General features: G+C 36.0%; 46 protein-coding genes and 1 tRNA gene (1 of these 47 running past the window's edge). 28 read left to right on the top strand and 19 right to left on the bottom strand.

Translation table 11 applies throughout. The annotated features are described in order from the left end of the window. From pyrG to DK861_RS03270, 3 genes are all read left to right on the top strand, one after another. Positions 1 to 44 carry the 3' end of a CTP synthase (glutamine hydrolyzing) gene (gene pyrG / locus DK861_RS03280; protein WP_072063587.1) on the top strand. 1,594 nt of this gene lie to the left of the window's left edge, so 44 of the gene's 1,638 nt are visible here — the last part of the coding sequence; the start codon falls outside the window, past its left edge; its stop codon occupies positions 42 to 44. A gap of 62 nt (positions 45 to 106) precedes the next feature. Beyond that, positions 107 to 1,408 carry a phosphopyruvate hydratase gene (gene eno, locus DK861_RS03275; protein WP_036911952.1) on the top strand — a complete coding sequence of 434 codons (1,302 nt, stop codon included), beginning with the start codon at positions 107 to 109 and terminating at the stop codon, positions 1,406 to 1,408. A 321-nt stretch (positions 1,409 to 1,729) separates the two neighbouring features. Further along, positions 1,730 to 3,112 (top strand): DASS family sodium-coupled anion symporter, encoded by a 1,383-nt coding sequence (locus tag DK861_RS03270; protein WP_004247295.1) that lies wholly within the window; start codon positions 1,730 to 1,732, stop codon positions 3,110 to 3,112. A 234-nt stretch (positions 3,113 to 3,346) separates the two neighbouring features. Here the strand turns inward: DK861_RS03270 and mltD are convergent, their stop codons facing one another. Both mltD and gloB read right to left on the bottom strand, forming a co-directional pair. Further along, positions 3,347 to 4,681 carry a murein transglycosylase D gene (gene mltD / locus DK861_RS03265; protein ID WP_109399234.1) on the bottom strand — a complete coding sequence of 445 codons (1,335 nt, stop codon included), beginning with the start codon at positions 4,679 to 4,681 and terminating at the stop codon, positions 3,347 to 3,349. 75 nt (positions 4,682 to 4,756) lie between these two features. After that, a complete protein-coding gene (gloB, locus tag DK861_RS03260) occupies positions 4,757 to 5,512 on the bottom strand; it encodes a hydroxyacylglutathione hydrolase (RefSeq protein WP_109399233.1) in 756 nt (251 codons plus the stop codon). A 38-nt stretch (positions 5,513 to 5,550) separates the two neighbouring features. Here gloB and DK861_RS03255 point away from each other — a divergent pair, with 38 nt between their 5' ends. Continuing rightward, positions 5,551 to 6,267, top strand: coding sequence for a methyltransferase domain-containing protein (locus DK861_RS03255; RefSeq protein WP_109399232.1), 717 nt, complete (start codon positions 5,551 to 5,553; stop codon positions 6,265 to 6,267). A gap of 6 nt (positions 6,268 to 6,273) precedes the next feature. Here DK861_RS03255 and rnhA read toward each other — a convergent pair whose 3' ends face one another. Further along, positions 6,274 to 6,759, bottom strand: coding sequence for a ribonuclease HI (rnhA, locus tag DK861_RS03250; protein ID WP_072063582.1), 486 nt, complete (start codon positions 6,757 to 6,759; stop codon positions 6,274 to 6,276). A 65-nt stretch (positions 6,760 to 6,824) separates the two neighbouring features. Here rnhA and dnaQ point away from each other — a divergent pair, with 65 nt between their 5' ends. From dnaQ to fbaA, 7 genes are all read left to right on the top strand, one after another. Continuing rightward, the gene (gene dnaQ, locus DK861_RS03245) at positions 6,825 to 7,577 is read left to right on the top strand and encodes a DNA polymerase III subunit epsilon (protein ID WP_006534924.1); all 753 of its coding nucleotides are present in this window, start codon (positions 6,825 to 6,827) and stop codon (positions 7,575 to 7,577) included. A gap of 123 nt (positions 7,578 to 7,700) precedes the next feature. Then, a tRNA-Asp gene (locus tag DK861_RS03240) sits at positions 7,701 to 7,777 on the top strand. A 1,042-nt stretch (positions 7,778 to 8,819) separates the two neighbouring features. Further along, positions 8,820 to 10,043 (top strand): hypothetical protein, encoded by a 1,224-nt coding sequence (locus DK861_RS03235; RefSeq protein WP_109399231.1) that lies wholly within the window; start codon positions 8,820 to 8,822, stop codon positions 10,041 to 10,043. A 786-nt stretch (positions 10,044 to 10,829) separates the two neighbouring features. Continuing rightward, positions 10,830 to 12,824: a transketolase gene (gene tkt, locus DK861_RS03230; RefSeq protein WP_072063579.1), complete on the top strand. Its 1,995-nt coding sequence runs from the start codon at positions 10,830 to 10,832 to the stop codon at positions 12,822 to 12,824. A gap of 257 nt (positions 12,825 to 13,081) precedes the next feature. Continuing rightward, a complete protein-coding gene (gene epd / locus DK861_RS03225; protein ID WP_109399230.1) occupies positions 13,082 to 14,101 on the top strand; it encodes an erythrose-4-phosphate dehydrogenase in 1,020 nt (339 codons plus the stop codon). Between the two features lie 86 nt (positions 14,102 to 14,187). After that, positions 14,188 to 15,351 carry a phosphoglycerate kinase gene (gene pgk, locus DK861_RS03220; protein ID WP_072063577.1) on the top strand — a complete coding sequence of 388 codons (1,164 nt, stop codon included), beginning with the start codon at positions 14,188 to 14,190 and terminating at the stop codon, positions 15,349 to 15,351. Positions 15,352 to 15,414: 63 nt separating this feature from the next. Then, a complete protein-coding gene (gene fbaA / locus DK861_RS03215) occupies positions 15,415 to 16,494 on the top strand; it encodes a class II fructose-bisphosphate aldolase (protein WP_006534914.1) in 1,080 nt (359 codons plus the stop codon). Positions 16,495 to 16,661: 167 nt separating this feature from the next. On the opposite strand, the gene dtpB is transcribed toward fbaA, so the two are convergent. Further along, positions 16,662 to 18,146 (bottom strand): dipeptide/tripeptide permease DtpB, encoded by a 1,485-nt coding sequence (dtpB, locus tag DK861_RS03210; RefSeq protein WP_006534913.1) that lies wholly within the window; start codon positions 18,144 to 18,146, stop codon positions 16,662 to 16,664. Between the two features lie 596 nt (positions 18,147 to 18,742). Next, the gene (gene hpaC / locus DK861_RS03205) at positions 18,743 to 19,261 is read right to left on the bottom strand and encodes a 4-hydroxyphenylacetate 3-monooxygenase, reductase component (protein ID WP_109399229.1); all 519 of its coding nucleotides are present in this window, start codon (positions 19,259 to 19,261) and stop codon (positions 18,743 to 18,745) included. 591 nt (positions 19,262 to 19,852) lie between these two features. Here hpaC and hpaR point away from each other — a divergent pair. Beyond that, positions 19,853 to 20,290, top strand: a complete 438-nt coding sequence (hpaR, locus tag DK861_RS03200) for a homoprotocatechuate degradation operon regulator HpaR (protein ID WP_006534911.1) — start codon at positions 19,853 to 19,855, stop codon at positions 20,288 to 20,290. A 65-nt stretch (positions 20,291 to 20,355) separates the two neighbouring features. Here the strand turns inward: hpaR and betT are convergent, their stop codons facing one another. After that, positions 20,356 to 22,362: a choline BCCT transporter BetT gene (gene betT, locus DK861_RS03195; RefSeq protein ID WP_072063574.1), complete on the bottom strand. Its 2,007-nt coding sequence runs from the start codon at positions 22,360 to 22,362 to the stop codon at positions 20,356 to 20,358. A gap of 365 nt (positions 22,363 to 22,727) precedes the next feature. Beyond that, a complete protein-coding gene (locus DK861_RS03190; protein ID WP_109399228.1) occupies positions 22,728 to 23,363 on the bottom strand; it encodes a hypothetical protein in 636 nt (211 codons plus the stop codon). A gap of 270 nt (positions 23,364 to 23,633) precedes the next feature. On the opposite strand from DK861_RS03190, the gene DK861_RS03185 reads away from it, so the two are divergent. After that, positions 23,634 to 24,308 carry a YetF domain-containing protein gene (locus tag DK861_RS03185; RefSeq protein ID WP_072063573.1) on the top strand — a complete coding sequence of 225 codons (675 nt, stop codon included), beginning with the start codon at positions 23,634 to 23,636 and terminating at the stop codon, positions 24,306 to 24,308. Positions 24,309 to 24,393: 85 nt separating this feature from the next. Here DK861_RS03185 and rnz read toward each other — a convergent pair whose 3' ends face one another. Then, positions 24,394 to 25,311 carry a ribonuclease Z gene (rnz, locus tag DK861_RS03180; RefSeq protein WP_109399227.1) on the bottom strand — a complete coding sequence of 306 codons (918 nt, stop codon included), beginning with the start codon at positions 25,309 to 25,311 and terminating at the stop codon, positions 24,394 to 24,396. Between the two features lie 9 nt (positions 25,312 to 25,320). Then, positions 25,321 to 26,910 carry an RNA repair transcriptional activator RtcR gene (gene rtcR / locus DK861_RS03175; protein WP_109399226.1) on the bottom strand — a complete coding sequence of 530 codons (1,590 nt, stop codon included), beginning with the start codon at positions 26,908 to 26,910 and terminating at the stop codon, positions 25,321 to 25,323. Between the two features lie 548 nt (positions 26,911 to 27,458). On the opposite strand from rtcR, the gene DK861_RS03170 reads away from it, so the two are divergent. Beyond that, a complete protein-coding gene (locus DK861_RS03170) occupies positions 27,459 to 28,592 on the top strand; it encodes a slipin family protein (protein WP_109399415.1) in 1,134 nt (377 codons plus the stop codon). A 2-nt stretch (positions 28,593 to 28,594) separates the two neighbouring features. After that, on the top strand, positions 28,595 to 29,818 hold the full coding sequence (locus tag DK861_RS03165) for an RtcB family protein (protein WP_109399225.1): 1,224 nt from the start codon (positions 28,595 to 28,597) through the stop codon (positions 29,816 to 29,818). 434 nt (positions 29,819 to 30,252) lie between these two features. On the opposite strand, the gene mrpI is transcribed toward DK861_RS03165, so the two are convergent. Continuing rightward, a complete protein-coding gene (mrpI, locus tag DK861_RS03160) occupies positions 30,253 to 30,813 on the bottom strand; it encodes a phase variation DNA invertase MrpI (RefSeq protein ID WP_109399224.1) in 561 nt (186 codons plus the stop codon). Positions 30,814 to 31,397: 584 nt separating this feature from the next. Between mrpI and DK861_RS03155 the strand changes: the two genes are divergently transcribed. The 10 genes from DK861_RS03155 to DK861_RS03110 all read left to right on the top strand — a co-directional run bounded on the left by DK861_RS03155 (position 31,398) and on the right by DK861_RS03110 (position 41,248). Next, entirely contained in the window at positions 31,398 to 31,925 is a 528-nt protein-coding gene (locus tag DK861_RS03155) for a fimbrial protein (protein WP_006534899.1), read from the top strand. A gap of 83 nt (positions 31,926 to 32,008) precedes the next feature. Then, entirely contained in the window at positions 32,009 to 32,569 is a 561-nt protein-coding gene (locus DK861_RS03150) for a fimbrial protein (protein ID WP_109399223.1), read from the top strand. 21 nt (positions 32,570 to 32,590) lie between these two features. Continuing rightward, on the top strand, positions 32,591 to 35,206 hold the full coding sequence (locus DK861_RS03145) for an outer membrane usher protein (protein ID WP_109399222.1): 2,616 nt from the start codon (positions 32,591 to 32,593) through the stop codon (positions 35,204 to 35,206). Between the two features lie 55 nt (positions 35,207 to 35,261). Then, positions 35,262 to 36,020, top strand: coding sequence for a fimbria/pilus periplasmic chaperone (locus DK861_RS03140; RefSeq protein ID WP_036911923.1), 759 nt, complete (start codon positions 35,262 to 35,264; stop codon positions 36,018 to 36,020). A 12-nt stretch (positions 36,021 to 36,032) separates the two neighbouring features. Further along, on the top strand, positions 36,033 to 36,578 hold the full coding sequence (locus DK861_RS03135; protein WP_006534894.1) for a fimbrial protein: 546 nt from the start codon (positions 36,033 to 36,035) through the stop codon (positions 36,576 to 36,578). 11 nt (positions 36,579 to 36,589) lie between these two features. Further along, a complete protein-coding gene (locus DK861_RS03130; RefSeq protein WP_072063565.1) occupies positions 36,590 to 37,075 on the top strand; it encodes a fimbrial protein in 486 nt (161 codons plus the stop codon). Positions 37,076 to 37,085: 10 nt separating this feature from the next. Next, positions 37,086 to 37,634, top strand: coding sequence for a fimbrial protein (locus DK861_RS03125; RefSeq protein WP_006534892.1), 549 nt, complete (start codon positions 37,086 to 37,088; stop codon positions 37,632 to 37,634). A 21-nt stretch (positions 37,635 to 37,655) separates the two neighbouring features. Then, positions 37,656 to 38,483 (top strand): adhesin, encoded by an 828-nt coding sequence (locus DK861_RS03120; protein WP_072063564.1) that lies wholly within the window; start codon positions 37,656 to 37,658, stop codon positions 38,481 to 38,483. 20 nt (positions 38,484 to 38,503) lie between these two features. After that, positions 38,504 to 38,824 (top strand): helix-turn-helix transcriptional regulator, encoded by a 321-nt coding sequence (locus DK861_RS03115; protein ID WP_109399221.1) that lies wholly within the window; start codon positions 38,504 to 38,506, stop codon positions 38,822 to 38,824. Positions 38,825 to 39,673: 849 nt separating this feature from the next. After that, complete coding sequence (locus DK861_RS03110; RefSeq protein ID WP_072063562.1) at positions 39,674 to 41,248, top strand: AbgT family transporter; 1,575 nt, start codon at positions 39,674 to 39,676, stop codon at positions 41,246 to 41,248. A gap of 61 nt (positions 41,249 to 41,309) precedes the next feature. Here the strand turns inward: DK861_RS03110 and DK861_RS03105 are convergent, their stop codons facing one another. Next, positions 41,310 to 41,699: a DUF1992 domain-containing protein gene (locus DK861_RS03105; RefSeq protein WP_072063561.1), complete on the bottom strand. Its 390-nt coding sequence runs from the start codon at positions 41,697 to 41,699 to the stop codon at positions 41,310 to 41,312. A gap of 133 nt (positions 41,700 to 41,832) precedes the next feature. Here DK861_RS03105 and DK861_RS03100 point away from each other — a divergent pair, with 133 nt between their 5' ends. Beyond that, positions 41,833 to 42,171, top strand: a complete 339-nt coding sequence (locus DK861_RS03100) for a carboxymuconolactone decarboxylase family protein (RefSeq protein WP_006534886.1) — start codon at positions 41,833 to 41,835, stop codon at positions 42,169 to 42,171. A 381-nt stretch (positions 42,172 to 42,552) separates the two neighbouring features. Beyond that, a complete protein-coding gene (arnT, locus tag DK861_RS03095) occupies positions 42,553 to 44,199 on the top strand; it encodes a lipid IV(A) 4-amino-4-deoxy-L-arabinosyltransferase (protein ID WP_109399220.1) in 1,647 nt (548 codons plus the stop codon). 490 nt (positions 44,200 to 44,689) lie between these two features. On the opposite strand, the gene DK861_RS03090 is transcribed toward arnT, so the two are convergent. The 5 genes from DK861_RS03090 to DK861_RS03070 form a co-directional block, all read right to left on the bottom strand. Further along, positions 44,690 to 46,039 carry a TolC family outer membrane protein gene (locus tag DK861_RS03090; RefSeq protein WP_239452127.1) on the bottom strand — a complete coding sequence of 450 codons (1,350 nt, stop codon included), beginning with the start codon at positions 46,037 to 46,039 and terminating at the stop codon, positions 44,690 to 44,692. Between the two features lie 2 nt (positions 46,040 to 46,041). Beyond that, positions 46,042 to 47,367, bottom strand: a complete 1,326-nt coding sequence (locus tag DK861_RS03085) for an HlyD family type I secretion periplasmic adaptor subunit (RefSeq protein ID WP_109399218.1) — start codon at positions 47,365 to 47,367, stop codon at positions 46,042 to 46,044. A gap of 16 nt (positions 47,368 to 47,383) precedes the next feature. Then, complete coding sequence (locus DK861_RS03080; protein WP_109399217.1) at positions 47,384 to 49,117, bottom strand: type I secretion system permease/ATPase; 1,734 nt, start codon at positions 49,115 to 49,117, stop codon at positions 47,384 to 47,386. Positions 49,118 to 49,284: 167 nt separating this feature from the next. Further along, positions 49,285 to 50,709, bottom strand: coding sequence for a serralysin family metalloprotease (locus tag DK861_RS03075; protein ID WP_109399216.1), 1,425 nt, complete (start codon positions 50,707 to 50,709; stop codon positions 49,285 to 49,287). A 369-nt stretch (positions 50,710 to 51,078) separates the two neighbouring features. Continuing rightward, positions 51,079 to 52,875 (bottom strand): M10 family metallopeptidase C-terminal domain-containing protein, encoded by a 1,797-nt coding sequence (locus DK861_RS03070; RefSeq protein WP_109399215.1) that lies wholly within the window; start codon positions 52,873 to 52,875, stop codon positions 51,079 to 51,081. Positions 52,876 to 53,399: 524 nt separating this feature from the next. Here DK861_RS03070 and DK861_RS03065 point away from each other — a divergent pair. Next, positions 53,400 to 54,284, top strand: a complete 885-nt coding sequence (locus tag DK861_RS03065) for a helix-turn-helix transcriptional regulator (RefSeq protein ID WP_109399214.1) — start codon at positions 53,400 to 53,402, stop codon at positions 54,282 to 54,284. Here the strand turns inward: DK861_RS03065 and DK861_RS03060 are convergent. The 3 genes from DK861_RS03060 to DK861_RS03055 form a co-directional block, all read right to left on the bottom strand. Next, positions 54,278 to 55,534, bottom strand: coding sequence for a Zn-dependent hydrolase (locus DK861_RS03060; RefSeq protein WP_109399213.1), 1,257 nt, complete (start codon positions 55,532 to 55,534; stop codon positions 54,278 to 54,280). The genes DK861_RS03065 and DK861_RS03060 overlap by 7 nt on opposite strands. Before the next feature lie 1,558 nt (positions 55,535 to 57,092). Continuing rightward, complete coding sequence (locus DK861_RS18150; protein ID WP_162556758.1) at positions 57,093 to 57,257, bottom strand: hypothetical protein; 165 nt, start codon at positions 57,255 to 57,257, stop codon at positions 57,093 to 57,095. Between the two features lie 86 nt (positions 57,258 to 57,343). Beyond that, positions 57,344 to 57,671, bottom strand: a 328-nt coding sequence (locus DK861_RS03055) for a hypothetical protein (RefSeq protein WP_109399212.1), incomplete at its 5' end; no start/stop codon positions are given.

The following is a 57,671-nucleotide window of genomic DNA, read 5'->3' as shown; positions in this document are numbered from 1 at the left end:
TTGTGAAAGCAGCCTTTGATAACCAAAAAGGCCTGCTGAAATAGGATATATGAGAAGAGATAGAATATCTCTTCTCGGAAATTTAACTTGTACAGAGGAAAACCGAATGTCCAAAATCGTTAAAGTACTTGGTCGTGAAATTATTGATTCTCGTGGCAACCCAACAGTTGAAGCAGAAGTTCACTTAGAAGGTGGTTTTGTTGGTATGGCTGCGGCTCCATCAGGCGCATCAACAGGTTCTCGCGAAGCTTTAGAATTACGTGATGGCGATAAATCACGTTTCTTAGGTAAAGGTGTTCTGAAAGCGGTTGCTGCTGTTAATGGTCCAATCGCTAAAGCGATCCTTGGCCAAGATGCAAAAGACCAAGCTAACATCGATAAAATCATGATCGATTTAGATGGTACTGAAAACAAATCAAACTTTGGTGCAAACGCAATCCTAGCGGTTTCTTTAGCAAACGCAAAAGCGGCTGCAGCTGCAAAAGGTATGCCTTTGTATGAGCACATTTCTGATCTGAACGGTACTCACGGTCAATATTCTATGCCTCTGCCAATGATGAACATCATCAACGGTGGTGAGCACGCAGATAACAACGTTGATATCCAAGAATTCATGATCCAACCAGTTGGCGCACCAACTCTGAAAGAAGCAGTGCGTATGGGTTCAGAAATCTTCCATCACTTAGCAAAAGTGTTAAAAGCAAAAGGCATGAACACTGCAGTAGGTGACGAAGGTGGTTATGCACCAAACTTAGAATCTAATGCTGCTGCATTGGCTGCTATCAAAGAAGCAGTTGAGAAAGCAGGTTACGTTTTAGGTAAAGATGTTACTCTGGCTATGGACTGTGCAGCTTCTGAGTTCTACAACAATGAAACAGGTAACTACGAACTGAAAGGCGAAGGCAAAACCTTCACTTCACAAGAGTTTACTCATTACTTAGAAGAACTGACTAAACAATACCCAATCGTTTCTATCGAAGATGGTTTAAACGAATCTGATTGGGATGGTTTTGCATACCAAACTAAAGTTCTTGGTGACAAAATCCAACTGGTTGGTGACGACCTGTTTGTAACTAACACTAAGATCCTGAAAGAAGGTATCGACAAAGGTATTGCTAACTCAATTCTGATCAAATTCAACCAAATCGGTTCACTGACAGAAACTTTAGCTGCAATCAAAATGGCGAAAGATGCAGGCTACACCGCTGTTATCTCTCACCGTTCTGGTGAAACTGAAGATGCAACTATCGCTGACTTAGCAGTTGGTACAGCAGCAGGCCAAATCAAAACAGGTTCTATGAGCCGTTCTGACCGTGTTGCTAAATATAACCAACTGATCCGTATCGAAGAAGCATTAGGTAACAAAGCACCTTTCAACGGTCTTAAAGAAGTTAAAGGTCAAGCATAATCTTGCACCTTTGATTAAAAAAATTTATTAATCTGAAAGGGGAGAACATTGAGTTCTCCTCTTTTTTTTATTTTTTTACCGAAAAAATAGCATATTTATTTTTAACAGTTTTGAAAAAAGTGTGATGTGTAAGAGGAAATAGTGTTCAATTATTACTCTTTTATTAATAAATTGGTTAATTCTCGTGGATGAGATCCCAATTATTAATTTTGCGCATTTTCAAGGACGAGAAATGTTTTTATATTTCACATATAACCTATTTCGTTAACAATTTAAGCTTAGTGAATCCAATGTTCATATCAGCTAATGTGGAGTATTATCATGGACGCATCCAATTTAGCCCCATCGGCGAAGTCTAGTCCGATAAACAAACGGGGGTTAATTATTCTGGCTATTGATGTGGTGTTATTACTACTTTTGCTAGAATTTTTACCTTATGATCCGAAGGCCAATGCAGGTTTAGCATTAATGGTGTTTGTGGGGGTGTTATGGCTGACAGAAGCTATTCACGTGACGATAACAGCATTATTTATACCTATTTTAGCCGTTGTGCTTGGGCTAATGAATACCAATGAGTCATTAAAATCATTTGCAAATCCTATCATTTTCTTATTCTTCGGTGGCTTTGCATTAGCGACAGCACTTCATATTCAAGGGCTAGATCGCTTAATTGCTAACCGCTTGCTGATGATTGCAAAAGGTAAACTGTCAATCGCTGTATTGCTGTTATTTGGAGTTACTGCATTACTCTCAATGTGGATCAGTAACACAGCAACAGCTGCGATGATGCTGCCTTTAGTATTAGGTATTTTATCTAACTTAGATATTCGTTCAGAACGTAATACTTTCGTCTTCGTATTACTAGGTGTTGCTTATAGTGCCAGTATTGGTGGTTTAGGTACGTTAGTTGGTAGCCCTCCCAATGCGATTGCCGCGGCTCAATTGAACTTAGATTTCATTACGTGGATGAAGTATGGTGTTCCAATCATGTTGGTATTATTGCCTATCATGTTTATTGTAATGTACCTAATGCTGCGTCCTAACTTGAAACATAAGTTTGATCTGAAATTAGAAGTGTTAGAGTGGAATAACAAACGTGTTATCACCATGATTATCTTCTTAGTTACCGTATTTTGCTGGATCTTCAGCTCTTTCATCAGCAGTGCTTTTGGTGGTGTAAAAGATTTAGATACAGTTATTGCGGTTAGTGCAGCAATTGTAATCGGTGTAACAGGTGTAGCAAGTTGGAGCCAAATTCAAGAGAACACAGAGTGGGGGGTATTAATGCTGTTTGGTGGTGGTTTAACACTGAGCGCAATTTTACAATCATCTGGTGCAAGCTTGGTTATGGCTGACTTTATGAAAGATACCTTTGGTAATAGCCATTGGTTTGTGATCATCCTTGCAGTAACGACCTTTATCATCGTATTAACAGAGTTCACCAGCAATACAGCAAGTGCTGCGTTATTAGTACCTATCTTTGCAACCGTTGCACAAGCGTTAGGTATGCCAGTAATGGCGTTGACAATGATTATTGGTATTGGTGCATCTTGTGCGTTCATGTTACCTGTTGCAACCCCACCAAATGCGATTGTCTTTGGTTCTGGTTATATTAAACAAACTGAGATGGTACGTGTCGGTGGTGTGCTGAACTTAGTGTGTATCTTAGTTATCTCTCTGTTTGCTTGGTTCTTCTGGTTATAAGTGAATACGTTAAATTAATCTTGATGAGATAAAAATAGAGCGCTTGATAGTGATATCGGGCGCTTTTTTATTGCCTTGTTCTTATCTGTTATTTGGATTGGCATCCTAGTTATTATAAGGATCGCTCTAGAAAAAGAAGAGGTGAGATGACTTTTATGGGTTATAAAAAACCATCAATATTAAGACTAAAAATGTCATAACATTGATGGCTATTTAAAATAGAAAATAACTTAATTATTTTGTGTAAAGTGTAAGTTGTGTACCCGGTTTTAACATTTTAATGTCTGAGTTCCAACTCATTAATAATTTAAGGTTAATACCGTGACGACGAGCGATGCTGTAATAAGAATCTCCCTGTCGAACTTTGTAATAACTCGGAGACGGTTTTGTCGGTTTTGTTACCGTAGTATTACTGGCACTGCCCGCATTATGAATTTTTAATGTTTGTCCTACTAATAGGGTGCTTTTTGCATTTAATCCATTAATACGTTGTAAGTCTTTTATGCTCATATTGTAGCGACGAGCAATAGCGTAAAATGAATCCCCAGAGCGAACTTTATAAACACCTTCTTGCTTAATAGACTGATTTGTTTTGGCGACAGCTAAACGAATAGTCTCTAATACCGCTTCATCTTCAAAAGCGTTACGGAATTGATCAAGCTTATTGCGAGGCAACATAATCACATGAGGGCCATTAGGTGCGGTTATGCCACGTTTATAGCCTGGGTTATAATCTTTCACAGTATTAATAGGTAGCTGACTTAATTCAGCAACTTTATTTAATGTGATTTGTTCACCGACATCAATGGAAGCTAATGCTTTATCACGATAGTTACTTTTAGGAAAAGTAATGTTTTCTTCGTTTTCACGGATAACTTTACTTAAAGCGAGAATTTTAGGTACATAATTCATTGTTTCTTTAGGTAAAGAGAGTGACCAATAGTCTGTGGGTAGGTTTTTACTTTCATTTGCCTTTATTGCTTGCATAACACGGCCTTCACCAGCGTTATAAGCAGCAAGGGCAAGTGCCCAATCACTATCAAACATTACATACAAGCGTTCAAGTAAATCAAGTGCGGCTTTGGTTGATGCCATGACATCACGACGACCGTCATACCATTGGTTTTGTGCTAAACCATAGTAATTACCGGTTATTGGAACAAATTGCCATAAACCAGCAGCATTTGCAGAAGAGGTAACATGGGGATTAAACGCACTTTCAACCACAGGAACTAAAGCTAGCTCCATCGGTAATTCACGTTTTTCAATTTCATCAATAATCGAATACATATAAGGTTCAGCACGAGAAGCAACGCTTTGTATATGTTTGGGATTATTTAAAAAATATAATTCTTGCTGCGAGATCCTTTCATTTTCAGGGAGATCCATTTTTAATTCACTTATCACATAACCCCATAAATTGGTTTTGACATCATATTGAGGTTGTTGAGAAGTTGAAGTCCCTTTCGTTGATGTTGGTGTGATCGCAGACAAATTAGGTTTAATATTCTCAGATTGCTGGCAGCCCGCCAATAGCAATATGGAGAACAAAATCGCTTTTGTCTTCATAATATAAAAATTCATCCTGTGTGTTTTTTGAACCAAATGATACTTAGTGTGCCAAAATAAAACAATCAATAGAAATCAAAAGTTGTCTTTTAATTCTCTTAATTTTGTAAATGTCTTAATTGGAGCATATGTATTAGTGGTTATACCTAAAATCCTTTGCAAATCAATATCGTCAGATTTCAAAAAAAGATTAATATTCTTTTCGTTTTTCAGTGTTATTGGCACAGTAGGTTGCAAATTTTTACGCATTTCACTAACTTGGGCTAAATAATCGGTAATAAGTGCATTTTCTGGCATGATATGATGTGCAAAGGTCATATTTGATAGGGTGTATTCATGAGCACAACAAATTAATGTGTCATCAGGTAAAGCGCTCAATCTTTGTAATGAACTAAACATTTGTTGTGCGGTACCTTCGAATAAACGACCACAACCACCAGAAAAAAGTGTATCGCCACAAAATAAATAGGGTTCACAATAATACGCAACATGACCTAATGTATGGCCTGGTGTGCCAATCACATTAAAAGTGAAAGTGCCAACAATGATGCGCTCTTGATTATGAATAATATTTTCAGCCCCTTTACTTTGTGTTTCTTGTGGGCCAAAAACGTCAATGTTAGGATATTTTTTTACAAGTTCAGTAACGCCACCAACATGATCATCATGATGGTGGGTTAATAAAATCGCGATAGGTGTTAGCGAGCGTTGTGAAAGCATTTCAATAACAGGCTTGGCTTGTGACGGATCCACAATCACACATTCACTATTTTCATTACTTAATAGCCAAATGTAGTTATCGGATAAAGCAGGAATTCTGATAAGCTCCATATAAGTTACCTTACTTATAAAATATAAAGGGTTAAACGATGAAAGCAGCGCGGTCAGCAAAACCAATTATGATGCCAGATTCTTGGCGCGATATTCCATGGGGGGAATATTATCGCATGGCTATCGAACTGCGTTTACAAAATTGGTGGCCAAAAATGTATGGCTTTCATTTATTAAAACTCGGTCAACTCAGTGCCGAACTGGATACCAAATTAAGTATCGTTTCACATCAAGTCAATGTGACATCTAATAAAATAAATGCTGATGTTATTGCCTCTTTAGATTATTTACCCTTTGAAAATAAATCGATTGATGTTTGTCTTATGGCGCATGTGCTTGATTATAGTGCAGATCCCCATTGGCTATTACGAGAAGCAGATCGCGTTTTAATTGATGATGGCTGGATAGTATTAACGAGCTTTAACCCTATAAGTTTATTAGGATTGGGTAAATGCACACCTTTTTTACGACAAAGGCAGCCTTATTCAAGTCGTATGTTTTCACTTCGACGCCAAATTGATTGGCTAAGTGTGCTAAATTACGAAGTGATGACACAACAGAATTTCCAGATTATGCCATTTTCAAGACCAATAAAACGTGATGGCAGCCGCTATCACATCGGTGGCTGTTTAAATCTAATCATTGCACGTAAAAGAACGCTTCCTTTAACACCCACAGCCTTGAAATTTGTATTGCCACGCATGAGTGTAAAAGGTCGAGTTTTAGGCGCTACACGTAATCATCCAGAGCCATAATGCTTACTAATCTGTGGTTTTATCTTTTTGGCTTTCGATATAACCTGTGTCTTCTTGTGTAGGTGATTGAGCCGCAGTTCTTGCTAATTCATCACAACGTTCATTTTCATCATGACCTGCATGGCCTTTTACCCAATGCCATTCAATTTCATGACGAGTAATAGCACTATCTAAGCGTTTCCATAGATCGACATTAAGCACAGGGCTTTTGTCTGCTTTACGCCACTGGCGCTTTTTCCAGCTATGGATCCACTGTGTAATACCTTGTCTAACATATTGGCTATCTGTAGTCAGTGTGATTTTACAAGGGAATTTTAATGTTTCTAATGCTACGATAGCGGCAAGAAGTTCCATTCGGTTATTGGTGGTCATAAAAAAACCTTCACTTAGGGTTTTTTCATGTTGTTGATAGCGTAAAATAGCGCCATAACCACCGGGGCCAGGGTTGCCTAAGCATGAACCATCGGTGAATATTTCTACCTGCTTGTGCATAAAGGCGACTTATCCTTTTTGATTAATACGAAAAACTAACCCTAAGTCTGACATAAAAACGGATTATGAGCACTCCAATCACACGACAAATTGTACTTGATACCGAAACTACTGGTATGAATAAGCTGGGCGTTCATTATGAAGGTCATAATATCATTGAAATTGGTGCTGTAGAGGTTATCAATCGTCGATTAACAGGGCGAAATTTCCATGTTTATATTAAGCCCGAAAGATTAGTTGATCCTGAAGCGTTTGAAGTTCATGGTATTAGTGATGAGTTTTTAGAAGATTGTCCTTCTTTTGCTGATATCGCTGACGAGTTTTTAGAATATATTCGTGGCGCCGAGCTGATCATTCATAACGCATCGTTCGATATTGGTTTTATGGACTATGAGTTTAGAAAACTTAACCGTGATATTCCGCCTACTGAAACGTTCTGCCAAATTACCGATAGCCTTGCAATGGCAAGGGCATTATTTCCCGGTAAGCGAAATAACCTTGATGCCTTATGTGATAGATACTTAATAGATAACTCTAAACGTACTCTTCACGGCGCGTTATTGGATGCTGAAATACTTTCTGATGTCTATTTGGCAATGACCGGTGGACAAACAGCATTAGCATTTTCAATGGAAGGTGAATCAAATAACGAGCAAGAGCAAAATGATATCCAGCGTATCGAGCGCCCTGTTTCAGGATTAAGAGTAATAAGAGCAACCGCAGAAGAACTTGCTGAGCATGAGTCTCGATTAGATTTAGTTGAGAAAAAAGGCGGGCATTGTTTGTGGCGTCCTGCATCAAATGATGAGGCTGTTTGAATATAAAAAATGCAGAAATGGTTAACTGAGATTAAAAACTATCCAAATGCATCTTTTTGTTAGAAAAACAGTTGACGACAAGGCAAGAGATTCGTAATATTCACCTCGTCCGAAAGGATACGCGGAGCGGTAGTTCAGTTGGTTAGAATACCTGCCTGTCACGCAGGGGGTCGCGGGTTCGAGTCCCGTCCGTTCCGCCAAATTATGACGCCATGCTATTTATTAGCATGGCGTTTTTGCTATTGAGGTTTTATCATTATGCCATACCTGCAGTATGCCACTTTTCCGACCTTCTACCCGTAAATAAGCCAAATGTTCACGTAAATCACGCTGTAATGTGTGTTCATATACATTGAATTCTTTGGGCTAAACATAAGAACACAAGGCTTTCTCCTACCATTAAGCGGGCAACTCCAGTACTGATCCCCGTTGATATCCAAACTAGCCCCAGCTAGCCAGTAACACCCTGTTTATTAGACCCGAATAGCCGTTTAATTGAATATATAAATAATTACTGGAAACCAATAAAACAGATTTTAACATTGCCTCAATTAGAAATATAAATATATTTTATGTATATGCTTCTCGGACTTGTGATTAATAACGGGGTATCTTTAATTGTTACCCTTCGAAAAATTACCGTTAAAATAATTAAAGCAATTAGAATAATAAAATAAATCATAATAACCAAGTGAACTAAAAGACTATAATAATGCAAATTATCACTTTTAATTAGATTTAATTACTCTTTTGTGGATTAATTTAAAGGATTTCCAACCTATGTAATAAAATTATTTTTCTTTTAACTTGATTGATTTTGTTTATGTAATTCCAGTAAATATGTCTTTTTACAGTTAGGGTTGTTGGTTCAACGTTAAATTATTGTTGGTTTTAATGACGGTTATATTGTATAAATACATTCATATTGCTAATGAATTTTTTTCAGGTTATACATCAATCCACATAGCGATGGTTGAATCTTCAACAAAATGAAGAGTTAGCTGAAGCAGCGAGTGAATTGAGTGCTGGGCATGTAGCGAAGGCAACAGTATTAGTGAAGCGCGGGATGGAATATATAAAACTATTCGCCCAGCAACTTGAAATCCTGACATTTATGCAGCAAAGAGGAATTTGCGTAATAAGGTGTTAAGGATCGCCATCCATTATTTTATACAGCAAGCCGACGTAGATTTTTTTGTGGACAGTTACTGATTTATCGAAACAAAGAGCCGGGAGCTAACTATGGTTGATAGAATATCAGAGCAAGAGCATCTTGATGGGGCTGATTCAAAACGTAAAAAGAGTTATAGAGTGACCACCGAAGACAGTCTATTGAATAATAGTCATCGATGTGATGCCAGAGAAATTCTTTCTGAATTTCATAAAGTTGGAAAACATTTTGTTACCCACCAAAAATTACAACAACTGGCAGTATATCGAGATGAATTAGCCCGCAATTCCGCTGGTGATTGGATGTTAAGTTTTCTCAACGTCGTCTTGGATAAATTTGATGACACTTATAGTTACCGATCTTATCTAGCACTGGATTTATTACATTGGCAGAATTACACAGAAAATAGTGCTGATTATATCGATTGGCAACTGACTATTATTACTATGGATTTAATCCGTTTTGAGCTAGAGGCATTGCGTAATAATGGCAGTTGGCTCTATGAAATGGCACCAGATCAGCGACTTGTTAATATGCGTTGCCGACGACTGATAAAGTGTATGGGAAAAGTATATCAACGAATGAATATACAGTGGGAAAATAATGAGCGGGATATGATAGCGATCTGCGACACAATTTGTTCCGCTGTGTTTTTACGCTTATCTGATAATGAAAAATTACGCTTAGAATACTCAATGATACCCGTTTATATTAATCATGATGAGTACATTTTTTTACGTATATTACAGGCTTTTGAAACATTGTTTGATTGGCTGGCCTCTTGTTTAACGGAAGTTATTGCCTTTGCTAAATCGGATCTGAAACAAGCAACTGAACTCTTGTTTCTCAGTGCTAATCGATTGAATGAAATGGCAGCACTTTTTCCATTGCTATCGACGTTGCGGGTTGATGGCTTTCATAGGTTCAGAGACTATACCGAAGGTTCTAGTGCAATCCAGTCACGCAGTTATAAAAAAGTTGAATCATTGTGTAGTAGACCTGATGCTGAAAGATTCAATTCAATAGCCTATCAAGCGGTACCGGAGGTAAGCGAGGAGATTTTATGCAACCCTGAGACGATTGATGATGTTTTTAATCTTATTCCTCAGGATAATTTGTATAAAGATGATTTTCATCAAGCGATGGAGTCGTTTGGATTAGGCATGAAAATATGGAGGCAGTCGCATTACGGTATTGCTGTAAAAATGCTGGGCGCCTCGCCAGGTACTGGCAATACTGAAGGTACTGCCTACCTTAAAGAAGTGAGAAAAATACCTATCTTTAAAAATATCTGAACAAGGTTAGTTATAACCACATTAAATGATAATCCAATTCGGAGGGATGCCTTTCATTACTAAACCCCAGCATTTATGCTGGGTTTTTTGCTTTGTAAACTTTCGCGTATTATTAAATAAGCTGTTTTCTGAAACTATTTTCTGCAAAAATAATAATGGAAAAAAATACTCAATTAACACAGAAAAAAGAAACTTTAGGCTTATTGAAAGTCAAAATACGAAAAATATATTCTTTATTGTAATAAAATTTATAAAAACCATTCTTGGAATAACCTAATTACTTATTTTCTCACTCATTTTGCTAAGGTGATAAGTAACATTTACGTTACGCTGACTTTCCCTTTTAGTTATATATGATGTAAATAAGATTTTTATTACTGAATCAGTGGGTTATCTGCTTTTTATCTTTTTTAATCTCTTATAATTCTACGTCCTTGTAACAAGTTTAGTCAGTTATTAGGTTATAATTAAAACAATACAGTATTTATTTGATTTGATGGATAATTCAGCAATGAAATTTTATCTTGATTAGTCATATCAAGCTAAGGTTTAATAGCACGCTTCTCAATTGCGCAAATCATTGTCTTTTTTGCTTTTCGTTGCGCAACAATGCGGTGGTGTAATGTTATTTTCCGCTTTGATCGTAAAAAATGCCGTGCAAATCAAAGAATTATTGCTTTAAGCTAATTACGATAGCCACCTTGGTGGATTTTTTATATTGCGGTTTTTTGCCTGCATTGAGAGAATCAGCTATCTAGATGCTTTTTATCCGACTTGGAGTAGAAAATGACCACTCGTAAAACCCTTGCTAATGCGATCCGTTTTTTAAGTATGGATGCTGTGCAAAAAGCGAAATCAGGACACCCTGGCGCCCCTATGGGTATGGCTGATATTGCAGAAGTATTATGGCGTGATTTTTTAAATCATAACCCGACTAACCCTAACTGGGCTGATCGTGACCGTTTCGTATTATCTAACGGCCACGCTTCAATGCTGATTTATAGCTTACTGCACCTGTCTGGTTATCAAGTTTCTTTAGATGATCTAAAAAACTTCCGTCAATTGCATTCTAAAACACCGGGTCACCCAGAATATGGTTATACCCCTGGTGTTGAAACAACAACGGGTCCTTTAGGTCAAGGTATTGCAAACGCAGTGGGCTTTGCTATTGCAGAACGTACATTAGCGGCTCAATTTAACCGTCCTGGTCATGACATTGTTGACCACTACACCTACGCCTTTATGGGTGATGGTTGTATGATGGAAGGTATCTCTCATGAAGCATGTTCTTTAGCTGGAACATTACAGTTAGGTAAACTGATTGCATTCTATGATGACAATGGCATCTCTATTGATGGTCAAGTGCACGGTTGGTTTACTGATAACACAGCAGAACGTTTTGACGCTTATGGCTGGCATGTCATCAGTGGCATTGATGGACACGATGCAGCAAGCATCAAAGCCGCGGTTGAAGAAGCAAAACAAATTACTGACAAGCCTTCACTGTTGATTTGTAAAACCACTATCGGTTTTGGTTCCCCTCATAAAGCAGGTACTGCTGATTCTCACGGTTCCCCATTAGGTGATGCAGAAATTGCTGAAACACGTAAAGCGTTAGGTTGGGAATATGGCGCATTCGAAATTCCACAAGAAATCTATAAAGAGTGGGATGCGAAAGAAGCGGGTAAAGCAAAAGAAGCTGCATGGGATGCTAAATTTGCTGCATACGCAGCACAGTTCCCTGAATTAGCGGCTGAATTCAAACGTCGTGTTTCTGGTGAATTACCCGCAAACTGGGAAAAAGATGCCAAAGCATTTATTGAAAATCTGCAACAAAATCCTTCAAGCATCGCAAGCCGCAAAGCGTCTCAAAATGCATTAGAAGCATTCGGTAAAGTATTACCAGAATTCATGGGCGGTTCTGCGGACTTAGCACCAAGTAACTTGACCATGTGGTCTGGTTCTAAAGCACTGAACGAAGACAAAGCCGGTAACTACATCCATTACGGTGTACGTGAATTTGGTATGTCTGCAATCATGAACGGTATTGCATTACATGGTGGTTTTGTTCCTTACGGCGCAACCTTCCTGATGTTTATGGAATATGCGCGTAATGCAGTGCGTATGGCTGCACTGATGAAGATCCGCAGTATCTTTGTTTATACTCATGACTCTATCGGTCTGGGTGAAGATGGCCCAACTCACCAACCAGTTGAGCAAATGGCAAGCCTGCGTGTCACTCCAAACGTGAGCACATGGCGTCCATGTGACCAAGTTGAATCAGCTGTTGCATGGAAATATGCTATTGATCGTAAAGATGGCCCTACAGCGCTGATCTTCTCTCGTCAAAATCTTGCACAACAACCACGTACTCCAGAGCAACTGGCAAATATCGAGAAGGGTGGTTACATCCTGAAAGATTGCGCTGGTACGCCTGAATTAATCTTTATTGCCACAGGTTCTGAAGTTGAATTAGCGGTTAGCGCTTATGATCAACTGACTGCTGAAGGCCGTAAAGTACGTGTTGTTTCTATGCCAGCAACAGATGCATTTGATAAGCAAGATGCAGATTACCGTGAAGCAGTGTTACCAACATCAGTGAAAGCACGTGTTGCTATCGAAGCTGGTATTGCTGACTATTGGTTCAAATATGTTGGTTTAGAAGGCGCGATTGTTGGTATGCATAGCTTCGGCGAATCTGCACCTGCAAACGAATTATTTGAAGAGTTTGGTTTTACTGTTGAAAATGTGGTCACACAGGCAAAATCTTTACTTAAATAATCAATAAATGTTAACAAGAGCACATTTTTGGGAAGAATTTCTCAGATGTGCTCTTTTTTTATCCTTCCATCTTTGTTTACTATTGCGATCTTCTCTCATTTCTCGTAATCTGATTATCAATAAGCTGAACCGTTTCAGTTAATACTAAAATGTCGGTGACTGCACAATTTCTAGATTTACTTGATTTATCGTTGTTGATTAGTATCTTGCTCTATTATTCTAAACGGTTGCAAATCACAAGTTATCAAGGAAGTCACATGACAATCAGAGTCGCGATTAACGGTTTTGGTCGTATAGGGCGTAATGTGTTAAGAGCGCTTTATGAATCAGGTAAACGAGCTGAAATAACGGTTGTTGCAATAAATGAATTGGCTGATGCACAAGGCATTGGGCATCTTCTCAAGTATGACTCTAGTCATGGACGTTTTGCTTGGGATGTACGAATTAATAACGATTTATTGCAAGTAGGTGATGATAGCATTCGTCTTTTTCATCATGCTGATATTACTGATTTACCTTGGGGTGAGCTTGGTATTGATGTTGTGCTTGATTGTAGTGGTGCTTATGGCTCTCGTGCTGATGGTGAAGCTCATATTGCACAAGGTGCAAAAAAAGTGCTCTTTTCTCATCCGGGGACAACAGATTTAGATGCAACAGTGGTTTTTGGTGTTAATCAACATGAACTTAAAAAAGAACACCGCATTGTTTCAAATGCATCTTGTACAACAAACTGTATTATTCCCATCATTAAAATGATGGATGATGCGTTTAATATAGAGTCAGGAACAGTAACAACAATCCATGCAGCCATGAACGATCAACCCGTGATTGATGCATATCATAAGGATTTACGCCGTACTCGTGCCGCAGGACAATCTATCATTCCTGTTGATACGAAATTGGCCGCAGGAATTACTCGGATTTTCCCAAAATTTAAGGATCATTTTGAGGCAATTTCTGTACGAGTTCCTACAATTAATGTGACGGCAATTGATTTAAGTATCACTGTAAAAACTGCTGTAAATGTGTTAGATGTCAATCGGTTAATTCAAAAATCAGCAACTGGCGCATTTCGTGGTATAGTGGATTACACAGAATTGCCATTAGTCTCAACTGATTTTAACCACGACCCTCATAGTGCTATCGTTGACGGCACTCAAACAAGAGTCAGTGGGCAACACCTGATCAAGACGTTAGTCTGGTGTGATAATGAATGGGGCTTTGCTAATCGTATGCTTGATACAACGTTAGCAATGGCTGCAACTGGTTTTAAATAATCATGTTTTAATGACGGTGTCGCGTAAAATACAACACACTGAACAGAAGATTACTAAATTTTAGAGAATCAATGAGAGGATTCATCATGTCTGTAATTAAGATGACCGATTTAGACCTAGCGGGTAAACGAGTTCTTATCCGTGCTGACCTGAACGTTCCAGTAAAAGATGGTAAAGTGACTTCAGATGCACGTATCCGTGCTTCTTTACCAACAATTGAAGCCGCGTTAAAACAAGGCGCTAAAGTGATGGTAACTTCTCACTTAGGCCGTCCTACCGAAGGTGAGTACAACGAAGAGTTCTCTTTAAAACCAGTTGTTGACTATCTGAAAGACAAATTAACTGCACCTGTCAGTCTTGCTAAAGACTATTTAAACGGTGTTGAAGTTAATGCCGGTGAATTAGTTGTTCTTGAAAACGTTCGTTTTAACAAAGGCGAAAAGAAAGACGACGAAACACTGTCTAAACAATACGCTGCATTATGTGATGTATTTGTAATGGATGCATTCGGTACAGCTCACCGTGCTCAAGCATCAACTCATGGTGTTGCTAAATTTGCACAAGTTGCTTGTGCTGGCCCACTGTTATCAGCAGAACTTGAAGCATTAGGTAAAGCATTAGATAAACCAGCGCGCCCAATGGTTGCAATTGTTGGTGGTTCTAAAGTTTCAACTAAACTGACTGTATTAGATTCTTTATCAAAAATCGCTGACCAATTAATCGTTGGTGGTGGTATCGCAAATACCTTTATCGCAGCAGAAGGTCACCCAGTAGGCCGTTCTTTATACGAAGCTGATCTTGTCGATGATGCTAAGAAATTAATGGAAAAATGTGATATTCCAGTACCAAGCGATGTTCGTGTTGCAACTGAATTTTCTGAAACAGCAGAAGCTGTATTGAAATCAGCAAATGATATTAAAGATGATGAACAAGTATTGGATATCGGTGATGTGACTGCTGAACGTTTAGCTGAAATTCTGAAAAATGCAAAAACTATTCTGTGGAACGGTCCGGTAGGTGTGTTTGAATTCCCTAACTTCCGTAAAGGTACAGAAATCGTTGCTAAAGCAATCGCAGATAGTGAAGCATTCTCTATCGCTGGCGGTGGTGATACGCTAGCTGCTATTGATTTATTTGATATCGCAGACAAAATCTCTTACATTTCAACCGGTGGTGGTGCTTTCTTAGAATTCGTTGAAGGCAAAAAACTTCCTGCTGTTGCAATGTTAGAAGAACGCGCTAAACAGTAATTAAGTCAGCTCATACAGGTAGAAAATTATTTTCTACCTGTTCCAAATATAGGATCTTATTACATGTCTAAAGTTTTTGATTTCGTGAAACCGGGTGTCATCACTGGTGATGATGTACAAAAAGTATTTGCAGTAGCAAAAGAAAACAAATTTGCTCTGCCTGCGGTTAACTGTGTAGGTACTGACTCAATCAATGCTGTGTTAGAAGCTGCTGCGAAAGTTCGTTCTCCTGTTATTGTACAGTTCTCTAACGGTGGTGCTGCATTTATCGCAGGTAAAGGTCTTAAATCTGATGTACCACAACAAGCCGCTATTTTAGGTGCAATTTCTGGTGCTCATCATGTGCATCAAATGGCTGAATATTATGGTGTTCCTGTTATTCTGCATACAGACCACTGTGCGAAAAAATTATTACCATGGATTGATGGTCTGTTAGATGCAGGTGAAAAACACTATGCTAAAACAGGCAAACCACTGTTCTCTTCTCATATGATTGACTTATCTGAAGAATCATTAGAAGAAAACATCGAAATCTGTGCTAAATATTTAGCGCGTATGGCTAAAATCGATATGACTTTAGAAATCGAATTAGGCTGTACTGGTGGTGAAGAAGATGGTGTTGATAATACAGGTATGGACAGTTCCGCTCTGTATACTCAACCAGAAGATGTTGCTTACGCATATGAAAAACTGAGCGCGGTAAGTCCTCGTTTCACTATCGCAGCCTCTTTCGGTAACGTTCACGGTGTTTATAAACCAGGTAACGTTCAATTAACGCCAAAAATTCTGCGTAACTCACAAGACTACGTATCACAGAAATTCAATCTGCCACACAATAGCTTAGATTTCGTTTTCCACGGCGGTTCAGGTTCTTCGGCTGAAGAAATCAAAGAAGCTGTTGATTATGGCGTTATCAAAATGAATATCGATACAGATACTCAGTGGGCAACTTGGGATGGTATCTTACAGTTCTACAAAAAGAATGAAGCCTATCTGCAAGGCCAGTTAGGTAACCCAGAAGGTGCTGATAAACCTAACAAGAAATACTACGACCCACGTAACTGGTTACGTCACGCACAATCATCTATGGTTGTTCGTTTGGAGCAAGCATTTAAAGAACTGAATTCAGTTGATGTTCTGTAATTGTTCACTCTTAATGATTAAATTAAACCCGCTTATTTGGCGGGTTTTTTTATATATCAAGAAAAGTGGAAAATCATGGTAACGCTTAAACGAAAGAATGTTTTTTATTGCAAAATAAAAGCGCCTATTAAAAGCGCTTTTATTAATATTTAATTTAGATTGAAAGATTAAGCAACTTTAACGTTTTTGCTTTCTTCTTTCATCATTCGGTTTAGTAGAGGGACTGTTGCCCACATAACCAAGCCCACAATTAAGGTTACTATGCCAATTTTACCAAATACATCGGTATAAATAGGCAAGGTTTGTAGTGGATCTGTAATACCTTCTGGTGCGGCTGTGAACGTCGCTACATAACCCCCTAACAGATAGGCTGTGGCTTGTGTTAAGAACCACATACCTAAAATAAAGCCCATCATGTATTGTGGTACGAATGCTGCAACCATTGCTAAACCTAACGCACTGATCATCAGTTCACCTAAACTCTGGAATAAGTAAACCAGAACGATAAACCAAGGAGATGTTAAGCCTTGAGCATCGGCAAACCACATACCTGATGCTGCCGCTGTAAGAAAACCTAATGAGCATAGAAGCATACCTGCGGTAAACTTCGCTGGCATTGAAAGGTCTTTACCTTTTGCGCCAAAATGACTGTAAGCGATAGCAAGGATTGGGCTAGCAACAATGATCCAGAATGGGTTTAGTGCTTGGAAGCTTACAGGGTTAATATCAAAACCTAAAAGTGTGTGATGAACGTTATGAATAGCAAAAAAGTTCAGTGAAGTTGGCATCTGAGCATACAGAATGTAGAAAACAACTGCTTCTAACATCAGAACAAATGCAACATACATTTTATTACGAGCAACTCTGTCTTTTTGTTTAAAAGCTTCACGGAAATAAATGAAAACAACAATAATGGACAGGCTGACTAAAACGATATTTGCAATCATCACGTTGTGCAGTAACCATGCACAAACAAATACCATCGCAATTGAACCAACAATAACTAATAACAGTTTGTTAAAGCTCATTGGTAAATGGTCTGGTTCAGAACCAATATTGGCAACCATTTTACGACAGAAGAAATAAACTAATAACGCCATGATCAAGCCAATACCACAGATATTATAAGTCAGTGCATATCCGTAACGTTCTGCAAGTACAGGGGCGATAGATAAAGAAATTAATGAGCCGATATTAATCGACATATAAAATAGTGTAAATGCACCATCAAGACGTGGATCTTTAGGTGGATAACATTTTGCTAATAGGCTGGCTGGGTTAGCTTTAAATAAACCATTACCTACCGCGATAGTGCCTAATGCGTAGAAAATTAAATTAGGATACATAATTGACATACCAGTCATAAAATAACCGATAGCCAAGACAATAGCACCTAAAACAATTGTTCGTTTTGTTCCTAATAAGTGGTCACCAACATAACCACCAATAGAAATAAGCCCATAAACCAGCGCAGAGAATGCACCAAAAGTAATGAAAGCCTGTTCTTGAGAGAAACCGAGTTTACTAACAAAATAAACGGCAAGAATACCTTGTACGCCGTAGTAACCAAAACGTTCCCATAATTCTACAAAGAAAATCATAAAGAATGGTTTAGGCTGTTGTAATAAACCGACTTGAGCGGGTTTATCCATATCTGTAATGCCCCTAATTATTATTTATTTTCAACAACGATGTTATTTACTCACATTCACGAGGAATGTTACACGACGGTAACATTATCTGTCGTATTTAGAGTGATGTTTGCAAATTTAAGAAGGTAATCAGCAAGTCGAGTAGACTAATATATTGATGAAATGACTTCTCAAAGGTTGATCACACTGTGGGTAAGATTAATACCAGATTGAAAAAAATATTCATTAGTTTATTTTCAAATAAAGTCATTTAATTGATTTTTTGTATAAAATATAATCAGTGAAGTTATTATTTGTTTATATTTTAATCTTAGTAAATTAAATAAAGATAAAGAGGAAAGGTGGAGAGAAAATATTTTTGATTATGTGACTGATTGATTCTAGAAAGAAATTTTTTATTATAATTAAAAAATATTCTTTTATAACAAACAGATGTTAATAAATTTTTAATAAATATCTAAAAGTTAGCTAATGCCACTCTATTAAATAAATATTCATTTAATATAAATAAATATTTAATTTTATGGTGTGATTATTGTCAATAAAAACGCCCTTATTAAAAGTGCGTTTTTATCTTGAGGTAAAATAAGTGAAATTTAAGCAGTGATGGGGACTTGTTTATTTTTAACAGAATGGAAACGACGTTTGAAATAAATAAGTCCATCACCATCTTCACGTACTGAAATAGTCTTAATTTCGGTCATATAAACAAAATGAGTACCGATTTGGCGTACATCATGAATATCACCTTCTAGGCAGGCAAGTGCATTTGTTAATACGGGTTGTTGTAATTGTCCGTTTTGCCATCCTGGTTGGGTAAAGCGATCGGCCATCGCGAGCCCTGTCATTCCGGCGAAATGACATGCCATTTCTTCTTGCTCATGATTTAATATATTGATGCTTAATTTTCCATTTTCTTGAAAAATAGAGTTCATCTGACTTTTACTGTTGATGCAAACCATTACGGTAGGTGGGTTATCAGTAACAGAACATACCGCAGTTGCTGTTAAGCCACAACAACCCGCATCGCCATTTGTTGCCACGATATTGACTGCAGCACCTAAGCTTGCCATTGCATCCCGAAAAAGTGGGTTAGCCTGTTTTTCCTCAGACATTATTTACTCCTACTGCCAGACTTCTCGTCTGTGGGCGTCTTCACTTAAAATAATTTATTAGTTAGATAACTATAAAAATCATCTAACTACTCCGCTAACAAAGTTGTAATGCTATTGCCGGTCTCTTTGTTGCGTTGTTTCAAAGCGGTAACGCTACCGCGCATGAACAAAGATAGCAATCTTTCTTTGTTACAACCCATTAACTTTATCTCAAAAACTGTGAGACAACCTTATCGCTAAGTGACATTATTCCTAATTTAGAAGTAGGATAATAGGCAAATCAGGCTACTTTTTTGTGTTGGTAAAGAGATAACACAAATTGCCAATTTATAAAAATTGTGAATAGCTCAAGATGTTGTGGAAGATGAATTTAACTCTGAAAAGGAGCATGGGTGATAAATTGCAGAAAGGGAAGAAAATTGCAAAAATTGAGTCAACTTTATTTATTTGTTACTATGAATAATTGTAACAATTAGTCTATTCTTAAAATATAGCCATTTATAAACTATAAACAGCGGTATTTTTTCACTGTCTATATTGAGTGATATTTTGTCATTTCACCTATAACACCATATAAAGAGCTTCTTGATTATGCATGAATCATTAACTATCGCGCTATTACAAGCACGGGAATCTGCGATGGGTTTTTTTCGACCTGTTCTCAAAGAGCATAATCTGACAGAACAGCAGTGGCGTATCATTCGTGTACTTGCGGATAAACGTTCTATTGATTTCCACGAATTAGCGCAAAAATCGTGTATTCTTCGACCAAGTCTAACGGGTATTCTTATTAGAATGGAAAGAGACGAGCTAATTTGTCGTTTAAAACCGATAAGTGACCAACGCAAACTTTTTGTTTCACTTTCTGCTAATGGGCAAAGTTTATACGATAAAATTCAGCCTAAAATTGAAGAAGGTTATCAATTACTTGAGCAAAAGTTTTCGACTGAAAAACTACAACGGTTATCCGGATTATTAAAAGAGCTGATTGCACTTAACTTAGATGATATTGAACAATCAGAGAAATAAATTATTTGATAAGAAAAAAAGGAGATGACATGTCATCTCCTTTTTGTTGCTATCAGCAGATAAAATTATTGCTTACCTAATACATGCAAGAAGTGAATGTGTTTTTCATACTGATCAAGAATATCGTGAATGATTTGTTCTTTCGTCCAACCCATTACATCATAATCTTGCCCACCTTCTTTTAAATGAATTTCAGCACGATAATATTTATGCTCTTCGTCTCTTTCTTCATCACTTAATCCTGCTAAAGCGAAGGCCGGTTGAGTATAAAAACGCAGGCGAACTTCATAGAAGAAATTCATGTCATCGCCTAAATCGACTTCGAAGCCAATGCGATCATCTTCTTCGTTATGGATATAGCATTGCGTTGCTTGTTTACTTAACTCAGCAGAGACCATTTCCATTGAGGGTTGAATGACTTCATCCATAAAACGTTTTACATGAGAGCGTTTAGGAAAATAGGCAATATTTCTTAAACGACGTTGCCAAGGGATTGGATTACGACTGGCTGGTGGTGCAATCGTAGTTAACTGTTGACTATCACGTTTATATACATCCACTCGCAATGCTTTTATCAGTCCATAAATAGAAGCAAGCAATACTATTGAGAAGGGGAGTGCACTTGCAATAGTTACTGTTTGTAGTGCAGTCAAACCACCCGCTAATAATAAAGTAATTGCAGAGATACCCATTAAGGCAGCCCAGAAAATACGTTGCCATACTGGCGTTTCGCTATCACCGCCAGAAGCTAAAGTATCAACAACCATAGCGCCTGAGTCTGCTGAAGTCACAAAGAAGACGATTACCATCAACATCGCAACGAAGGATAAAACAGACGAGAATGGAAAATAATTTAAGAACTCAAATAAAGCCAATGACACATCTTGTTGTACGATATTGGCGAGGACTTCTGCACCTTTATCTTTGATTAAATGGATCGCAGTGTTACCAAAAACGGTCATCCAAAGTAAAGTGAAGCCAGCAGGAACAAACAGGACACCGACAACAAACTCACGAATAGTTCGGCCTCGAGAAATGCGGGCAATAAACATCCCTACAAATGGAGACCATGATAACCACCAACCCCAATAAAGCAGTGTCCATCCCCCTAACCAATCACTCGATTTGGGTTCATATGCGTAAAGATTAAAGGTTTTACTGACAATTTCGGATAGATATCCCCCCGTATTTTCAACAAATGATTTTAATATCAATACGGTTGGGCCGAGAGTAATGACTAATAAAAGAAGAATAACCGCCAATCCTAAGTTAAGTTCAGATAAAAAGCGGATCCCTTTCTCTAGCCCAGATACAACAGAAATGGTTGCAAGCCCTGTTATCACTACAATCAATATTACTTGAATAGTTGGATTAATTGGTACATTAAAGAGGTGATTTAAACCCGCATTAACTTGCAGAACACCAAAGCCAAGGGAGGTTGCGACACCAAATACGGTTCCCATCACAGCGAAAATATCAACAGCATGACCAATTGGGCCATATATGCGATCACCAATAATTGGATAAAGTGCAGAGCGTAGTGTTAACGGTAAACCATGGCGATAAGAGAAGAAAGCTAAGATCAATGCGACAATGGCGTAAATTGCCCATGCATGTAATCCCCAGTGGAAAAAGGTTAATCGCATCGCTTCTTTCGCGGCTTCTACGGTTTGAGCTTCACCAGTCGGAGGCATTAGGTAATGCATAACAGGTTCGGCAACACCAAAGAACATTAAGCCGATCCCCATACCTGCTGAAAAGAGCATGGCAAACCAAGCAAAGTAACTAAAGTGAGGGCGAGCATGATCTGGCCCTAACTTGATTTCACCAAAGCGGGAAAGCCCTAAATAAGTCACACTCAGCAAAACCAATGCAACGGCTAGAATGTAGAACCAGCTCGCGTTTCTGAAGAGATTTTCCTGAAGATGACCTAATTTATCATTAGCTAACTCAGGAAATAACGCAGAGAAACCAACGACCAGTAAAATTAACAACGCTGATGTATAAAAAACGGGAGGATTAATTTTCATCCTAACTTTTTTTTGAGGGGTTATATCGTTTTGTTGACTCATAGTTAACCTATTTATAGTTATTTTCTTAGAAAGAGACTTTTCGCTACCCATTATCTGATTGCTTGCATTACCAGAAAAGAAAAGTTCATAAGAAAATTTGAATAAAACACAAAATTGGACAAATGTTTTATAAAAGAACGGAAGTAAATTATTTTTTCCGCAAGATGAAGAAAAATACAATTAAATCAATTTATTAATAACTTTATATTCTAGATGCTTTCGCTCTTTAATAGGTTTCTCCTGTTGAAAAAAGGAGAACATGGTTACATTTTTTGCTTAAACGATCAACCCTTGGCTTTTTTTTATACAAAAAAAGCCAGTGAAAGTTCACTGGCTCTCAATTCATCAAAAAAACTGAAATCGGATTATTTGTTTTCAGTTTTTAAATCATCAATTTTTTGTTTGGCTTGATCAGTTAATTGATCAGCTTTATCAATTGCTTTATTTTCAGTCTCTTGAGCTTGTTGTTTTACATCATCGCTGGTTTTTGACGCGTCACCTTTCAGTTGATCAATCTTTTTATCTGTTTCTTGCATCAGGTTATCTGCTGTTTTGCTCGCATCTTGTTTTAGCTCTGCGGCTTTTTCAGATAATTTATTACTTTCAGCTTCTAGACTTTGCTTTATTTCTTCAGCTTTGTTAGCACTCGCATCTTTTAGCTCATCGGTTTTTTGTGAAATGCTCTCTTTTAGGGTATCTGTTTTTTCATCAGCTTGCGCTTTTAACTCAGCGGCTTTTTGTTCAGCTTTATCTTTTAGCTCTTGAGCTTGTTGTGTCAATTCATCTGATTTTGCTGATGCATTTTCTTTCAAGTCGGCAGCTTTATCTTTGGCTTGTTCAGTCAATTCATTGGCTTTATCTTGCGCTGTTTCAGTGACTTGAGTAGCGGTTTCTTTTGCTTTATCAATGCTATCATCGACTTTCTTAGATGAATCATCACAACCTGCTGTAATGGTGACAAGACCCGCTAGAACCAATGAAGTAAGTAGTTTTTTATTCATTTTTTTCTCCAAAATGTGAGTTTAAAAACAATTCAGTGAAATCCCGCGTAAGAACTAGAAAAGGCGAGAAGCTATTGAGTTCTGAATCTGAATAAGATATTACGGATAAGCTATCCTAATAAGTATAGTATGAGTCTTAAAATCAACAAATCTAAGTATATTAAGTGTTTTTTCTTAGTCAAATATCATCAAAAATAATTTAAATTTTTATCTAGGTGAGATTTTCTGCTTTATAATAAGTGCAGAAGTTATTGGAAATGTGAGACAAAAATGGAATATTACTTTCTGGTTATTATTAAATTTATTATTGGTTTTACTATCATATTAGCCCATATGAATTTATCGGGTAAAACACAACTCTCTCAATTAACACCTATTGATTTTATTGGCAATTTTGTCCTTGGTGGCATTATGGGAGGGGTAATTTATACCGATGCAATCCCTCTTTATCAATATATTATCGTCTTTTTAATTGGTGTCTGTTTTATCTCTTTGCTTAATTATATTAGTAAGCGATTCAATTTTTTCCGTGCGGTAACGATTGGTAATCCTATTCCTATTATAAAGAATGGCGAGTTTATAATGGAAAACATCATGGAGAAAAAGAATAAAATAGACATTTTAAACATAACGTCTCGTCTTCATGCTCAAGGTATTCATTCGTTTCAAGAGGTAAATTATGCGCAAATTGAACCTGATGGACAAATTACGGTAGTGTGTGACGGTGCTAAAATGCCGTCCTTGATAGTGATGAAAGATGGCGTTATCCGTACTTCAGAATTAGTACAAATAGAAAAAGATGAAGCATGGTTACAAGAAGAAATGAAAAACCAGCATATTGATAAGCCTGAAGATGTTTTTTTAGCTGAATTTTGGGATGGGAAAGTGAATTTTATTTTGCAAGATGGCAAGATAAAACGTACCGCACCACTGCAGAATAATTAACTAAAATACAAATCGATGATTAGGTGAATGCTGTAGAGTAACAATGGCGACATAATGTCGCTATTGTTACTTTCTAGTCGTAGAACTATAACTTAAACACGGCAAAATCAGACGCAATTTCAGTATGGCTAAAAACGTGTTGGCATTCATTGAGTAACTCAACGCAGTCTTCGGGTAAATAGCGGCTACTAAGATGGGTAATAATCAACTTTTTGACATTAGCGTCTTTTGCTAATGTTGCAGCTTGTACTGTTGTTGAATGCCCGCGACTATTTGCTTGTTCTGCCATTTCATGCTTAAACGTTGCTTCATGCACAATGACATCTGCATTATTCGCTAGTTTTAATGCATCCGGAGTGGGTTGTGTATCACCAAAAATAGCAATACAGCGTCCTTTTATTTCAGGGCCGATATACTCTTGACCATCAATAACTCTTCCATCGGGCAACGTAATAGTTTTGCCTTGTTTTAACTCTTGTAACCAAGGGCCTGTTGGAATATTTTCAGCTTTTAGCTTCTGGGCATCGAGTTTACCGGGGCTATTTTCTTCTTCTAAGCGATAGCCAAAACAAGGTACTGGATGAGAAAGCGCTTCACAACTGACTTTCATTCCTTCTTCTTCAAACAGAAAACCTGCTTCGTCAATCTCAATAATATTAATAGGGTAAGTTAAATAGGATTGACTTAATGTCAGCGCTGTTTCTATAAAAGCTTTTATACCCGTAGGGCCATACACTGTTAAAAGTGTTTCTGTTCCTCCCATTGAGCGACTACAAAGTAATCCTGGTAAACCAAAAATATGATCGCCATGCAAATGGGTAATAAAAATTTTATTTAAACGCGGTAGTTTCACGCGGGTATGCAGTATCTGATGTTGTGTCGCTTCACCACAATCGAACATCCACATGCTTTTTTGTTTATTTTGTAAATCGAGCACCATGCTTGTGACATTCCGATCCTTAGACGGAACACCAGCATTAGTGCCTAAAAAAATGAGCTCCATAATGAAATATTATTCTCCATGTTGAATTTGTTCCCAGCTTAAATCAAATTTCGCAAGGTATTTGCGTAGGCGATCGGCATCGTTGGGCTGTTTTTTATTTTGTCTTGATACTGCGAAAAGTTTTCTACCAGCTTCTGAGAGAGTTGATGATTGCTGGCAAATTTTGATAACCGTATTCAGTTGGCTGAGATCGAAAAGATCGATATTCGGATCTTTTAATAAAGAAGAAGTTATTCCCCAATTTTGTCTTAAACGGCTAATTTCTTCCTCAACAAGTGCTAGAGTAATACGACCATTTTCGGCAAGTGTTGCCATTCGCGTTATACTAGCACTAAGTTCACGAAAATTACCACGCCATAATGCCTGTTCAGATGTGGCAAACCGAATATAGTGAGATTTCGCATCAGAGTTAAAACGGATCACCTTTTGATGGCGTTTTGTAAAGTGATGCAATTCATAATCGATATTAGGCTCAATATCCTCTTTACGATCGGCTAGACCAGGTAGTGAAAAAGACCATAAGTTGATCCTTGCATAGAGATCTTCACGAAAAAGTCCTTTTGCAATTTGCTTGTCCATATCACGATGTGTTCCTGCGATTAGCTGAAAATCACTTTGTACCTCAGTATCTGAGCCATAAGGATAAAAAGATTTTTCTTCTATTGCTTTAAGTAGCATCGCTTGCTCATCAAGCCCTAATTCTGCAATTTCATCAAGAAATAAAATCCCTTTATCAGCTTCTCTTAATAAGCCTTGTCTGGCTTGTAATGCCCCTGTAAATGCACCTTTTACATGTCCAAATAAAGTGGACATCGCATTGTCTCCTCGCAAAGTGGCACAGTTAACAGCGATAAAACGTCCTTTTACAAAATGGCGTGATTGTCGTAATTCATAAATACGCTGAGCAAGAAATGATTTTCCTGCACCAGTGGGGCCAGTTAATAGAATAGGAGCAAAAGAGCGCAATGCGACTCGTTCAATCTGAGCAATTAAAGTATTGAAGCATTCATTACGTGTGGCAATCCCCGATTTTAAAAAAGAGAGTGACTCATTATGGTAGTGCTCAAACCGGCTCGTTAATTTTGTATAACGGCTTAAATCAAGGTCAATAATGGCATAACTGCCCGTAGCTGACTGTATGGTTTTCACACCGTCTTTATTTTCTATTTTAGATGTGGGTGAGGTTTGTAATAGTTTTGCTGGCAAGTAGTGTGCTTCTGTCAGTAGAAACCAACAAATTTGAGCAATATGTGTTCCCGTTGTGATATGCACATAATATTCTTCATTTTCAGTATCAAATGGATAATTCACGGCAAAATCAAGAAAATGGCTGTAAACCTCTTCAAGATCCCACGGATCACAAATATCAATTTCATAAGGCCACACCTCTGTATCAGGTGAAATGGTATGAATATCTTCAGTGATCTTTGACGCTAACATTGAATCATTAGGCTGGTGGATCATCACTAATCGGCTAACAGGAAAATCCTTTTGATGACAAATGGAAATTGTTGGGCGCCATGAATTCCACCTTTTATGGCTTTTACCTCTTTTATCTAATGTTGTGCCTAAAACACCAATTACTACTTTGCGTTTCATTAAGTTATCCCACTTATTTTTTATCTATTTTTATAAATATATAGATAAAAAGATAGTGTTCTGTTGTTTTTAATTTAATGGGTAAATATCTAAAAATAACACTAAAAATAATTTAATTAATAAAAACAATTAATTAAAAATATTTTTGGTATTTTTTAAAACTTGGCACGATATTGGCAATGTTATTACTGTCTTGAGCAGATTTTAAATCTGGTAGGCACATAAAGAACACTCTGCAATGTTATCTAAATGTGTTCCTCCACATCGAGACTCTGTAGGTGAAGAGGGTTATTTTCAGGTTCGATTCCTGACACCAAAACCATTACAAATCCAAATGTAAAATTAAATAAAAAAATCGTTGTGACAGCTGTACCGTCACCTTACTTATCCACCAGCAACTGAGCTGGATTGATAGCAGAAGAAGAGACAAACAAAGTATCGTTCCTCTCTTGTTTTCCTTTCAGTTTCGCAAAGCTTGCCCGTGGAAAAGTAAGTCACGATAAATTGCACTATATAAAGAAGAATAAAAGAAGAAGGAACGAAAAATGATAAAAACAACAATAGTGGTAAAACAGGGGCAGTTAGCACTTTTAAAGAAAAAAGATGAATACATTGATGTGCTAACAGCAGGTGAACATAAGTTTTTTGATTTTTGGCGTCAGCTCAGTGTAGATCTCTTCCCTTTAAATGGGGGGGCATTAGAAAGCGAGAAAGCCGAATTTTTACGTCAATATTATCCTAAATGGGTAGCTGAGTATGGTTTTGATATTGTGTTATCGGATGAAGAGATTGGCCTTTTATATGAAAACGGCTCTTTAAAAGAGATCTTAGCACCAGGAACACGACGTTTATATTGGCGTTATGCCGACCGTTCTCTAGAAATAGTATCTATCGATGAACTTGAAGTATCTTCAATGTTGATGAAAAAACTCCAGCATCCTAAATTACGAAATCAAGTCATAAAAGGAAGTGAAGGGATCCTCAATGTAGATATTCCTGCTTGGCATAATGGTGTTATTCGGATCAATGGGGAAACACAAGCGTTATTGCCACCGGGATTAAAAGGCTATTGGCGTTATCAGCATAAAGTGGATGTTGAAGTAGTCGATATGCGTTTACAAACACTGGATGTGAGTGGACAGGAGATCTTAACAAAAGACAAAGTAACACTGCGTATTAATTTATCGGCTAACTGGCGTTATAGCGACGTACTTTTAGCATATCAACAATTGGCTTCACCATTGGAGTTTTTATATAAAGAGTTGCAATTTGCTTTACGCGAAGCAGTAGGAACAAGAACGCTGGATGAATTATTAGAAAATAAAAGCCTGATAGATAGTTTAGTCAGTGAAAAAATCAGTGAAGTCACTCAAGGATATGGTATTGAAGTGGCTTCATTAGGGGTAAAAGATATTGTTTTACCGGGTGAAATGAAAACGATTTTAGCGCAAGTGGTTGAGGCAGAAAAATCAGCTCAGGCTAATGTTATTCGTCGAAGAGAAGAAACATCCGCAACGCGTTCTCTATTAAATACGGCAAAAGTGATGGAAAACAATCCTGTAGCCTTACGGTTAAAAGAGCTAGAAACCGTAGAACGTATTGCAGAACGTATTGATAAGATTTCTGTTTATGGCGGTTTAGACCAAGTATTAAACAGGTTAGTACAAATTAAAGGAGCATAAGCATGATATTGGATCACCAAATAGTAAAAGAAGCAGGGACTGCTGAAATTAAAATGTGGACAAATGGTGTGCCTGTTGAGGCTGATGCTCTAAAGCAGCTTATCAATACCGCTAAGATGCCTTTTATTTTTAAACATATGGCGGTCATGCCTGATGTTCACTTAGGCAAAGGTTCAACAATAGGCAGTGTTATCCCAACCAAAGGTGCGATTATTCCGGCAGCTGTTGGTGTGGATATCGGTTGTGGAATGATAGCGGTGAAAACATCATTACACGCAAATGATCTGCCTGATAATTTATTTGCCATAAGAACGGCAATAGAAAGAGCAGTACCTCATGGAAGAACAAGTTATCAATCAGGGAACGATCGTGGTTCATGGAAGAACCCGCCTAAACTTGTTGATCAGCATTGGCAACAACTTGAAGGGCGTTTTAAGGTGTTAACTGATAAGTACCCACGTTTGCGAAATACGAATAACTATCGTCATCTTGGAACATTAGGAACAGGGAATCACTTTATCGAGTTGTGCCTTGATGAATCAGATAATGTTTGGGTCATGTTACATAGTGGCTCTCGTGGCGTCGGTAATGCTATCGGTACGCTATTTATACAAATGGCACAAGAAGATATGAGGGAACATATCGCTAACTTGCCGGATAGAAACTTAGCATATTTAAGAGAAGGGACACTTTTCTATGATGACTATATAGAAGCCGTAGAATGGGCACAGGATTTTGCCCGACATAACCGTGAAATTATGATGGAACACGTGTTGGCGGCATTATCAACACAAATAGCTAAGCCTTTTACAACACAACAACAGGCGGTAAATTGCCACCATAATTATGTGCAAAAGGAAATGCACTTTGGTGAAGAAGTGCTGGTGACTCGAAAAGGCGCTGTTTCGGCTCAAAAAGGTGAAATGGGAATAATCCCTGGCTCAATGGGCGCTAAAAGTTTTATTGTGAGAGGAAAAGGAAATGCTGAAAGTTTCTGTTCATGTAGTCATGGTGCAGGACGCGTAATGAGTCGAACAGCAGCGAAAAAAACCTTTAGTGTTGAAGACCAAATTAGAGCAACTGCACATGTGGAATGTCGAAAAGATGAAGATGTGATTGATGAAATTCCCATGGCTTATAAGGATATTGATGTAGTTATGAAGGCGCAGTTATCACTTGTTGAGATAGTTCATACACTACGACAGGTTGTTTGTGTAAAAGGATAATGGTGTTTTTAAGGTAATTCATAACTATCCCCTAACGATAACGCTGGGGATAGTGAGATATGAAAGCGTGTGTATGGTATGCAAATGAATATAAGTTAAAGAATTAAAGTTACCTTTAAATTAAGTCATTATGTCTCGCTCAAAATTTGAACGATAAATGTTTAGTATTATTAATAAATAATTACTGATATCAAACTTATTACTAACCAATAAAGATAATCAAAAAAAGAATACCTATATTAAGTCATTTCATAATTGAAGAGTAATTATTAATAACCTATTAATATCTACAATCGCAGTTATTTATTTTAGTATAAAACAATTCCTAATTTTATTAATTATATAAAAATTAACTTTATTCTTATTGAAAAAATATAGCTTATTCTATTTAGAGTATTAATCCTCATTGTATATATTAATAAAAAAAGTAATTGTTAATTTATTGCATCCCAGATGTGAAAAAAACGTTTTGAATTACTTGCGGTATAGATAACAGTATGTGAAATATTACGATGTCCTAAATAATCTTGAATTAGACGTGTATCTCGCCCCAAATCAGCTAAGGCATAGCCACACGCATGGCGTAGCATATGAGGGTGAGGAATAATAGATACATTAGCTTTTTTACCTAAACGGCGAAGTAATCCATAAACTTGTTGACGCGAAATTGGGCCTGTTTTTTGAGATAAAAACACCCATTCAGAATCAGCTTCTCTCCATGTTTCCCGTTTTTTCAACCAGTTAACTAACGCTTCATACTCATCTTCTATAATTGGTTGTGTTGTAGATAGCCCTCCTTTCAAACGTCTGACATAGAGTATCTTACTTTCCAAATCAATATCGCTGAGGGTTAACTTACATAACTCACTAACGCGAAATCCATGTAAAAAACACATTAAAAACATGCAGTAATCTCTTTCTGGATACCGTCCTTCCTTTGCTTGTTTCAAAATAGAATTGATCTCAAAACGTGTAAGAAACTTGCGTTGCTTCATTTTTCATAACCTTTTCAATGAGATAACAAGGAACAAAAGTCAATTGTTGCATAACTATAACAAGTAATATGCATCAATAAAGGATTATATTTTTTTATGCTTTCACTTTTACTTGTTCATTTTAAACAAGTTTATCGAAAGATTATTAATTTTTGAAAAATAAAAGCCATTGATTAAAAAGTGAAAAATAAAGAAAGAGAGGAATTCAGGCATCTTTAGAGAAATAAACAGAATACACCAAATTGTTTACTATTATTCTCTGGCTTCGCACTTAAGTCAAATTTAATATTAACTATATATCTTAATTTAATTAACATATTGATATTTATCATTATTTTAAAAAATAAACATGATTGGTTACTTTGTTTAAAAACCTGAAATAATTTTTTTTACTTTTTTCACAAATTNAAACAATTTGGTGTATTTTGTTTTGTTTCTAACGATATTTAATTGCGTTTAGGACAGGCATCAATATACCAAAATTCAAAAACTCAATAAATGAGTCATTCAATTAGGAATAATTCAATCCTAATGAATTTATTATTTTTAATGTCTTCATCCTTTATATTTTAGGAAACAAAAAGATGAAATTAAATAAATTAGCGTTAGTTCTTGGCTTAGGTTTATCTGTTGCTGCAGGTTCTGCATTTGCTGCTGATCAAGGTCACGGTACTGTTAAATTTGTTGGTTCAATTATTGATGCACCTTGTTCTATTCATCCTGATTCAGAAAATCAAACTGTTCCATTAGGTCAAATTTCTACAGCTGCATTAAAAGATGGTGGCCGTAGTAATTCTCGTGATTTTAAAATCACTTTAGAGAATTGCACAACAGAAACTTATAAAACTGTTCAAACAACCTTCACTGGTTCAGAAGATGCAGACATCTTAGCAGGCTCTTTAGGTATTGAAGGTATCGCTAAAAATGCTGCTGTTGTTATCACCGATGCAGGTGGTAAACAAATCAAATTAGGTACACCAAGTGCTGCTCAAACATTACGTGATGGTAATAACGATCTGAACTTTGCTGCTTACTTACAAGGTTCTTCTGCTGCAGCCGCTGTTCCTGGTGACTTCACTGCAATCGCAACTTTCGCACTGACTTATCAGTAAGAAAAAATAAGTTCTGTACAAGGATGTACAGAGCTTTATTTCCTGTGTCTATTTTTAACGATTTTTTTCTTACGGAGAAAAATATGAATCGCAAGATGACACCACTATGGCTAAGCCTTATTGCCAGCTTACTGATGACAACAGCAGTAGCGAGTGATGTAAAACAAGATAAAAACATGCATCAGCGATTTGGGGTACTTAATCTTTCAGGCTCGATCTTAGAACCATCTTGCACGATTGCAGCAGGAAGTGGTGAACAAGTTATTCCACTGACAATCGTTTCTATTCCAATGCTAGTAACTGAAGGGCAAGGACCTATTGAGTATTTTTCTATCAGATTAACGGAATGTACGCTAATTGAACAAAAAGGTCAGGAAGCGGACAACCCTCGTTTTATTGCAACGTTTGAAGGTCCCTCTAGCGAGAATGGTAATTTTGCACTTTTTGGTGAAGCAAAAGGTGCGTCATTAGCGATAGCTGATCGTTATGGTAGGAGAGCAATTCCAGGTAAGCCATTACCTCCTGTTGGTATTGATTCCAAATCAATGGCGTTACTTTACCAAGCGCGAATAGTCAAAAATAACGAAATACCAAAAGCTGGAAATTACAGAACAACGCTGCGATTTAAGCTGGAATATTATTAAATGGATCGGGTTGGATAACTTATGGTTAGAACATTCAAAACCGTTGGTTTAGGGACGGAAAAAAAGAAAAAACAACATACTATTCGGCCTGTTGCTGTACTGATCTATTTAATTCTTACTGGCATTTCCAGTATTTCAAGTTCAGCTTTAGCAAATAGTGATATTGAATTTAATGCCGATATTTTGGATCTAAAAGATAAGCAAAATATCGACTTATCAGATTTCTCTCGTGCTGGCTATATTATGCCCGGCCGATATGAATTTGTTGTTCGCGTAAATAATAATGAACTTCCTGAACTTTACAACATTAACTATGTTGTACCAGCCAATGATCCCAAAGGCAGTGAGGCTTGCTTACCGCCAGAATTGATCCATCAAATAGGGCTCAAACCTGAATGGGCTGAAAAAGTTAAATATCAAGATAATGGAAGTTGTCTTGATATCTCTTCTATTCCCGGAATGACGGTAAATGCAAGTCTAGGAAATGGCAATCTTATTCTTACGATCCCTCAAGCGTATCTTGAATATTCGGCACCAAACTGGGATCCACCTTCTCGGTGGGATCATGGTATCTCAGGAGTACTGTTTGACTATAACGTTAATGCTAATGTGACCGATCCCGCTAATGGAAAACAGCGCCAACAAGTTACAGGCTTAGGAACCGTGGGAGCAAACCTTGGTGTTTGGCGTTTCCGTGCCGATTGGCAAGCAAGTTATCAGCATACAACGGGGCTTCCTGATAGCACTGAAAATAGTTGGAAATGGAACCAGCTTTATCTTTATAGAGCAATCACGCAATTAGGGGCTCGCCTAGTGATGGGGGAGACTTACTCACGTTCTGATATTTTCGATAACTTCCGTTTTACCGGGGTTAACTTGTCTACGGATGACAATATGCTGCCACCTAACTTAAGAGGATATGCCCCTGAAGTAACGGGTGTGGCAAAAACGAATGCGAAAGTGACGATTAGTCAGCAAGGCCGTGTGATCTATGAAACTCAGGTTGCTCCAGGACCGTTTCGCATTCAAGACATCAATGATGCAGTGAGTGGCAAATTAGATGTACGTATTGAAGAGCAAGATGGATCTGTTCAAGAATTCCAAATGGATACAGCAAGTATTCCTTATTTAACACGTCCTGGCCGAGTGCAATATAAATTATCTGCGGGTAAACCGTCGGATATGGACCGTAATATGGAAGGTCCTATTTTTGGTATGGGTGAATTCTCATGGGGGATCAGTAACGGTTGGTCACTTTATGGTGGTTCATTAGTCTCGGGCGATTATAACTCGGTTTCTGCAGGTATTGGTCGTGACCTAATGGTGCTGGGGGCTATCTCTTTTGATGCGACACATTCTTGGGCCAAAATACCAAATGATAACAAGCGTTATCACGGTGGTTCTTATCGCTTAAGTTACTCAAAACGTTTTGAACAAATAAATAGTCAGGTGACATTCGCAGGCTATCGATTCTCTGAACGTGACTTTATGAGTATGAATCAATATTTAGATCGCCGTTATCGTGACGGTGAAGAAGATAACAATAAAGAGCTTTATACCATTATGTTTAGTAAGCAGTTCCCTGAATGGGGATTGAGTGCTTACTTAAACTATAGTCATCAGACTTATTGGAATAAGCCTAATAACGATAACTATAACTTGTCATTAGCTAAAACGATGGATATTGGTAACTTTAAAAATATCAATCTTAGTCTGTCGGCGTTTCGCAATAAATTCAATGGCACCAATGATAATGGTGTTTATATGAATGTCAGCATGCCTTGGAGCGATCGTGCAACCATTAGCTACAACACGGTGATTAATAAACACGGTAATTCACATAATGTCAGTTATTACGATCGTATTGATGACAATAGTAGCTATCGTGTTGGTGCTGGTTTAAGCAGTAACGGTAAACCATCTGCAGATGCCTATATCATGCATTATGCTGATGCTGCATTGGTCACTGCTAGTGCGAGCCATATTAATGGTGAATACACATCAGCCACATTATCACTACAAGGTGGGGCAACCTTAACACCAAAAGGTGGAGCATTACACCGTACAAGTCGTACTGGTAGTACTCGTTTACTGGTTGATACCGATGGTATTTCAGATGTACCAGTGAAAAGTATCGGCGCGATTACTCGTACTAATGCTTTTGGTAAAGCGGTACTGCCTGATATCAATGATTATTACCGTAGTAGTGCCAGCATCGACCTTGATCAGATGCCTGATAACGCTGAAGCATTACGCTCAATTCAGCAACTTACCCTAACAGAAGGCGCAATAGGCTACCGTCACTTTGATGTGATATCGGGACAAAAAGCCATGGCTGTCATTCGATTACAAGATGGAACTTATCCGCCATTTGGTGCCAGTGTCACAACCGAGAAAGGGCGTGAGCTTGGTATTGTCAATGATGGAGGGAATGTCTATCTGACTGGGATTAACAGTGATGATGTATTGAGTGTACGTTGGAATGGGCAAGATCAGTGCAAAGTCCGTATACCAACATTAGTTGAAGGGGTATTTATGTCTTCATTATTACTGACTTGTAGTGATGGTGAATCAACACCTTCGACAATTAATCAAAGAACAGAGCCCTTACCTAAACCTCAACTGATTACGAAATAAGGTTAGGAAAGAAGGGAAAGATAAAAATAATTTCAGACAAAAAGAGTAATTTAAGATGATGTTATCAAAGCGCTTATTCATTGTAACAACCACTTTATTGACTGGAATGGTCTTTACTAGTCAAGCCCTTGCTGCGATTGCTTTAGATAGAACTCGTGTCATTTTTAATGGTGCTGATAAATCTATTAGCTTAAATGTCAGTAATCAAAATAAAGAGCTACCTTATTTGGCTCAAGGCTGGATGGAAAATGAAAATGGAGAACGTATTGACAGTCCATTGTTAGTTTTACCGCCTATTCAGCGTATTGAGCCGGGTGATAAAAGCCAAGTAAAAGTGCAGTCCTTACCCGATATTGCCAAATTACCACAAGATAGAGAAAGCGTTTTCTATTTTAACTTGCGTGAAATTCCACCTCGTAGTGATAAACCCAACGTGTTGCAAATTGCATTACAAACACGAATTAAGTTGTTTTATCGCCCAGCATCGATTTATGCCACACAAACGGATCTCACCCATCCTTGGCAGGAAAAAATTACCTTAATAAAGAAAGGTGATCGCTATGAAGTGAATAACCCAACACCTTATTACGTGACATTAGTGGATGGGTTAACAGGGTTACAAGGAAAAAGCCTCGATGGTTTTGAACCGATCATGATTGCCCCTAAAAGTACAGGAACGATAAATCTGCATGCTTCTGCGTTTGGGGCATCACCTGTACTCAGTTACATCAATGATTACGGTGGACGTCCACAGATGAAATTCACTTGTAATGGCAATGAATGCAAAGTTACAGAAACATCAGCAGGAAACTAATAGGTCTATTTTATGAAAATGGAACAGCGGTTTAGCCTAAGCAAAGCAGTGTTGATTCTTATTTTGGCAACGTTTACTGGAGGCCTAAGTTTTACTGCTGTTGCGAATTTACCCGCTAGAGCGGTGAAAGATGTTATTCCTGGAATCGTTTATATCAATATTTCAGGGAATGTCATTGCGCCACCGCCTTGCTTAATTAATGACGGCAAAATGATCGAAGTTAATTTTGGTGAGGTGATGAGTACACGTATTGATGGTGTTCGTTATAAAGAGCCTATCCACTACACAGCAACTTGCCAAAAAATGCCAACCAATGCCATGAAAGTTTATATTACGGGCGGCGCAACTGGATTCGATTCAAATGCGCTACAAACAAATATTACGGGGTTGGGGGTGCGCATTCTGTATCAGGGAAATTTATTAGATTTAGGCAAGGCGGTGAATTTTACCTATCCCAACTTACCTGAATTAGAAGCAATTCCAGTTCGTGATCAGAATGAAGTCTTAGTGGGTGGTGATTTTGTCGCAAGTGGCACACTGCATGTGGATTATCAGTAAGAGGTCAGAAGATGAATAAATTAAAGTACATATGTCTGATTGCATTACTGAATTCTTATTCTGTCATGAGTGCAGACGCACCTAATATGAAATTATATGGCACCTTATTAGTACCACCTCCTTGTGTCATTAGTAACAACGAACTGATTGATGTCTATTTTGGGCACAATGTAGGTATTCATAAAGTAGATGGCATTAACTATACCGAATCGGTGAATTATCGATTGGTCTGTGATCCAAATTTAAAAGGTTGGGATTTAGGGCTTTCTATTATTGGTCCTAAAACACAGTTTGATGAAGCTGCGCTACAAACCAATATTCCAGATCTAGGTATTCATCTGACGCAAGATGGTAAGCCTTTTAAATTAAACGAGCGTATTGCGATATCACCGGATAATCCACCTGTGATCCAAGCTGTGCCCGTTAAAAGACCCGGTAGCACTTTGCCTGAAGGTGCATTTGAAGTTTCGGCAACACTGCTTGCTGAATACCAATAGGAGCGTATTGATGAATATTAAAAGATTATCGATCCCGTTCATATTGGGTCTAGTTACATTTACGGGATTAACATCAACTGCTTTTTCAGCGCCGGACAATATGCGTTTTCACGGCATATTAGTTGACGAGCCTTGCACCATAAAGCCCGGTGACGAAACTGTTGAGTTAGATTTTGGCAATATTCCGGACAAAAACCTTTATGCGTATCAAAGAACACCAAGCAAGTTGTTTCAAATACGCTTGTCTGAATGTGATTTAACGATTGGTAAAAGTGTCAAGATCACCTTCAAAGGTGATGAAAATCAAGCCATGGCAGGGCAAGGTTTTTTAGCAATTAGCCCAAGTAGTCAAGCGTCGGGTATTGCTGTTGGTTTGGAATCTGAAAATGGAAATGCGCTACCTGTTAATAAAGAAACAGACAAAATGTCATTAAATGCGGATGACACGATTTTAAATTTTTATGCCTTTATTCAAGGGGAGCCAGATGCGATTGCTAACCAATCCATTAAACGCGGCCCATTTAGTGCGATAGCCACATTCCATTTGAATTATGACTAATTATTAGGGTTGAGGTTTTATATGTCCATATTAAAGCGACTTCCAGCTTTATGTATTGCAATAGGTTTGCTGTTTTCAGCGCCTGCGATGGCATCCATCTTTTCTTATATAACCAAATCAACAGGAACACCAGCAAATGCAACCTATACCTATGTTATTCAACGCTGGGATCCTGAAGATCCTTACACTCCAAATCCTTGTTATGGTTGGAGTCAATGCTGGATAACAATTAACCATAAGCATGATGCTAATGGTTCTCCAGGATCGGCGGTAAGAAGCATTGTCCGTGTTGAAAAAGAGCCTTATTTAGCTGGCGTTCGTGATGCGGTAATGCGAATGGAAAGTTTTCCAATACAAGGCACAGCACGACATGTTGGTGATCCGCTTACCTCAAATCAAGAATGTGTCGGGCTATTTTATGAATCTAAGGAAGGAGGCTGGTCACCAAATGGACGTTTATTACCGGGATCACTATGTGGGATTGCGCCACCACCTGTTGGTGCATGCAAAATAACAGAAGGAGCTGTAAACCTTAATTATGGTGATATTGACGAAGCGAGTTTAGAAAATGCAACACGAGCTAAAAATATTAATGTGACTTGTAATTTAGCTATGAAAGTTCTGGTTATTGCATCAGGCTCAGACAGTGGCCGAGTACCATTGCGACCTGATAATAGCCTTTATGCCGATTTGTTTCTTGATAATTATCCTGGTGAAAAAGGTACAGTAATTAATGTTCCAGCAAATGGAACCATACCTGTAGAGGTTAAATCAATTTTACACACGAATGGTCGCGTTGCACCGGGCTATTTCTCTGGTTCGGGCTCAATTATTTTAACGATGCCTTAATCATGATAATAGGTGAATATATGATGAATTACGATTTTACAGATATTAATGTTAATGCGTTAGTTGGAAAACGAATTCAGAAAAAGCGTAAAGAATTAGGTTACACCGGTATGCAAATTGCTAAAAAAATTGGTGTAAGCCAACAGCAATTCTCTCGATATGAGCGAGGCATGAATAAAATTGATTTAAGTTATCTTGTTTTATTAGCCAATTATCTTAATACACCTATTTATTGGTTTTTTGAAGATTGTTTTATACCAAAATCCTCATCAGAAAATTCGCGCATTGATAAATGTAGCAATATCATCGCTGAAGCAACACCTGATGTTTTTTCATACTAGTGCATATCGCTAGAGGATACTCAAACTTGGTGTTTTAATGCGTATTTTTATTCTTTGATTGATTACCAAATTGGTAAGGCAGGGACATCCCTGCCCTTTTTTTGTTCATAGAAAACCCCTGCAAGGCTGGGGGTTCCGTAAAGCTTTCAGCTTTGAATAAGCTATTAACCCCTTTTTAATTTGTTAAAACATCTTGCGGTCTAGCAACTGCAAGAGTCAAACAAAAAATCAGAAAGGGGTCCCATGGGGGACGAAAAGAGCTCGGCGCGCACATGCACGATGGAATTGTAAATATCACATTTTATCTTTCAAATATCTGCGACATTCTTTCAAATATTTATTTTACGATTTCTAATTTTCTTTTTTAGATCAGCAATTCTTCATTTATGTATATTAGTACGTTTAATATCTACTGCAAAATCACTTACTAATGTTACAAATAATCTAAAGTTTTAACCTAATCTGACTGTTTATTCGTCATTATTTTTTCTCTTATAGTAATTACGACCGTTACTATCAGGTTTGCCTGAGTGTTTAATCGTTTCTGATTATTAATTTAAGGTATTTTTATCTGCTTTAGGTTAATAAATAATCATAATTATGTTAAAAAATGTTACCTTATGCACATTTTTTAATTTTAGATATTATAAATTAATTTTAATGTAAGTGATTTGTAATTGTGTGATTTTCTTTTATTTTGTTGTTTATTAAGGTAAAAAATATTTAACCTGATAATTTTATACTGATATTTATCCTAAATAAGATGCTTATAAATAGGATTAACAGATAGTCATAACAAAAAGGGTTGTGTACTGTGCATTTTCTGTTTTTTTATAAAAAGGATAAATGATGCAAACAAAAAAACAGGGAGGCAGTCGCTTTCTACGCACAGTGGAATGGCTAGGAAATGCGCTACCCCATCCCGTCATTTTATTTATTATTTTAATTGCTATTTTACTTGTCTCTTCTGCCGTTGGCGAATACTTCGGTGTTACGGTACAAGATCCTCGGCCGGAAGGTGCCAAAGGACGCGCAGAAGATGGCTATATCCACATTATTAGTTTGTTAGATGCAGATGGTATTCGTCGTATATTGGCAAATGTTGTCACAAACTTTACAGGGTTTGCACCATTAGGTACGGTGCTGGTGGCATTATTAGGTGTCGGTATTGCTGAACGTGCAGGTTTATTATCTGCGGTTATGCGTTTAGTGGTAATGAAAGCACCTCGTAAAATGACCACTATGGCAATTGTTTTTGCAGGTATTATGTCTAATACTGCGGCTGAATTAGGTTATGTCGTACTGATACCGTTATCAGCAATTATCTTCCATTCGTTAGGACGGCATCCTCTTGCTGGTCTAGCGGCTGCATTTGCAGGGGTTTCAGGTGGTTATTCTGCTAACTTACTCTTAGGAACGATAGATCCGTTATTATCAGGTATTACGCAACAAGCAGCGCGCATTATAGATCCAGCTTATATCGTTGGTGCTGAAGCAAACTGGTACTTTATGTTTGTCAGTACATTCCTTATTACTTTCTTAGGTTACTTCATTACAGAAAAAATCGTTGAGCCTCAACTAGGGCCTTATAACGGTAACGAACTTGATGATGAAGAAAATGATTTAAGGAATGCTGCTGAAGTCACGCCCCTAGAAAAGAAAGCATTATGGGCTGCAACAGGAACCTTTATTGTTATGGGGGTGATTTTAGCGCTAACGGTTGTTCCTGAAAATGGTATATTGAGAAACCAAGAGACAGGGTTAATTGGTAATTCTCCTTTCTTAAAATCTATTGTTGTCTTTATTTTCTTATTCTTTGCAATTCCGGGTATTGTTTATGGATGGATTGCTAAAACAATGCGTACAGATAAAGATATCGTTGATGCTATGGCTAATTCGATGAGTACGCTTGGGCTCTATTTAGTCATTATTTTCTTTGCGGCTCAGTTTGTTGCATTCTTTGGTTGGACAAACATCGGTCAGGTTATTGCTGTTAAGGGTGCAGCACTACTTAATAGTATTGATATGCCGAGTGGATTACTATTTTTAGGCTTTATTTTAATCTGTGCATTTATTAACTTAATGATTGGTTCAGCATCAGCACAATGGGCGGTTACAGCACCTATCTTTGTACCAATGTTAATGCTTGCAGGCTATGCACCAGAGACAATTCAAGCAGCCTATCGAATAGGAGATTCTGTTACCAATATCATTACACCAATGATGAGTTATTTTGGTTTGATATTAGCCGTTGCAACAAAATATAAGAAAGACACGGGTATTGGCACTATGATCTCTATGATGTTGCCATATTCTATTATTTTCTTAATTGGTTGGTCATTATTATTCTACTTATGGGTATTTGTATTTAACTTACCTGTAGGGCCTGGCTCACCAACGTACTATTCTCCAACAGCAGGTTAATTTTCTACGATGAAAAAAGCTTATACAAGGATGTATAGGCTTTTTCTATTCTGATATTTCATTATTTTTGATCTACTTCTTTTTTATGATTTGCCAATTTTTCTGTTAGTTGTGTAGCATAGTCTGCATGTAAAAACTGAGTATCTAAACCTGCTTGTTGTAATTTTAATTCAAGCAATACTAAACGCTTTTGTAGTGATTCATGCTCTTCTCCTGCTTCATTCAGCGTACTTAGGATTTCGGCTAGAGATAATGCTTCTTTTCTATCTTGCATTTCAGGAGGTAAGAAACCTGCATTTTTTAACAAATGATAGCTAGCTCTAAGTGACTCAGGTACATGACTATTATCATCAATGATTAGCGGTTTACCTTCACCTTTAAGTGATGATAGCTCACCTTTTTGTAGTGCTTGTTCAATATGGCGTTCAGCCCATTCATCAATAATTGACATTGTAAACCTCGTTATTTTGAGCTTATTTTTAAGCAGAAAAGATCACTATGCTTAATTTATCTTGATCAAATTATATAATTTGATATTATATTTTTATATTATATAAAAATATATATTAATAAAGGGATATCTAATGAGTAAGTACAAAGAAATAGTAACAGACATTGCTAGTAATATGGGGGCATTGTCTCAAAATATTCCAGAAGTAATGAAAGCTTTTATGAGCACGACAAAAGCGGGTGGTAAAGAAGGCGCTTTAGATGCAAAAACAAAAGAATTGATCGCTATCGCCATTGCTGTTGCCAATCGTTGTGATGGTTGCATTGGATTTCATACTAAAACTTTAGTCGAACTCGGTACAACAGAACAAGAACTTGCAGAAGCATTAGGTGTTGCTATTTATATGGGCGGAGGGCCTTCAGTTATGTATGCATCCAACACCATGGGCGCTTTTAAAGAGTTTAGTAAATAAGATCCTTATATATCATATAATTTAATAAAATAATCAAAAACCAGAATAAGTTCCTTCTGGTTTTTTGTTTATCTGCTGTTTATGTTTAATTTTTTACCTTCTATCTTTATTTCAATACTAATTAGATTAATCTTTTGATCAAAACTCGCTGCTACTAATAAAAGATTAATAACGCAATATTTAACTTTCCAACTGAATTACAGTTTATCATATTGATTAATATTGAAGATCTTGGTTTTTGATACTCTTTTTTTGGTTAAAAATAAAGCAATATAATAATTAATTATAATTTAACAAATAATAATTGAATCTTTTATAGGATAGCTATTCTAAGTGAATAGTTTGTATAAAGTGATATTGTTTTATTTTAACGAGGAATATATGCGTGTTGATTTTGTAGAAAGATATAAATGGTTTCTACTTTTTATTTTTATATTTTTAACTTATTTCATTCCTCTCGAAACCCGACTACTCTGGCAACCAGATGAGATCCGCTATGCTGAAATTAGTCGAGAAATGCTTGTATCAGGTAATTGGTCTGTACCTTATATGCTGGATATTCGCTATTTTGAAAAGCCAGTGTTAGGGTATTGGCTCAACAGTATTGCACAATGGTTATTTGGTGGGGGTAATTTTTCTGTTCGTATTGTCGTTGTCACTTCAACTTTATTAACTGGCTTATTTGTTTATCGTGCGGCTATGCTAGTTTGGCATAATCGTAATTTGGCGTTTAATGCACTAGTGGTCTTTTTATCCTCGTTTCTGGTATTAGCTATTGGTACTTACAATATTCTTGATCCTATAGTGACAATGTTTGTCACTATTGCGATGTATTATTTTTTAAGAGGATTATCTGCACAGAATAGAAAATCAAAAATCAGTGCTTATATTTTAGTTGGTGTCTTCTGTGGATTAGGTTTTTTAACTAAAGGTTTTATTGCTATTGTATTACCTGCATTAGTTTTTGTTGTAACTGCAATTAGCTTATCTCGTTTTAAAGAAGTCTTTTGTTATGCACTAATCGCGCTTATTTCTATGCTTATTATTGCTGGTCCATGGGTTATTTCGGTTGCACTTCAAGCTTCTGATTATTGGCACTATTTCTTTTGGATTGAGCATGTTCAACGCTTTGTTGAAAAGGGGTCTGCAAGATCACAACCTATGTGGTTTTATTTACCTATTATTATTTTAGGTATTTTGCCTTGGTTAGGATTCTTATTTGGGGCTATTAAATCAGCTATTTTCTTGAAAAAAGGGACGCTTTATTTTTCGTTTTGGTTCTTTCTATTTTTTTCTTTTTTTTCTGCCTCTAGCGGTAAGTTATTAACCTATATGTTACCTTGTTTTGTGCCACTTTCTATTTTGATTGCACATTACATAGAAGAGCTAAGAAATAAACAAAATGAAAAAATTCATAATGTTAATGCGATTATAAATACTGTTTTTGGGCTTGTCGGCATTTCTATTATTATTTATTCACTTTTCTCTACACGATTTACGTTATATGAAACAAATGAGCAATATAAAGCATTGCTGGGTATTGTTGGTTTTTTATGTTGGAGTGTGATGGGAATTGCTTCATTCTTTAAACCTACTCGGTTACTGACTTTATTTTGCTCAATAGGATTAAGTCTAGTAATTGGATATGTTATTCCTCATAAAATAGAAAGCAAAAGCACCCCTGAAAAGGAAATTAATCATTATTATAATGAGTTAGCAAATAAGCCTTATATTTTAACTGATGAAGTTGGGATTGGAACGTCTTTAGCATGGGGGTTAAAACGCACTGATATTCGTTTAACAGAGACGAAAGGAGAGTTGGCTTATGGTCTAGCATATCCTGATGTGCAAAATAAATATTATGATATTAAGCAGCTAGTTAACTTAATTGAAGCGAATAACTACCAAGGGATTGCAATTGTTTTGGTTCGTCCAGATCGAAAAGATATATTATCTATTATAAGCCAGTTAAAGGTAAAACCTATCGTAGAAAAGCAGGGTGATTTAACATTTGTTTTCTTTAATTAACTGATTTTAAAATTATTTCTTTTTTTAAAATGCGGTTATAAAAGAGTAAATAAATTTAACTTTAAAAATGACATTGATTTGATTTTTTGTGTTGTTTTTATGTGATCAAAGTCCAAAAATGGATTTTGTTGAAAAATATATTTTGCTCTTTTGGGTTTTAATGATAGGTTTAAAATGTGTCCATTAAATCGGAGTTAGCTAAGCATTATATGACAAGTCACTTTACTTTATCAGAACCCCCGCCCAAACAAAATGTACTTATGAATGGGGGTAATTTATGCTGATTTTCCTAGCTGAGTGTTTTATCGGTCTGGCATCAATTGCTCTTACTCACCGTGTACTAATGTTGTACGGTAATAAAAAGAAGTGATGATACCCGCTAGCTAAAATAAGTAATTAACGATTGCTTATAACTAAAAGTCCTATATCTATCCACGATCTAGGACTTTTATAATTATACTCATATCTGTTATCAAAGAAATTAACAATTCTATTGAAAATAGTCTTCAATTAATTTTATTTTTTCAATATCTAATGTATTAGTATATTGATGCAATAATGCCCAAGCCTGAATGTAATCATATTTAGCTTTAATTAAATCTTGTTGAGAACGATATAATAATTCTTCAGCATTAAGAACATCAACCATTGTTCTTTGTCCGCCAATATAACTTTTTTGAGTTGCATCTAATTGCAATTTAGCAGAGGAAACGGATTGCTCATAGGCATTCAATTTAATATTACTGGTTGTGCATATTTGGTATTGATGACGTAATTCTTGCGTGATTTTCTGGATGATTGCATCTCTTTCAAAAGCACTCATCTGATACAAGGCAGTAGATTGGCGCATTGAGGCTGTTGTTTTTCCGCCATTAAGTAAAGGCAAGCTGACATAAAATCCAACGTTTGCTGATTGATATTTTTGATTTACGGTATTATTGCTATCAGAATCACTATTAGAATAAGAAGCATAGAGTTGCACTGTTGGGAAAAATTCACCTCTATTTTTTTCTATTTCTTGTTTTGCTATTGCCATTTCATAACGAGCGGTTTGAATATTGAGGTTGTTTTGCATAGCCTCATTTTCCCATGATTCATAATTATTGGGTGTGATTGGTTGTAATATAAAACTATTATTATTTAATTTTGCTATATGTTCAGCATCAGGTAGTGGTGTACCAATCATTGAACTTAGTTTATTTTTAGCGTTATCTAATTCAAGCTGGATATCTGTATATTGCGATTGAGTTAAATATAATCGTGTTTGAATCTCTGAAATATCTGTTTTTGTTCCTTCTCCTAATTCGAATAAACGCTGGCTTGATATTAGCTGTTGTTTATAAATTTCTTGCTGTGATAGATTTAATAATAATTTATCCTGCGCATAAGCCAATTCTATATAATTATCCACTAATCTGATCACTAGTTCGGAAAATTTAACTTGATAACGACTGTCTGATAATAATGTTTTGATTATTGATGATTTGTAATCACTAAATGCCGTGTAATCAAAGAGTGGTTGGCTAATAATGGCACTGACAGAATGGCTTTGGTAATTTTGATATTCTATTCTTTCCATTTCTCCTTTACTTGTATTAATAGGATAAACTTTTCGTTGCCAATTTCGTGGGTTATTTTGATAATTGACATGTACGCTTGGGAGTAATTGAGATAATCCAATATTTTCATACTCTTTACCTGCAATCTGCTCTTTAATCGCAGCATTAAATGTAGGATCATTTTTTATTGCTAAGAAATAAAGATCAGACAGAGTGATCGCAAAAGCGTGAAAACTTAGCATCCATATAAATAAAATGGCAGAGAGTTTTTTTATTCGCATTATTATTCTTCCGTCAATGAAGTGTGGATCCTATCTAAAACAGGCTTGAAGAGATAATTTAGTAATGAACGATCACCTGTATTAATAAATACATCAACCGGCATTCCTGCCTTTAATTTATTTTTATCATCTGTAAGAAGATTATTATCTTTAACATTAATAAACACTTGGTAATAAGGTTCTGTTGTTCTTTCATCAATCAGTCTATCTGCTGAAATTAATGTTACCTCTCCAGGAATTTTAGGTGTTGTATTTTGATTGAATGCACTAAACATTAAATCAACAGGAAGACCAAGAGTAACTTTATCAATAAGGTGAGGGGCTAAGCGTGCCTCAATAATTAATTGATGATCTTGAGGAACGATTTCCATTAATGTTTGACCTGTTCTTACAACACCACCTTGAGTAAAAACAGATAAATCCATTACTATTCCCGAAATAGGCGCAGTAATTTGCATCTTTTTTAGTTTATCTATTTCAATGATAAGTTGTTTTTCTGTTTCACTTATTTGTAACTGAACTTGGTTAAGTTCAGTACGAGCTGATTGGTAAAAATTAGCATTACGCTGCGATATTTTTTGCTGATATTCCAATTTTTGTTTTTCTAATGTACTTATTTGCCCATATGTATCATTAAGATGGTTATTATTTTCAGCGAGTTCTCGCTCAATTTCTTGATAACGATGACGAGGAATATAGCCTTCATTAGCAAGTATGTATAAATCTTTGATTTGAGTTTTTAAACTATTGATTTGATGCTGTTTATTTATCGTAGATTTTTTTAAATGAATTAAACGATTAGAAATACCATCAATAATTGCATTATAGCCATTTATTTCACTATGCAATTCAATATACTTTTCATTAAGTAATTTATTTTGTAGCTGGGATAATTTATTTAAATTCTCTGAATGAGAATAATATTTTTCATTAGGATCTAAGATAAATTCTGTTTTTTCATTTAATTGAGCATATAAGCGTTGTTGAGTAACCAGTAAATTATCATATTGTTCTGATAAGGATTTTACTAAGGCTTTTGATTGAATAGGGCTTAATTGAATAAGAGTTTGCCCTTCAATTACGCTATCGCCATTCTTCACTAAAATGTCAGTAATAATACCTTCTACTGAAGCTTGAACACTCTTTTTATTACCTGAAATTGAAACATTACCTTTCGTAGATACGCCTTTATCTAAAGGTGCAAAGGCAGCCCAAAAAATAAAAATAGCAAGACCTAAAAGAATAACTGACCATCCTATTATTAAGAATTTTCTAGGATCATCTGAAATACCATGAACAATATCGATTTCATTTTTTTTTGTGATCATAATAATCTTCTCAATATTAAATATTGCTTTGTGTAATAGGTGTGGTTGTCGGCGTACTTTTGATTACTGATGATTTATTTAACTCTGCAATAACTGCTGTTGTAGAGCCAAATAATTTGGTGTGACCATCGAACAGAACTAAGAGTTTATTGGTTACTGAGAGCAATTGTTTTTGATGAGTAATTAATATAACGGTTTTTTTATTTTTTTTAAGTATTTGAATTGCTTGTATTAAAGCTTTAATGCCTAAATCATCTAAATTAGAATTGGGTTCATCTAAAACGACTAGAGCAGGATCACCATACAATGCTCGAGCTAATGCAATACGTTGTTGTTGTCCTCCTGACAATCCTTCGCCATGAGCGCCAATAACGGTTTCATAGCCATCAGGAAAACGTAAAATCATTTCATGAACATTTGCCATCATTGCAGCTTGAGTGACTTTCTGAGGATCTATTTCAGAAAATCGGGCAATATTTTCGGCAATTGTACCGGGGAAAAGGGCGATTTCTTGAGGAAGGTATCCAATATATTGGCCAACTTCACTTTTATTCCATTGATATATATCTGCATTATCAAGACGTATGGCTCCAGTTTTAACTTCCCATATTCCAACAATAAATTTAGCTAAAGAGGATTTTCCTGAAGCACTAGGGCCAATAATGCCAAGTACATCACTGGGACTTAGTGAAAAATGAATATTATTTAATAGCGTGCGTTCTGTTTGAGGGTATTGAGCTTGATTAATATTTACTGTTAATTCGCCTTTAGGAGCAGGTAGCGCCATTTTTTTATTTTCTTCCGGATACGTTTTTAATAGTGTGGTTAGCCTTTTGTATGCTTCTTTACTACTATCCCAGTTTTTCCATACACCAATAACTTGTTCGATTGGCGCTAAAGCACGACCTAGTAGTATTGATCCAGCGATCATCATTCCTGGGCTAATTGTATTATCTATTGCTAGCCATCCACCAAATCCTAGCATTAAAGATTGCAGTGCCATTCGAGTCACTTTTGTTATTGCATTAACACCAGCTGCACTATCACTTGCATGAGTTTGTGCCTGTAGATATTTAAAGTGAGTAATTTGCCATTGATTACGTAAATAACCCAACATTCCCATTGCTTCAATAGGCTGTGGATGTTCAAAATGATGACCTTGTATTACTTGTGCTTGATTAGCAAACTCATTGGCTTTTTTTAATGATGATCGAGATAAATATTCATTTAGAATTGCCAAAGAAAATAAAATGACTGCACCACATAATGCAAATAATCCTAACCATGGATTAAATAATGCAATAACAAGAAGATAAATAGGGAACCATGGTAAATCAAAAAAAGTAAAAATGGCGTGACTTGTAATAAATTGCCTAATAGTCACTAAGTCATTAAATGCTAAAGAAGAATTAATTCCGGGGGTTTTGTTTAATTTTGCTTGATATGCAGCAGTATAAATTCTTGAGTTTAAGGATAAATCAAGTTTATTACTCATTCTAATGACAATAATACTTCTTAAGTATTCTAATCCTCCCATAAAAATAAATAATGCTAACATAATAAGTGTCAGCATTAATAAAGTCATTTCATTACCTGAAGGTAATACTCGATCGTAAACTTGTAACATATAAATGGAAGGAACTAACATTAAAATATTTATTAAGGCTGTAAATATTCCAATGGAAAAAAATACTTTCTTTCTCTCTTTTATAATATTGGTTATTTCATTATAGTTTTCGCTTACTGACATAATGTTATTCCTGATTTTATTCCTATCTGTTTTATTGTTATTTACTGCATTTCTTCTATCAATACGGAGTGATAACTCTATCTTTTTTTTAATAAGATAATATAAAAATAACTCCTTATAGGTAAAAGAAAGGTAGGAGAAATGTCTTTCTCCTACTCAATAATAAATTAAACAATAAAGTCAGTTTCGTAATTAACAAATCCTACAATGTCAATTTTGAAATCAGGGCTATATCCATAACCATAAGCGTTAATAGCGAGTTCGCTTGAGTTTGTTGATTGATCATATTTAACGGTTGCTTCACCCGAGCGACCTGTAAAGTTGTCAACAAAATTAAGGAATTTATGGCTAAAGGTATTTTCGATTAATTCTGATAAATCAATCTTATCAATACCCGATTTGAAGTCCATTATCTTGTCAGCAGCAGAGGTAAGAGAGTCGGAGATTTCTTTATATACAAAGGTATTGCTACCTGTATCGCCCCATAATGTATCTTGACCACCGCCACCATACAGTATGTCGTTACCACCGCCACCGATGAGAATATTATCAGCATCATTTCCATAGATAATATCATTACCAGAGCCACCGATTGCATTTTCTATTGTAACACCTTGTGCAATCGAAACGTTTTTCTGTAGGCCGCCAACATCTGAGAAATGACCCTCACGTAAATCAATAATTTGATCTTGATAAAATCCTGAGAAGTCGAAAGTATCGTTACCACTGCTATCCCAAACTGAGAATATTAATTTATCATTACTGCTTGTTGCAGTGTAATAATCAATACCTGTATTTGAGTTGAAACCGTAAACATCATCACCTGTTCTGGTCGTTGTATTTGCGCCATAAAGGTATTGCATTGCTGAAATATCATGAAGTAGAGGAGCACCCGCATAAGCACCTTGGAAATGTGCGCCCGTTTCATATTCATCCCAATAGCTCATCACTGTATATTGGCGACTATCTTCAGCGTAATCAGATTTTAAATAGCCAGGTACATTTTGGCCTGCGTTATAATCACCAGGATGCATTAAACCAAGTGTATGACCAATTTCATGGATAATAGTTAAACGACCATAATTACCTAATTCAGGTGTTGTGTTACCTGCATAATAATAGTCACTAAACCAAGCTTGGCCTGAAAGATCACGGCCATAACTATAGGTATTTGGTAAAGTTGCATAAGCTTGGAATTGACCATAAGGATCAGTAATATTTCCAAAAGTAATATCTGATTTTGTGCCTGGTGCTACTTCTGTAAATTTGATATTTGCAATATCAGACCATGCATCTAAAGATTGTCTTGCATGATCTTTTTGTGTTGAATTAAACCCATAGGGATTTTTATCACCAAAATCATTAAATTTTTTACCAGCCCAAGTTGGAAATGAATATGTCACTTCTGCTGCTTGCCCAATAATATACTTCCCATTCCATGTGGAATTTTCGCGTGCAATATGCTTTCCTGCAGTATCATAATCAAAAGAAGGAAGAGTCTTAGCTGAGAAATTATAAAAAATTCCACTTTTATCTAATAAATCGGAAACATTAGATAATCCTACTGCTTTTTTTAATAAAGAAGAACCCATAATATCCTCCGGATATCAAGTTTAGGTTAAGTTTATTTTCATGTTGAAAATAGTTTTATTATCTGGTGAATGCCAGCGATAATAAAGATAGCCACTTATTGATATTAATCTAGAGGGGGAAAATATGTTTTTAAATAATTGTGAAGTGAGGTGTGTTTTAAGTCAGAATAATTTAATGATGTAAATAAATCCAAAGTTATATTTTCTACAGCGATTTTTTTTATTGTTATTATTATTTTGGATAAGAAAACTTTATACCTTTATAGAATATCCTATATTTTATAAAGTATTTATTTATAACTGAAGTAATTTACTATATTAATTGATAATTACTCATCAAGTAATATAGTAAATAATAGAAATGGTTAATTAACAGAATAAATCTTCATATTCGTATTTTCCTATGAGGTAAATATTTAAATATTTAGGTGTTAATGTTTCTGTTGTATTTATTTTTAAATTTGTAATGTTATTATTATTGTCATAATAAAGTTTACCTTCATTGTTATTTAGATGATTAGAGTTAACAATATTAATTTTTTCTATAAAACTACGATCATCTGTTTTTTTATAAAAAAATAATTTATCAATACCTGATTCAAAATCAGTAATTATATTTGAGGAATCATTATCTTGAGTATTAAAACTAAAAGTATCATAACCTGTACCACCTTTTAATGTGTTATTACCCATTCCAGGATCTAAATGATCATTGCCTTCACCGCCATTAAGTTCGTCATCACCGTCACCACCAAATAAAACGTCATCACCCAACCCGCCATCAAGAATATTATCTCCCTCAGAATCCCAAAGATAATCATCTCCTTGTCCACCATAGAGGTGATCGTTGCCACTAGAACCTATTAGATAATCATCTCCTTGTTCTCCATACAAGTGATCATTTCCTTGTTCTCCATGCAAGTAATCATTTCCTTGTCCACCATATAAGATATCATTACCTCCTTTACCATATAAAGTGTCATCACCAAGATTACCAAATAGGCCGTTATTAGCATCATTTCCAGATATAATATCAGTTTGACTACCTCCTATTGCGTTTTCAATAACCGCATCATAGGCAATAGAAATATTTGCACGTAGTCCTCCTACATCAGAAAAACCCCCTTCATTCAGATCTATTTTTTGGTCAACGGTATATTTTGAAAAATCTAATGTATCTATTCCACCAGTATCCCAAATACATGCAACAATTTTATCTTCAGATGTTTTTAATGAATAATAATCTTTTTTTGTATTAGAATTAAAACCATATATGGTATTACCAATGCGTGTAGATTTATTCTGTCCATATGTTTCTTGAATAGCATAAATATCCATTAACTGTGGTGTTAAAGGATCCATACCTTTAAAATCAGCATATTCATGTTTAGGTACGCTATATGCCATTACTGAATATTTGTGGCTATTTTCTTCACAATTAATTGATTCTGTACGCTTAAATGTATGATGTAGACCAAGAGCATGGCCTATCTCATGATTAATTGTTCGCTGAAAATCGAGTTTATCTTCAAATATATTTTTTGTATTATTAATATGAGACAAAGCATTACTGTTTTTTATGATGCAATAATAATTATCAGTTTCTTCAACTACATGATTAATAATATTTGATGTGGATTTAAATTGATTCACTCTTATTTGTTGCTCTGGAGTTATTTCTGATTTACGAATATACTCAACATTATCCATTTTAGACATGTTTATCCAAACTTGTCCATTAGTACTATAATCTTCAGCTGACTCTATTTTATTCTTTTTTTTATACTTATAGTACATATTGTATGGAGAGTAGGCAAATCCGTTCGTTGAATAGTTTTTATTATTTGCGAGCTCATGAATATTATTATACAGACCAAATTTAATATCTGTATCTTGCTCTCCACTTATTTCAATAAATTTAATATTTGCAACTTCTTCCCATTGCTGAAGTTTTTCTCTAACTAAATCTTTTCCTTTTTCTGTAAATGTTGTAATTGTTGTATATTTATTACCTCTTAATGCAGACCAGTTAGGAAAGCTATAGGTTATTTCAGTATAACCCTTTTCAATATTATAATTATCCCATTTACCAGTGTGTTCATTGGTTTTCATTATATTGTAAATATAATTAAATTGAGGTGATGTATATTTTAAATATTTATTCATGATTAATGCTCCTTTATTATTTGAACGGCGGGTAGTTTATCAATAACCCGCTAAATACCTTTCAAAAAAAGAAATATTTCAAATTATTTTGAAGCTAATTAATCTTGTGAATTGGTGTTTCAATGAAAGGTGATAAAATTTATCATTATGTAATTCTCTATTTATGTATTTACATCACAGGCTTATTTAATGAGTAATTTATATGGTTTCATTGATTTTATGAATTAATAAATGTTAGTCAATGGATTATGGTGAATAATAAAAAAGTGCTGTTATATCCATTAACAGCACTTTTTGTTTTTTTATTGTTAATTTTTACTGCTTTAACCCTGGTGAGGTTACCTGCTAAAAGTAGGTTTATTGATATAGACTAACTTTTTACTGCAAACTACTTTTATTTACTTCATTGTGAGGAAGGTGATTCTTTTTATTTTTGGTTTAATTTAAACTATCTGAACTGACGTCTTATTATTGTGCCGTTACTTTACCCTGGTACTTTGTGCATTTGGGAGCCAATTATAAATATGCCTTACATACCTAGAGAAAAAATAGATTACCAATCCATTGGATATCGCTTGCGTGCTTACCGTATAGCCTCTTCATTAAAAGCTGAAGATGTGGCAGAAAGCTTGGGTATTTCTCGTGCTGCTGTATATCGGTTAGAAAAAGGCGAAATTGTTAAAATTGAAACACTTGATAATCTTGCTAAATTATTAAATACCTCGTTAACCAGTTTGTTGGGTATTAATACTGAATATTATTCAAGTGCAAATGGCTTTTTTGAACGAATGCGCCAACTTGAAACTCAATCTTCACATATTTACACCCACTTCGAACCTTTCTCTTACTTATTAACTTCAGATTGTTATGACAAAACATTGGTTGAAATGCTAACTGAGGCATCACCTTTAAACCTTTTGTCTGAGAAACAACAAGAAGTTTTGTCTATTTTAAAAGAGCGTAAGAAACATCAGTCCTTACATTCACCTCATATTTATAACCTTATTAGTCAACAACAAATTGAGAAATTTCTTTATGTTGGCATGTTAGGTTCGGTTAATTTAACTAAAACACTTCAACAAGAAAGAAAAGAACGAGCAAAAAATGAAATTCTTCATTTAATTGAAAAGTTAGAACAAAAAAATAGTTATCTTAATATTGCAATCATTTCAGATACTATGCCGTCTTTAACTTTCCAATTATTCTATCAAGATAAAGTACCACTTTCTTTAGCCGTTAGCCCGTTCCGCTTAGGTGAATTCCCTAATGTCAGTACGGGCATTGCCACTGTAACCTCTTCAACTGAGGCGATATTTCAATATCAATCTCTTTTTGATAAATTATGGTTAAAAGCGACCAAAGGGAGTGATGCAATTAACCTTTTAAAACAAATAGTCAGTCATTATTGATTTGCTAATGTACCTAATGTTTCTGCTAATAAATCTGCAGCGACAGCAATATCACTAAATTCGGTAAATTCATCAGGGTGATGACTAATACCAGCAACTGAAGGTGTAAAGATCATTGCTGTTGGGTAAAGTGGCGCTATATTCATTGAGTCATGACCTGCGCCACTTAGCATTGTCATATAGCTGATATCGTGTTTTTGGCACAAACTTTCAATAACTTGGCAAATTGAATCATCTAATTTTACTGGCGATTCAGCAGAAATTGGTTGAACGTCAATAGCGACACCAAAATCTTTTTCTGCTTTTTCAACACTATTATTTAGGCGCTGTACAACACGTTGAATACTTTCTGTATCAATACCTCGAATATCAACCGAAAATTTTACTTGCCCTGGAATGACGTTCATGGAGTTCGGGATTACATTGAGTTTACCCACTGTACCTACTGTGCCATAAACGGCTTCAGTACATGCTGCACGGTTAATATCGGTAATAATCCCAGCGCTTGCTACTAAAGCATCTTGACGTTGATACATTGGCGTTGCACCAGAGTGATCCGCATGACCATTAACAGTAACTGAAAAACGTGTTGGTGCTGCAATACCGTTGACAATACCAATAGTTTTTTTGTCATTTTCAAGGCGTTTACCTTGTTCAATATGAAGCTCAACAAAGGCACTAAAACGATCTTTTGTGATTAAGCAATTATCAAAATTATCATGCTGATAACCTAAAGATTTTAGCACTTCAAAGAAGTTATTACCGTCATCATCTCTATTTTGTTCCCAACGAGCTTTATCTATTTTTCCTGTTAATACTTTACTGCCAATACACGAAAAGCCAAAACGACTAGATTCTTCTGCGCGGAAAACAACTAGTTCAAGGTCACGTTTAAGTTGTTGTGGTTTGTATTGCATTAAGGCATAAAATCCTGCGATAACACCTAAAGCGCCATCATAAGCGCCACCTTGAGGAACGGTATCAAGATGAGATCCTGTACCTACTGCCGGTAATGAGCGATCTTGACCTGGTAATCGTGCGTAAAGTGTACCAATACCATCACGATAAACTTCAAGACCCGCTTCTTTCATTAAACTAGCAAGATACAGATGTGCGGCTTCATCTTCTTCGCTATAGGCAATGCGAGTGATCCCCTTGCCACTGTTATCTTTTTTATAAATTTGCATTGTCTCGATTAATGCTTTCATATCATCAATCGAATAATGAGTTGCTGTATCTTGTTTAGTCATAAGGTAATTCTCCCGTGGTTTCTGTAATATCACTTTGTCTAAAAAATGAGACAATTTGAGGATTAAAAAAGCCATCTTCAAAGATGGTCACTGTTTTTATGATCATTGCTTATTATATTTACTGCTGAAGTTATATTTCGTCAATGATAATTAGGGTGAATTTCATATTCTGTGAGGTAGGTATTAATTAAAAGGAGATATATATCTGGAGTATTTCTTAAATGAATTTAAATTGTATGATAAATGTTATAAAACAGATCGCTTTTATTTTATATATAAAAAATCTAAATATTTTAATATTTAAATGAAAATAATAATTAGTAAGAATAATGTTTTTATTTTATTTTTTGTGTTTATTCTTTTTTTAGATAAATGAATGATTCATTTATTATGCTAGATGTACCGTATAATTAAGCGACTTTATTTATATTAATAATTTTATAAATAATGATTTTATAAATATATGGAATAATTATATCGGACATTATTCATAAATTTTAGGTTTTAGATAGTATTCATCTCTGCACTTAATGAGTAAATTTACTATTAAGAAAAATATGTTTATCTAGAGCACTAAATTTCTATGTCATTGAGCTAACAATATCGCCTCATACTTAGAATTTGTTTCTTTGTTATTAATTGAATTATAAAAATATTTTATTATTTATGTAAAAATAATTTGAAAAAGGGCACATAACATTTTTTATGTGTTTTTTTAGATATAGATTGGTGTGCTAGATATACCATTTTTATTTTGCAAACAAAGAGGCAATCATATACAGATAAATTCGGAGATAAGTAAGACACCACTCTCAAATGTGCACAGCTCAGTAGTGAACAAGTCACTGTTAATGTTGGTCTGTGATCTCACCTTGGAATGTGAATAGAGCAGCGACCGCGATGATACTAAACAATAGGAGGTCAGCATCGATGGCAGTTATTGCCTTTACTGCGGACAAAGATAAAAACCGATTTGATACTGGTACACCGGGTTGTTGCAAGGACTGGTCGGTGATAATTTAGCAGAAGCGTTAGCAAATGCTTCATCGCCGTATTTGGCAACTGAAATTAAGAAACGAGTTGACGGAAGACAATAAAGTGGCGAATACGATGGCGTATGCGGTACTTGAGGTGATAAGTTATCGGGTTCCGGTTATTCTAAGATTTGACAGTGATTAGGAAAGAAAGTAAAAGGTACAAATAAAAAACAGCCTTGGTATGAACAAGACTGTTTATTCAAAGCGTTTAATAAATTTTAACAACAGATAATTTACGTTAAATTTGTGTCTTATCTTAGCTTTTTTGCCCTCTCAGTGATTTAACACACTGACGAACAAAAGAAAGATGGTGCCCGAACTCGAATCGATATTTTATTTTATCCATTTGTATCTAAAGTAATTAATATAATTTTATTTAATTTATACCCTCTTTTGTGCCCTCAGCCCATTTTGTGGGTTTTATTGAGCACGGTTCGAGTGATTGAACATAGCGAATAGATTATTTTTTACGAAAAAGATAAAACCCATTATAACGTATTCGAATCCTTTTTAGTTGACCACTACACACAGGTGAAAGCCGCGCCTAAGCGTGCGGTTTGACGGTTATCATTACTGAGTTCAGGGCATTGTTGTAACGCTTCATCCACTGCCTTTTGAGCACAATAAGCAGAAGCTAAGACCACCAATGCCCCACTGGCTTGGGCTACCCATTGACATAACGACATAGAAAAACCTCAAAAAAAAGCCACTCAATAGGAGTGGCGAGTTAGTTGATAAAATAGAGCGACGAAATGGATTAACATACATTAACTCATTGAGGGCCTGACCATGTATCTGATTCTAATACTAGAAATGATCCGCATTGAGGCTCACCCACTTTACAGACCTTAGTGGCTATCGATTTTGATGGCCATTGACGTGAAGCACTATATTCAAGGCCTTGGTTGTCCACACACCCTATTTTTAACCAATTAGCTTGTGCCCCTTCATTAAAATAAATACTACTGATGCAAGTAATTGCTTTGGGCGCAGGTTTGTTTGCCGCTTTTTGCCAATTAGTTTCTGAGACTAATTGTCCTGCCGGTAAGCCCAATCGCCATTTCCCTTCCCGTTTATCATTTTCGACTTTTAATTGTTGA

Origin of the sequence: Proteus sp. TJ1640 (assembly GCF_003144445.1) — a bacterium.
GTDB classification, from domain to species: Bacteria; Pseudomonadota; Gammaproteobacteria; order Enterobacterales; family Enterobacteriaceae; genus Proteus; species Proteus penneri.
The sequence above is the reverse complement of the archived record's forward strand: the minus strand, read 5'-3'. Positions and strand labels throughout refer to the sequence as shown.

Excerpts from the sequence above, each read along its gene's own strand:
- DK861_RS03120 (WP_072063564.1), top strand. The coding sequence starts at position 37,656 with ATGTCCATATTAAAGCGACTTCCAGCTTTATGTATTGCAATAGGTTTG.
- DK861_RS03155 (WP_006534899.1), top strand. The coding sequence starts at position 31,398 with ATGAAATTAAATAAATTAGCGTTAGTTCTTGGCTTAGGTTTATCTGTT.
- DK861_RS03085 (WP_109399218.1), bottom strand. The coding sequence starts at position 47,367 with ATGATCACAAAAAAAAATGAAATCGATATTGTTCATGGTATTTCAGAT.
- DK861_RS03110 (WP_072063562.1), top strand. The coding sequence starts at position 39,674 with ATGCAAACAAAAAAACAGGGAGGCAGTCGCTTTCTACGCACAGTGGAA.
- DK861_RS03105 (WP_072063561.1), bottom strand. The coding sequence starts at position 41,699 with ATGTCAATTATTGATGAATGGGCTGAACGCCATATTGAACAAGCACTA.
- DK861_RS03065 (WP_109399214.1), top strand. The coding sequence starts at position 53,400 with ATGCCTTACATACCTAGAGAAAAAATAGATTACCAATCCATTGGATAT.
- fbaA (WP_006534914.1), top strand. The coding sequence starts at position 15,415 with ATGTCTAAAGTTTTTGATTTCGTGAAACCGGGTGTCATCACTGGTGAT.
- DK861_RS03135 (WP_006534894.1), top strand. The coding sequence starts at position 36,033 with ATGAAAATGGAACAGCGGTTTAGCCTAAGCAAAGCAGTGTTGATTCTT.
- DK861_RS03190 (WP_109399228.1), bottom strand. The coding sequence starts at position 23,363 with ATGAATAAAAAACTACTTACTTCATTGGTTCTAGCGGGTCTTGTCACC.
- eno (WP_036911952.1), top strand. The coding sequence starts at position 107 with ATGTCCAAAATCGTTAAAGTACTTGGTCGTGAAATTATTGATTCTCGT.
- DK861_RS03080 (WP_109399217.1), bottom strand. The coding sequence starts at position 49,117 with ATGTCAGTAAGCGAAAACTATAATGAAATAACCAATATTATAAAAGAG.
- DK861_RS03100 (WP_006534886.1), top strand. The coding sequence starts at position 41,833 with ATGAGTAAGTACAAAGAAATAGTAACAGACATTGCTAGTAATATGGGG.
- epd (WP_109399230.1), top strand. The coding sequence starts at position 13,082 with ATGACAATCAGAGTCGCGATTAACGGTTTTGGTCGTATAGGGCGTAAT.
- DK861_RS03070 (WP_109399215.1), bottom strand. The coding sequence starts at position 52,875 with ATGAATAAATATTTAAAATATACATCACCTCAATTTAATTATATTTAC.
- DK861_RS18150 (WP_162556758.1), bottom strand. The coding sequence starts at position 57,257 with ATGTCGTTATGTCAATGGGTAGCCCAAGCCAGTGGGGCATTGGTGGTC.
- dtpB (WP_006534913.1), bottom strand. The coding sequence starts at position 18,146 with ATGGATAAACCCGCTCAAGTCGGTTTATTACAACAGCCTAAACCATTC.
- DK861_RS03130 (WP_072063565.1), top strand. The coding sequence starts at position 36,590 with ATGAATAAATTAAAGTACATATGTCTGATTGCATTACTGAATTCTTAT.
- mltD (WP_109399234.1), bottom strand. The coding sequence starts at position 4,681 with ATGAAGACAAAAGCGATTTTGTTCTCCATATTGCTATTGGCGGGCTGC.
- DK861_RS03140 (WP_036911923.1), top strand. The coding sequence starts at position 35,262 with ATGATGTTATCAAAGCGCTTATTCATTGTAACAACCACTTTATTGACT.
- rnz (WP_109399227.1), bottom strand. The coding sequence starts at position 25,311 with ATGGAGCTCATTTTTTTAGGCACTAATGCTGGTGTTCCGTCTAAGGAT.
- arnT (WP_109399220.1), top strand. The coding sequence starts at position 42,553 with ATGCGTGTTGATTTTGTAGAAAGATATAAATGGTTTCTACTTTTTATT.
- hpaR (WP_006534911.1), top strand. The coding sequence starts at position 19,853 with ATGCATGAATCATTAACTATCGCGCTATTACAAGCACGGGAATCTGCG.
- DK861_RS03270 (WP_004247295.1), top strand. The coding sequence starts at position 1,730 with ATGGACGCATCCAATTTAGCCCCATCGGCGAAGTCTAGTCCGATAAAC.
- DK861_RS03125 (WP_006534892.1), top strand. The coding sequence starts at position 37,086 with ATGAATATTAAAAGATTATCGATCCCGTTCATATTGGGTCTAGTTACA.
- DK861_RS03185 (WP_072063573.1), top strand. The coding sequence starts at position 23,634 with ATGGAATATTACTTTCTGGTTATTATTAAATTTATTATTGGTTTTACT.
- DK861_RS03090 (WP_239452127.1), bottom strand. The coding sequence starts at position 46,039 with ATGCGAATAAAAAAACTCTCTGCCATTTTATTTATATGGATGCTAAGT.
- DK861_RS03060 (WP_109399213.1), bottom strand. The coding sequence starts at position 55,534 with ATGACTAAACAAGATACAGCAACTCATTATTCGATTGATGATATGAAA.
- dnaQ (WP_006534924.1), top strand. The coding sequence starts at position 6,825 with ATGAGCACTCCAATCACACGACAAATTGTACTTGATACCGAAACTACT.
- DK861_RS03255 (WP_109399232.1), top strand. The coding sequence starts at position 5,551 with ATGAAAGCAGCGCGGTCAGCAAAACCAATTATGATGCCAGATTCTTGG.
- DK861_RS03115 (WP_109399221.1), top strand. The coding sequence starts at position 38,504 with ATGATGAATTACGATTTTACAGATATTAATGTTAATGCGTTAGTTGGA.
- gloB (WP_109399233.1), bottom strand. The coding sequence starts at position 5,512 with ATGGAGCTTATCAGAATTCCTGCTTTATCCGATAACTACATTTGGCTA.
- rtcR (WP_109399226.1), bottom strand. The coding sequence starts at position 26,910 with ATGAAACGCAAAGTAGTAATTGGTGTTTTAGGCACAACATTAGATAAA.
- DK861_RS03150 (WP_109399223.1), top strand. The coding sequence starts at position 32,009 with ATGAATCGCAAGATGACACCACTATGGCTAAGCCTTATTGCCAGCTTA.
- DK861_RS03235 (WP_109399231.1), top strand. The coding sequence starts at position 8,820 with ATGGTTGATAGAATATCAGAGCAAGAGCATCTTGATGGGGCTGATTCA.
- DK861_RS03145 (WP_109399222.1), top strand. The coding sequence starts at position 32,591 with ATGGTTAGAACATTCAAAACCGTTGGTTTAGGGACGGAAAAAAAGAAA.
- tkt (WP_072063579.1), top strand. The coding sequence starts at position 10,830 with ATGACCACTCGTAAAACCCTTGCTAATGCGATCCGTTTTTTAAGTATG.
- DK861_RS03165 (WP_109399225.1), top strand. The coding sequence starts at position 28,595 with ATGATATTGGATCACCAAATAGTAAAAGAAGCAGGGACTGCTGAAATT.
- rnhA (WP_072063582.1), bottom strand. The coding sequence starts at position 6,759 with ATGCACAAGCAGGTAGAAATATTCACCGATGGTTCATGCTTAGGCAAC.
- betT (WP_072063574.1), bottom strand. The coding sequence starts at position 22,362 with ATGAGTCAACAAAACGATATAACCCCTCAAAAAAAAGTTAGGATGAAA.
- pgk (WP_072063577.1), top strand. The coding sequence starts at position 14,188 with ATGTCTGTAATTAAGATGACCGATTTAGACCTAGCGGGTAAACGAGTT.
- mrpI (WP_109399224.1), bottom strand. The coding sequence starts at position 30,813 with ATGAAGCAACGCAAGTTTCTTACACGTTTTGAGATCAATTCTATTTTG.
- hpaC (WP_109399229.1), bottom strand. The coding sequence starts at position 19,261 with ATGTCTGAGGAAAAACAGGCTAACCCACTTTTTCGGGATGCAATGGCA.
- DK861_RS03075 (WP_109399216.1), bottom strand. The coding sequence starts at position 50,709 with ATGGGTTCTTCTTTATTAAAAAAAGCAGTAGGATTATCTAATGTTTCC.